The sequence below is a fragment of the Nonomuraea lactucae genome, from assembly GCF_003313395.1.
Lineage (GTDB): Bacteria > Actinomycetota > Actinomycetes > Streptosporangiales > Streptosporangiaceae > Nonomuraea > Nonomuraea lactucae.
Window position 1 is genome coordinate 1 of sequence record NZ_QNFZ01000290.1, and the last position, 50,872, is coordinate 50,872.

The following is a 50,872-nucleotide window of genomic DNA, read 5'->3' on the forward strand; positions in this document are numbered from 1 at the left end:
GGTCTCCTGGTCACCGCGGCCGCGCGTCTCCACCTCGCCGCGGCGCCGCTGCCCGCGCGAGCCCGGCTCCCGCTGCCCCGGACCCGGCTGCCCCTGGCCGGGGTGCCCCTGGCCGGGGTGCCCCTGACCAGGGTGTACCTGACCGGGGGGTCCCTGACCGGGCAGCCCATGGCCGGGCGCTCCTTGGCCGGGCCGACCCGGGTAGGGCTGTCCCTGGTCGCGCGACCCCGGGGCGGCGGCTCTGGGCGGTGTGGCAGGCCCTGGCTCGTACGACTGCGCGGCCATCGCGCCCGTCTGCTCGTAGGCGGCTTCCGGACGACGTGGAGGCTCCGCCGTGCTCCAGCCGGACTCGGCGGTTTGCGGCGCGGACCCGTGGGGAACGGAACGAGACGAGCTGGAGCGACGGCGCCTCCCCGGGCGGGCCGTCCCCTCGTTGCTGCTGTAACTCACACGTCCTCGCATCGTCGTCGGATAGAACGGCGGTTGGGCGTGAGACACCCCGCCGCCTTCGGTCGTGACGGTCGGCCGGCGAGGTCCGGCGGTCCGTTGCCGAGGACGAACGAGACCGTCAGATGGTGCCAAGGAGAACCTTGGCAGACCCCGACGAGGCTCACACGGAACTCGTCGTAATCATGAGCCATCCTGACCAGATCTGACGCGACCTTTGCACGACCGGCATGGCGTGCCCGGAGATCCCCGTGAACATAGGTCGCGCCGGTGAAGTTCTCACGTCCGTACACCGGGCAGAGGCGTCCGGATGGCGCGCCGGAACGGCGGGCCACCCGGAGGAGGCAGGGCTGTGCGGCACAGATGTTCAGGTGCGGGGCGCGCCGGGCACGCGAGGAGCGGACCACCGCTCTTGTCGCGAGGGCGTCATCCACCACCTTTCTCTGTGAACACATGAGCGCCAGACTACGGCTTTTTGCCCACTCCTCCCAACGCCTTGGTGAAGTCGCTGATTGCCGCGATATAGCGAGCCGACGTATCCTCAAGATGTATCGGCTCGATACATCAACGCGAGAGGGGGCGGTTCCTGTGGGCGGCGGGCAGGGCAGAGTCCTGGAACTGGCCGTGCTCGGGTCACTCCACGAAACGCCGCTTCACGGCTACGAGCTGCGCAAACGGCTCAACGCTCTGCTGGGGATGTTCCGTGCGTTCTCGTACGGGTCGCTCTATCCCTGCCTGCGATCACTGCTGCGGCAGGGCCTCATCGCGGAGGAGCAGCCGGCGGCCACCACCATCGTGGGCGGCCGGTCGAAGATCGTCTACAAGCTGACCGCCGAGGGCAAGGAGCGGCTCCAGGAGCTGCTCACCCAGGCGGGCCCGTCCGCGTGGGAGGACGAGAGCTTCGGCGTCCACTTCGCCTTCTTCAGGCACACGGAGGCCGAGGTGCGCCTGCGCATCCTCGAAGGCCGCCGCAGCCGGCTGGAGGAGCGGCTCGACAGTGTGCGCACCGCCCTGGCCCGCACCAGGGAGCGCCTCGACAGCTACACGCTGGAGCTGCAGCGTCACGGTCTCGAATCGGTCGAACGCGAGGTGCGTTGGCTGAACGAGCTGATCGCGACGGAGAGACGGGCCTCGCAAGAGCCCGACAGAGATATCACCTCAACTGATGAGTAAGGGAGCGAGTGCGATGGGTTCGGTTCGCGTGGCCATTGTCGGTGTCGGCAACTGCGCGGCGTCGCTGGTCCAGGGCGTGCACTACTACAGGGACGCCGACCCGGCCGCACGGGTGCCCGGCCTGATGCACGTGAGGTTCGGCGACTACCACGTCGGCGACGTCGAGTTCGTCGCCGCGTTCGACGTGGACGCCAAGAAGGTCGGCCGCGACCTGTCCGAGGCGATCGTCGCCAGCGAGAACAACACCATCAAGATCGCGGACGTGCCGCCGACGGGGGTGACCGTGCAGCGCGGCCACACCTTCGACGGATTGGGCGAGTACTACCGCGAGATCATCGAGGAGTCCGACGAGGCGCCCGTCGACGTGGTCAAGGTGCTGCGCGACAACCGGGTGGACGTCCTGGTCTCCTACCTGCCCGTGGGCTCGGAGGAGGCCGACAGGTTCTACGCGCAGTGCGCCCTCGACGCGAAGGTGGCGTTCGTCAACGCGCTTCCGGTGTTCATCGCCTCGGACCCCGAGTGGGCCGAGAAGTTCACCCAGGCGGGCGTGCCGATCGTCGGCGACGACATCAAGTCGCAGGTCGGCGCCACGATCACGCACCGCGTCATGGCCAAGCTGTTCGAGGACCGCGGGGTCGAGCTGCTGCGCACCTACCAGCTCAACTTCGGCGGCAACATGGACTTCATGAACATGCTGGAGCGCACGCGCCTCCAGTCGAAGAAGATCTCCAAGACCCAGTCGGTCACCTCGCAGATCCCGCACGAGATGCGCAAGGCCGACGTGCACATCGGCCCGTCGGACCACGTGCCGTGGCTCGACGACCGCAAGTGGGCCTACGTCCGCCTGGAGGGCCGCTCGTTCGGCGACACCCCGCTCAACCTCGAGTACAAGCTAGAGGTCTGGGACTCGCCCAATTCGGCGGGCATCATCATCGACGCGGTCCGCGCCGCCAAGATCGCCCTCGACAGGGGCATCGGCGGCCCCATCCTGAGCGCGTCGTCGTACTTCATGAAGTCGCCGCCGGTCCAGCACTCGGACGACGACGCCCGCGACTACGTGGAGAAGTTCATCCGCGGCGAGGTGGAGCGGTAACCCCATCCGGGGAGACGGCGGCTGACCCCGTGGGGGGTCAGCCCGCGCCGTGGCTCACGCGGGCGGCCGGAGGAAGGCCGCTCTCGTCGGCCGGGGTCCAGGCCAGCGGGTCGGGGCCCAGCTCCATGAGGAGCGGCACCTGCTCCGCGCACCAGGGCGAGACGGCGAGGGCGTGGCTGAGCACCCCGTCGACGAACTCCTTCCACGGCAGCCACAGGGCCTCGCCGACCTCGTCGGGATTGGGCACGGCCAGGGCGTCGACCGTGACGCGATAGACCGGGCACAGCTCGTGCTCGACGACGCCGTTGCCCATGACCGCGCGGTAGGCGAAAGCCGGGAGCATGAGGTCGGCGGGCGCGGCCGGCAGGCCGAGCTCGTAGGAGAGCCGGCGCGTGACCGCGCGGTCGAGCGGCTCGCCGGGCAGCGGGTGGCCGCAGCAGCTGTTGGTGAGCACTCCGGGCCAGGTGACCTTGTGCGCGGCCCGCCTCGTGAGCAGCACGCGCCCGTCGTGGTCGAAGACATAGCTGGAGAACGCCAGGTGAAGCGGGGTCTCCTGACCGTGCACCGACGACTTGCGCGCGGTGCCGATCGCGTGGCCCTCTTCGTCTACGAGCACCACGAGTTCATCAGACGTCACGCTATGAAGCGTACGTGATCATGAGAGTGGTTCGGACCACGATCGCGACCTGCGGCGCCAACCTTTGGCGGGCGCCTCCGGCAAGCGGCCGCACCCCTCCCCGCCGGTGCCCCGGCCTCTCGCGCGCCGGCGGCCGGATGCCCGGCTAGGCTGGCTGCGTGTCGTTCGTCGCCGATCTCCGCGTGGTCCTGGAAGGCCGGGATTTCCGCCGGCTGTTCAGCACGCGACTGGTCTCGCAGTTCTCCGACGGGATCTTCCAGTTCGGCGTGACGAGCTTCGCGTTCTTCAGCCCCGAGCGGCAGACCACCGCCCTGGCCGTTGCCACGGGGCTGGCCGTGCTGCTGCTGCCGTACAGCGTGCTGGGGCCGTTCGTCGGGGTGTTCATCGACCGCTGGTCGCGGCGGCAGATCCTGGTGATCGCGCCGATCGTGCGCGGCGCGCTGCTGCTGGCGGCTGCCGCGCTGGTCGCGGCAGACATGCCTGATCAGGTGTTCTACGGGGCCGCGCTCGGCGTGCTGGGGGTCAACCGGTTCTTCCTGGCCGCGCTCGGCGCCTCGCTCCCGCACGTGGTGCCGGCCGACCGCCTGATGGCGGCCAACGCTGTCACGCCGACCTCGGGCACGGTGCTGACGTTCGTCGGCGCGGGGGTGGGGTTCCTGCTGCGCGAGGTGTTCGGCGGCGGTGACTCGGGCACGGCGCTGTTGCTCGTCATCTCCGGCGTGGTGTTCGGCCTCAGCGCGCTGATCGCCCGCACGATGGAGCGCTCGCTGCTCGGCCCCTCCTACGACCCCGACCGGCCGCAGGCCCGCGAGGCCGTGCGCAACGTGCTGGTCGGCCTGGTCGACGGGGCGAGGCACCTGGTCCACCACCGCATCGCCGCCGCCACGATGGGCGCGATGGCCACCCACCGGTTCCTGTACGGCATGGCGACCGCCCTGGGCATCATCCTCTACCGCTACTACTTCACCGGCGGCGATCCCGACGCGGCGCTGCGCGGGAGCAGCCTGGTGCTCGCCACCTCCGGCGTCGGCTACTTCCTCGCCGTGATCGTCACGCCGTGGGCGACGGAGCGGTTCACGATCGAGAGGTGGGTGACCATCGCGCTGGCGTCGGCGGGTGTGCTCGCCGGGGTGGTGGTGATGCCGTTCCAGGAGTGGGGGCTGCCGGTGGCCGGGTTCGTGCTGGGCCTCGCCGGGCAGAGCGTCAAGATCTGCGCTGACACGACCGTGCAGCGCGACGTGGAGGACGCCTACCTGGGCCGGGCGTTCTCGATCTACGACATGCTGTTCAACGGCATGTACGTGCTGGCCGCCGCGCTCTCGGCGATGATCCTGCCGCCTGACGGCAAGTCCTACCTGGCCGTGGCGATCATCACGGTGGGCTATCCGGTGGGCGCCCTGGCCTACCGGATGATCACCACGCAGCGGGTGAAAGCGTAAGGCGCGGGCCGTCAGGGGGCCGGGACGCCGTTGTCGCGCGCCCAGCCGAGGAGCGCCTCCGTGGCTGCGTCCTTGCCGATGAGGCCCTTGTCCAGGCGCAAGTCCAGCAGGAACTTGTACGCCTTGCCCACGACCGGACCCGGCCCGACGGCCAGAACGCGCTGGATCTCGTTGCCGTCGAGCTCCGGGCGGATCTTGGCCAGCTCCTCCTCCTCGGCCAGCCGGGCGATGCGCTGCTCCAACTGGTCATAGGTGCGCGACAGGGCCGTGGCCTTGCGCTTGTTGCGCGTCGTGCAGTCGGCCCTGGTCAGCTTGTGGAGGCGGGCCAGCAGGTGCCCGGCGTCGCGGACGTAGCGGCGCACGGCGCTGTCGGTCCACTCCCCCGTGCCGTAGCCGTGGAAGCGCAGGTGGAGCTCCACCAGCCGCGACACGTCGGCCACGACGTCCTTGGGGAACCTGAGCTCCGTCATGCGCTTCTTGGTCAGCTGCGCGCCCACCACCTCGTGGTGGTGGAAGGAGACGCGCCCGCCCGGCTCGTGGCGCCGCGTCTTGGGCTTGCCGATGTCGTGCATGAGCGCCGCCCAGCGCAGGACGCGGTCGGGCTTGCCGTCCTCCTCCTGCGCGATGGCCTGGTCGAGCACGGTCAGCGTGTGCTCGTAGACGTCCTTGTGGCGGTGGTGCTCATCGATCTCCAGGCGGAGCCTGGGCAGCTCGGGGAGCACGTGGGCGGCGAGCCCGGTCTCGACCAGCAGGCCGAGGCCCTCTCGGGGGTGGACCGCGCAGACCAGCTTGTCGAGCTCGTCGCGGATGCGCTCGGCGGAGACGATCTCGATGCGCCCGGCCATCGCGGTCATCGCCTCGATCACGGCTCCGTCGACCGTGAAGCCGAGCTGGGCGGCGAACCTGGCCGCGCGCAGCATGCGCAGGGGGTCGTCGTCGAAGGACCGCTCGGGCGTGCCGGGGGTCCGCAGCCGCCTGGCGGCCAGATCGGTCAGGCCGCCGTAGGGGTCGACGAACTCGTGGCCGGGCAGCCGCACGGCCATCGCGTTGACGGCGAAGTCGCGCCGCTCCAGGTCGGCCTCGAGGGTCTCGCCGTACATCACCTCGGGCTTGCGCGACTTGGGGTCGTAGGACTCGCTCCGGTAGGTGGTGATCTCGATCTGCCAGCCGCCCTTGCGGACTCCCACCGTGCCGAAGTCGATGCCTATCGTCCACACCGAGTCGGCCCAGTCGCGCACCATTTCGAGCACGCGCTCGGGGTGTGCGTCGGTCGTCAGGTCGAGATCGTTGCCCGCGCGGCCGAGGAGGATGTCGCGCACGGGACCGCCGACGAGGGCGAGCTCGTGGCCCTGGGCGGCGAACAGGCGGCCGAGCTCGTCGGCCACGGGGGCGATCTTTCGAAACAGGTCTCTCATGGCCCGTTGCTGGTTGTCGGTCAGATTTGAATCGGACAAGCTGGGTAGGTCCTTCGATTCCGGAACATATCCCCCGGGCCATATGAGGTCCGGGTTACCGTCGGTCAAACAGGACCGTCGGGGGCCAAGGAACGAAGGAGCGTGTTATGAAGGACGCCCTCGCGATCCACCGCTGGCTCCTCGCACACCAGGTCCACCATGAGATCGTACGCCTTCCGCGTCCCATCACCGGCGCGGACGAACTGCCCGAGACGATCTCCGCGCCGCCCGAGAGGTGCGTGGCGGTCACGGTTCTCGAGGCCACCACCAGGATAGGCGACGCGGTCATCGCCGTCGTCTCCACGGTAGCGGCCCAGCCCCGGCCCGGGGCCGTGGGCGGCCTGCTGGGCGTGCGGAAGGTCCGCCCCGCCACCGCCTTCGCGGTCAACTCCGCCACCGACTACGCCGACGGGCTGGTGTGCCCGCTCCTGCTGCCCGTCCAGCTCCAGGTTCTGATCGACGACAGGCTCCAGCCCGACACTGAGCCGATCTTCACGGCCACCGGAGAACGACACACGGCACTCAGCCTCCGTGCCCTTGACCTGCTGTCTCTCCTCTCAGGCAAGACCGTGGACCTGAGGATTCCCCGGCCAAGAGGATCTCGTGAGGCGGTCGCGTTGCGGCACTGAGCCCGTACCATTGCGGGCGTGCGCCGTACTCCAGACCGGGCGGACACGTGATCCGTAAGGCCACGCTGTTCGCCGCTCTCTCCGCCGCGTTCCTCACGCCCATGGCCGTGACGACGCCCGGCACGGCTGCCACCACTGACACCCGCGCCACCACGGCCACCACGGCCACCACCGCCACTCCCGCGGGGACCGAGGCCGCCAGGCAGGGGCTCAGCCTCACGGTGTCGCAGATCACGCCCGAGTGGGCCAAGGGGCAGGCGGACGAGATCAAGATCTCGGGCACGATCCGCAACGACACCGGCGCGGCCCTGGCCAACCTGCGCGTCCGGCTGCGCTACTCAGCGCAGCGGTTCACCGGCCGCGCCGCCATGGAGGCCTACCAGGCCGACCCGAACGTCGGGACGCTCCCGCCCAGTGTGTCCAGCCAGTCGAGCGCCTACATCCCCTCCCTGGCGGCGGGCGCGTCGGCGCCGTGGGAGTTCACGCTGACGGCCGCCCAGCTCACCCATCCGGCCGTGCCGTCCTTCGGCGTCTACCCGATCGCGGTCGAGGTGCAGCAGGACTGGCGTTCGCTGGCCGCGGAGCGCACGTTCCTCACCTACGTGCCCCCGGCCCAGCCCAAGCTCCCACGCAACCGCATCGCCGTGGCCCTGCCGGTCATCGACCAGCCGCACCGCGCCGACGACACCAAGTTCGCCGACGACGAGCTGAGCGCCGCGCTGACCGGCAAGGGCAGGCTCGCCGACCTGGCCCGCATCGCCAAGACGGCGCCCAAGAGCGTCACCTGGTTCGTCGATCCCGCGCTCCTCGACGACGTGAACGCGATGGTGAAGGGCTACACGGTCGCCACCAAGGACGGCCCGGAGAAGAAGCCCGCCGACAGCGGCGCGGCGCGGTGGCTGGCCGAGATGCGCTCGGCCCTGGCCGCCTCCCCCGTCGTGGCCACACCGTACGCGGACCCCGACGTGGCCGCCCTCGCCCACCAGGGCCTCGACCCCCAGACCGGCAGGGCGCTCGAGCTGGGCGCCCAGAAGGCCCGGCTGCTGCTCAAGCCCGACGTCCAGACGGACGTCAACTGGCCCGCCGCGGGCCTGATCGACGCCGACGCGCTGGACCTGCTCTCCGTCGGCAAGGGTGACATCAAGGTCCGCAAGGTCCTGCTCAACTCCACCAACCTGCCGCCCCAGCCGCCCGTCGCGGTCACCCCCGACGCCGCCGCCACGCTCGACAGCGTCAACGGCCCGGTCACCGCGCTGGTCGCCGACGCCGGGCTGAGCCGGATGTTCGAGCCCGACGCCTCGCGATCGGTCCTGCTGAGCAGGCAGCGCTTCGTCGCCGAGACCGCGATGATCGCCGCCGAGCCGGGCCAGACGGCGCCGCGGTCGCTGGTCGTCGCCCCGTCACGACGCTGGGACCCCAGCCCCACCCTCGTCTCCACCCTCCTGAAGACCGCGGACCGCCTGCCCTGGCTCACCCTCACCCCGCTCGGCTCGATCAAGCCCGCCAAGGTCCAGGTGCCGCGGGCCGGCCTGACCTACACCGAGCAGGACCTCAAGGAGGAGCTCAGCGCCAAGTACCTCGGCCCGGTCGAGAACGTCTGGGAGAAGGCGCAGCTCACCAGCCTCATCACCAGCGACAGGCCGCCGTCCGCGTTCGACTCCGCCGTGCTCAGGCTGGCCTCGTCCGCCTGGCGCAACCAGACGCGGGCCGGGCGCGCGGTCACCAAGCTGGTGGACGCCGAGGTCCAGGGCACCATGAACCAGATCTCGATCACGGGGGCCGACCCCGACCGGCCGCGCACCCTGGCGGGGTCCAACGGCGTGGTGCCCATCAGCGTCAAGAACACCATGGACGCCGAGGTCACGGTCGACGTCGAGGTGACCTCCAACAACCCCCGGCTGCTGCGGGTCGAGCCCCAGCCGTCCACCCGGTTGGTGATCGGCGGCAACGGGCAGAGCGGTACGCTTCAGGTCCCGCTGACGGCGACGACGAGCGGCAGCGGCGACTCCACGGTGACCGTCCAGCTCAAGACGTCCGACGGCCGGCCGTACGGCAAGCCCGTCGAGCTGACCATCCGGACCACGGGCTACACCGGGATCGCCCTGGTGATCGTCGGAGCGGCGCTGACGGTCATGCTCGCCGCGGTCGTGACGCGGGTGCTGAGGCGCAGATCGCAGCGACGGCTCGCGCGGGCTGCCAGGACACGGGAAAGTGAGACCGTATGAGCCGCTTGCTCCGGGCCAGCGCAGTGATGGCCGCGGGCACCATGGTGTCGAGGGTCACGGGCTTCGTACGGACCATGGTCCTGGCGTACGCGGTCGGCACCGCGGCCCTGGGCGACGCCTACAACGCGGCCTACGCCATCCCCTACAGCATCCTCGACCTGCTGCTGCTCGGCGTGCTGAGCAGCGTCGTGGTGCCGATGATCGTCAGGGCGCAGAAGGAGGACCCCGACGGCGGCCGGGCCTACGAGCAGCGCCTGCTGACGATCGCCGCGGTCGCGCTGGTCGTCGTCGCCGTGCTGGCCGTGCTCGCCGCGCCGTTCCTCATCGACCTCTACACCACCGGATGGGCCCCGGGCAGCCGCAAGTTCGAGGTGGCGGTGATGCTGGCCAGGCTCATCCTGCCGCAGCTCGCCTTCTTCGGCGTCGGCGCGGTCGCCGGCGCCATACTCAACACCCGCGACCGCTTCGCCGCGCCCATGTGGGCGCCGGTGGTCAACAACCTGGTGGTCATCTGCGTGCTGCTGGGGTACGCGGTGGTGACCGGCGGGACCCAGGGCGACCTGGCGCGCGTCACCGACTCCCAGCTCGTCCTGCTGGGCCTCGGCACCACGGCGGGCATCGTGGCGCAGGCGGCCGTCCTGATGCTCGCGCTGAAGCGGGCCGGGTTCGACTTCACGCCCCGCTTCGACGTGCGCAACGCCCGGCTCGGCGAGATGGGCAGGGCGGGCGTCTGGACGATCGGCTACGTGGTGGTCGGCCAGCTCGGCTTCATGCTGACCACCAACCTCGCCAGCGCGGCGGGCGACGCGGTGCCCGGCCACGGCATCACGCCCTACACCTTCGCCTTCCAGCTGTTCCAGCTGCCGTACGGGGTCATCGGGGTCTCGGTGATCACGGCCATGCTGCCGCGGATGAGCCGCGCGGTGAGCGAGAACCGGCTCGGCGACGTGCGCGGGGAGTTCGGGTCGAGCGTGCGCCTCATCGGCTCGGTGATGGTGCCGGTGTCGCTGCTGCTGATGGTCCTCGGCCCGGCGATCACCGTGCCGATCTACGCGCACGGCGCCACCTCCGTGGCGGACGCCGTCTACATCGGCAACGTGCTGCAGGTCTACGGACTGGCGCTGGTGCCGTTCGCGATCTTCCAGCTCCTGCTGCGCGTCTTCTACAGCTTCGGCGACACCCGCACGCCGGTTTACGTCGGCGCGACCACGACCGCGGTGAACGCGCTACTCATGTGGATCTTCTACCAGGCGCTGCCACCGGCCTACACCGTGATGGGGCTGGCCTTCGCCTACGCGGTCACCTATGCTCTCGGCGCGGTGGCGGCCTGGTGGCTGGCGAGCCGCCGGGCCGGCGGGCTGGGCGGCTGGCAGATCGGCATGGCGCTGACCAGGATGTACCTCGCCGCGCTGCCCACGGCGGGGCTGGCGCTGGCCGTGGTCTGGGTCGTCCAGAGCGCCTTCGGCGGGCTCGACTTCGTCAACTCGTTGATCATTCTGGCCATCGGCGGAGGGCTGGGCATGGTGCTGTACCTGGGTGTCGCCCACCGGATGCGCATCCCGGAGGTCAACTCGATCGTTGGGATGGTTGCCGGGCGGGTAGGCCGGTAACGAGCACTGGCCTACCCGGCGCGGCACTAGCATGGTGCCCACACGCGAATGGAAGCAGGAGGGGCGTGGGCGGATCCACCCGGCATAGCGTGCCTACGTGGGACATGACCACGCAGGTGAGTCGAGTCATGAGCACGCCCACGAGCGGAGTGAGTCAGTGAGCACGTCGGCGGTCGAACCCGGCACCCGCCTCGCCGAGCGCTTCCGTCTCGAGGATCGTGTCACCGAGTCCGACGGCGCCACCCTGTGGAAGGCGATCGACGAGATCCTCGCCCGCCCCGTCGCCGTCCTCACCTTCGCCCCCGACTTCCCCCGCGTCCACGAGGTCGTCACCGCGGCCAGGGCCGCGAGCCGGCTCACCGATCCGCGGCTGACCCAGGTGTTCGACGCGGCCGAGGACGACGACCACTCCTACGTGGTCAGCGAGTGGGTCACCGGTGACTCGCTGTCCGACCTGGTCGCGGCCGGCCCGATGGAGCCTGAGCGGGCGGCCGGGCTGGTCGCCGAGGCGGCCGAGGCCATCGCGCACGCCCACGAGGCCGGCCTCCACCACCTGTGCCTGCGCCCCTCCCACCTGATGTGGACGACCGGCAACACGGTCAAGGTGCTCGGCGTCGCGGTCGACGCCGCCCTGTCCGGGCTCACCACCGACCAGCCCGCGCTCGACGACGCCGAAGGGCTCGGCAGACTCCTCTACGCGGGGCTGACCGGCCACTGGCCGGGCGACGAGGAAGACGACGGCCTGCCCGCCGCGCCCATGGACGACGGGCACTTCTGCACGCCCCGCCAGGTCACCGCCGGCGTGCCCGGCTATCTCGAGTCGGTCACGGTGCGGGCGTGCCTGCCCGAGTCGCGCAGGGGGCAGAGCGCGCTGGCCAGCCCCGCCGAGGTCGCCGAGTCGCTGGCCGACGTGGCCAGGCCCATGCCGATCGCGCTGCCCTACCCCTCGACGCCCGCGGTGACGTCCGCGTCCCACTCCGAGGGTCCCCGCACCGACCGGCACCCCACCGCCACCGCCCACCGCCCCACCATGCAGGGCCCCGCCGTGGCGCCCCGGTCCGGCATGGTCAACCGGGTGCTGATGACCGTGGTGGTGCTGCTCGTCATCGCGGCGGTCGGCGTCGGCGCCTGGACGATCGGACGGAGCCTGGGCAGCCCGCGCACGCCAGAGGCCAAGGGCACGCCCGCGGTGTCCAACACCCCGACGCTGGCGCCGCAGGCCGTCAAACCCAAGAAGGCCACCGCGTTCGACCCGCTGGGCGACAAGGAGGAGAACGAGGGCGCCGAGCTCGCCCTCGACGGCAAGCCCAGCACGCTCTGGAAGACCGACAATTACACCAGCGCCGACCTGGGCAACCTCAAGGACGGCGTCGGGCTGCTCCTCGACATGGGTAAGTCCATGCAGATCAGCGACGTGGTGGCTACGCTGGCCGATGCGCCCGGGGCGAGCGTCGAGCTCAAGGTCGGAGACCAGCCCGAGCTCTCCGCGCTGAAAACCGTGGCGCGCGACAAGGACGCCTCTGGCAAGATCACGTTGGCGCCCGAGCAGCCGGCAAGCGGCCAGTACGTTTTGATCTGGTTTACGAGACTTCCGGCGGACACGGGTGGGTTTCATGGCACCATCTATGAAGTAGTGGTGCACTCTCCCGGATCGGCATAATCAGGAATCCCTCTTGTGAACTCCCCACCCGAGACACCTTCATCAGCGGATCGGCCGGCGGTCAGCGACGCCGAGCTGCTGACCGCGCACATCAATGGGGATCCACACGCGTTCAGCGAGATCGTCAAGAGGCACCGCGACCGCATGTGGGCCGTCGCCCTGCGCACCCTGGGCGACCCCGATGAGGCGGCCGACGCCGTCCAGGACGCCTTCGTCTCCGCCTACCGCAAGGCGAGCACGTTCCGCGGTGAGGCCGCCGTCACCACCTGGCTCCACCGCATCGTCGTCAACGCCTGCCTCGACCGGATGCGCCGCAAGTCGATCCGGCCGGTCGCCGACGACGAGCTCATCGAGGCGGCCGAGCGCGAGACACCGCTGCCCGACCAGACGGGTGAGCGCGAGGTCTCCATGGAGGTCTCGGCCGCGCTGAAGCTGCTGCCCGCCGACCAGCGGGCGGCGCTGGTGCTCGTCGACATGATGGGCTACTCGGTCGAGGACGCGGCTCAGGTGCTCGACGTGCCCAGCGGCACGGTGAAGAGCCGCTGCGCCCGAGGCCGTGCGAAACTCGCCCCAATTCTTTCGCATCTGCGGAACCGTTCGGACTTCACTCGCGTCTCATCCGCGAAGGGAGCAGAACTTCGTGACGGGTGATACGCACTACGATCTGGACATCCTCGCCGATCTGGCCGAGGGTCTCCTGGACGCCGGCCCGGCCCGCCAGGTCCGCGAGCATCTCGCGGTATGCGACCCGTGTGGGGAGCTACTGGCCGACCTGGCAGCGGTTCGCGAGGTGCTCGCGGCGACCCCGACTCCGGCAATGCCGATGGGCGTCGCACTGCGCATAGACAAGGCGCTCGCCGTCGAGGCCGAGTCCCTGCGGGGAGGTGCGAGCCTGGCGAGAACACCCGACTGGGATGAGCTCATGCGGGACGCCCCCTGGGAGTCTCCGGTCGAGGAGCCCGCACGCCTCGGGGTGGTCTCCGACGACGGCACCATCGTCCCGGCTCTCGCAGTCGCCGAACGGCGTCGGGTGTCCCGGCGGCGCCGGTGGGCCATGCCCGCCGTGGCGGCGGCAGCGGCGGCGGCCGTCGTGGGCACCGCCGTGGCGTCGACCAGCCTCCTGGCCTCCGGGTCCGGCTCTGGAGGGTCGAGCGGGGGCGGCGGGCAGCAACTGGCCCAGCCGAAGCCGTCCACGGCCACCAGGGTTCCGCAGAAGACCCCGAAGTACGCGCTGACGGACAGCGGCCACAACTACAGCGACGCCGAGCTCCGCCAGCCCCTGGAGCGATTCTTCGCCCCGGCCCCCATCCTGGAGGGCGGCTCGTCGGACGCCGCCCAGGTGGCCACGTGTGCGCGCGAGGTGTCCAGCCGCACCAAGCTCAAGATCTTCGCGGTGGACCAGGGCCACTACAACGGCCAGGAGGCCATCATCATGGCCTCGCGCAAGAGCGAGGCCGCCAAGAGGATCCGCCTGGACATCGTCGACCCGTTCAAGTGCGGCAACCTGCGCAAGCCGATGATCGGCCGCTGGTAGCCATCACCGTTCCCGCGTCAGAGCCCGCTCCGGCGGGCTCTTTCGCTTTCCGGCGGTGTCGCGCGTACGGGCTGGGAATGGCGGCGGCCTAGGATCTGTTGACGCCACTGGCAACAGCAGACGAGGAGGCGTGGGACGTTGAGCGACGTTCGTAACGTGATCATTATCGGGTCCGGGCCCGCCGGCTACACCGCGGCCCTCTACTCCGCGCGCGCCGAGCTGAAGCCGCTGGTGTTCGAGGGTTCCGTCACCGCCGGGGGCGCCTTGATGAACACCACCGACGTGGAGAACTTCCCCGGTTTTCCCGACGGCATCATGGGCCCAGACCTCATGGACAACGTCCGCAAGCAGGCCGAGCGGTTCGGCGCCGAGCTGGTCGCGGACGACGTCGTCGAGGTGGATCTGGAGGCCAACCCCAAGGTCGTCAAGACCTACACCGACACCTACTACGCCAAGTCGGTCATCCTGGCGATGGGCTCCGGTTACCGCGAGCTCGGCGTGCCGAACGAGAAGCGGCTCTCCGGCCGCGGCGTGTCGTGGTGTGCCACGTGTGACGGCTTCTTCTTCCGCAACAAGGACATCGTGGTCGTCGGCGGCGGCGACACGGCGATGGAGGAGGCCACGTTCCTCACCCGGTTCGGCCGCATGGTCACCGTCGTGCACCGGCGCGATACGCTCCGGGCCAGCAAGATCATGCAGGAGCGGGCGCTGGCGAACGAGAAGATCCGCTTCGTCTGGGACACCGAGGTCGTCGACGTCCTCGGCGACAGCCGGGTCGAGGCGGTGAAGCTGCGCAACGTCAAGTCGGGCGAGGAGTGCGAGCTGGCCGCCGACGGGCTGTTCATCGCCATCGGCCACGACCCGCGCAGCGCGCTGGTCAAGGGGCAGATCGACCTCGACGACGAGGGCTACGTCAAGGTCGCCGCGCCCACCACGGCCACCAACATCGACGGCGTGTTCGCCGCGGGCGACCTCGTCGACCACACCTACCGTCAGGCCGTCACCGCGGCCGGCACCGGCTGCTCGGCGTCGCTCGACTCCGAGCGCTGGCTGGCCAAGAACGAAAGTTAGGAGCGCACCGTGAAGGCAGTAACCGACGCCACGTTCGAGGCGGAGGTCCTCAAGAGCGAGAAGGCCGTTCTGGTCGACTTCTGGGCCGAGTGGTGCGGCCCGTGCCGTCAGGTCGCGCCCATCCTGGAGGAGATCGCCAAGGAGCACGGCGACAAGCTGGAGATCGTCAAGCTCAACATCGACGAGAACCCGATCGTCCCCCGCGACTACGGTGTGCTCCAGATCCCCACGATGAACGTCTTCAAGGGCGGTGAGGTGGTCAAGCAGATCATCGGCGCCAAGCCGAAGGCCATGCTGCTTCGCGAGCTCGACGGCATCATCTAGGCCGGTCCCGCGCCTTGCCCGGAGGTCCTCTGCGTCACGCAGGGGGCCTCCGCGCGTAACGGGGTCACCCGGAGACCTCTCAAAAGGTCTCAGACGGGCCTGAGGGCGCGTTCCGGACTCATGGACCCCAGGAGCCGTTCCAAGGCCACCTCGACGTCCTCACGCCACGAGACGGCCGTCTTGAGCTCCAGCCGCAACCGGGGAAACCTCAGATGCGGCCGGACCGTCTTGAACCCCACCGAGAGCAGATACTCGGCCGGCACCACACAGGTGGGCTCCTCCCACTTCAGATCGCCGAACGCCTCGATGGCCTTCACCCCGCGCCGGGTGAGGTCCTTCGCGACGCCCTGGATCAGCATCCGGCCCAGCCCGCCACCGGAGAACTCGGGGACGATGTGCGCCGTCATGAGCAGGACCGCGTCCGCGCTGACCGGCGAGGTGGGGAACGCCACCGAACGCGGCGTGTAGAGCGGCGGGCTGTAGAGGACGAATCCGGCGGGCACTCCGTCGACATAGGCGATCTTCCCGCAGCTCCCCCATTCGAGCAGCGTGCCGGAGATCCACGCTTCCTTCTCCAGGCCGGGATCGCCCGATTTGACGGCCCGCTCCCCACTGACCGGATCGAGCTCCCAGAAGACGCACCGCCGGCAGCGGCGCGGGAGATCATCAAGATTGTCCAGGGTGATATTGACCAGCCGGCGCGACAACTACGGCCCCTATCGTCGACCCGAAAAGCGCGGGAAAACCGCGTCCCCAGCTGGCATCGTAGCCCAGTGACAGCTCCGCCAGCGGGTACCACGGCGCTCAGGCCCGGTCACGGGCGACATGTCCGACTGGCGTAACCTGTTATTCCAGGTCTCCATGACACCTAGGAGGTGGACCGTGACGAAAGAGCAGGATCACGGTCAGACGCCCGCGACCCAAGGGTCGCGCATCGACGCCTACGTCGATCGGTACGCAGCGCGAGCTGCCGGGATGGTCGCCTCCGAGATCCGAGCTCTGTTCGCCGTCGCGTCGAGGCCCGAGGTGGTCTCGCTCGCCGGCGGCATGCCGTACGTCACCGCCCTTCCCCTCGACATGGTCGGCGAGCTCGTCTCCGACCTGGTGACCAGGCGCGGCCCGGTCGCGCTGCAGTACGGCTCAGGGCAGGGCGACCCGCACCTGCGCGAGCAGATCTGCGAGGTCATGCGGCTGGAAGGAATCCACGCGGGGGCCAACGACGTCGTCGTGACCGTAGGCTCCCAACAGGCCCTCGACCTCATCACCCGGATCTTCATCGACCCGGGTGACGTCGTCCTGGCCGAGGGCCCCTCGTACGTGGGCGCCCTGGGCACCTTCGCCGCCTACGAGGCCAAAGTCGTGCACGTGGCCATGGACGATCAGGGCATCGTGCCGGAGTCCCTGGCCCAGACCATCTACGCCCTGGAGACCGCCGGGGCGCCGATCAAGTTCCTCTACACCATCCCGACCTTCCACAACCCGGCCGGGGTCACGCTCAACCTGGCCCGCCGCCAGCAGGTGCTCGACATCTGCCAGCGGGCCGGCGTACTGATCGTCGAGGACAACCCGTACGGGCTGCTCGGCTTCGACGGCGAGCCGATGCGCGCGCTGCGGGCCGACAACCCCGACGGCGTCGTCTACCTGGGGTCGTTCTCCAAGACTCTCGCCCCCGGCTTCCGCGTCGGCTGGGCCCTCGCCCCGCACGCCATCCGCGAGAAGCTGGTGCTGGCCATGGAGTCGGCCGTGCTGTCGCACTCGTCGTTCACCCAGCTCGCCGTCGGCCAGTACCTCGCCACGCAGCCGTGGCGGGAGCAGATCAAGACGTTCAGAGAGCTCTATCGCGAGCGGCGCGACGCGCTGCTGGAGGCCCTGGAGGCGCTGATGCCGCCGGAGGTCACCTGGACCCGGCCCGCAGGAGGCTTCTTCGTCTGGGCCTCGCTTCCCGAAGGGCTCGACTCCAAGGCGATCCTGCCGCGGGCGGTGGCCGAGCGGGTGGCGTTCGTGCCCGGCACGGGGTTCTTCTCCGACGGGAGCGGGGCCCGGCAGATGCGGCTGTCCTTCTGCTACCCGGAGCCCGAACGGATCCGCGAAGGAGTGCGGCGGCTGGCCGGGGTGATCGAACAGGAGATCCAACTCCGCGACACGTTCGGCACCGGCACCACCCGCGGCCACGCCGGCGTCGACACCCCTGGACCGGACCTCGCCTGAGGCCCGTTCACCACGAGGCCCGTTCACCACGAGTACGGTTCGCCACGAGTACGGCCGGCGCGCCTCGCGCCGGCCGTACCCATGCCACCCACCACCTCACCACTCGCGCGAGGCAAGGGCACACGACCTCCCCCGTTCCCCGCACCCTCGACCGCAACGCGCGGCCTCCACGGCGCCGTCTGCCCCGTTCCGGCCTGCCTTGTTCCGGCGCGGTGGTGCGGTCATGCTTCGGGGATGAAGCGACTGACCGTCTTGGTGACCGTGACCGTGATCGTGGCCGTGGTCGGTGCTCTGGCGGTCGCGTGCGTGGTGTTCGCGCCCGCCTGGATCATTGGCCATGATCTTGGAGTCGGCGGCCGGTCGTCGTTATCCGCGGGCGATCGGCTCAAGGCGGTCACTGATGTCCGTTCGACGCTCATGCAGGGGCTGGCCACGGTTGTCGCCGTCGGCGGGGGGCGTCTATGCGCTGGAGCAGATCGCCGAGGTGGCCCCGCACTACCGCGGTCATGTCGCAGCTCTGCTGGCCTCGTTCGTCAGGCTGCAGGCGCCGTGGCCGCCGTCGCGGCCGATGCGGGAGGTGGACGCTGAGCGGCGGCGTTACCACGGCGGGCTCCGCGATGACATCGGCGGTGCGCTGGCGGCCCTCGGCCGACGTGCGATGATCCCGTCCGGCGTCGGCATCGAGCTGGAGAAGGTCGACCTGCGCGGTGCCGATCTGGCCTGGGCAGCACCTGAGCAGGTTCTGCTTCGCCGATTCCAACCTTGACGGCGCCATCCTGGCTGGATGCGATCTGTCGGAGACGAGCTTCGCAGGGGCGAGCCTGAGGAAACGCCGACCTGACCGGCGCGGTGCTCACGGAGCCGACTTCGCCCACCCCGCAGCCGCCCACCCCGGAGAGGCCCGCCGCCTCCCTCGCTCCTCGGGGCCCACCCCTCCCCTGGCCGACTCGCGGCGGCTGCCCGCGGGCCTGCGGTACACCCGCACCTCCCACGCCGGTACCGTTGGACAGCGTGCGATCAGCTGAGGAGATGTGATGAGCGATGTCGGGCACGTGCTCGTGCTGGCCGGGGGCCTCTCCTACGAGCGGGAGGTGTCCCTGCGCTCTGGCCGCCGCGTGAGCGAGGTGCTGCGCGCGGCGGGCATCGACGTGGAGACCCGCGACACGGACGCGTCCCTCGTGCCATCGATCCTCGCCGACCCACCGGACGCCGTCTTCGTCACCCTCCACGGAGGCGCGGGCGAGGACGGCGCGATCCGTTCAGTGCTTGAGCTGCTGAACGTGCCGTACGTGGGCGCCGACCCCGACGCCTGCCGGGCGGCCTTCGACAAACCGACCGCCAAGGCCGCCGTGCGGTCGGTCGGGCTGCCCACACCGGAGTCGGTGACGCTGCCCAAGGAGACGTTCCACGACCTCGGCGCCACCGTCGTGCTGGGGCGCATCGTGGAGCGGCTCGGCCTGCCCCTCTTCGTCAAGCCCGCCCGGGGCGGCTCCGCGCTGGGCGCCTCCATGGTTCGCACCGCCGAAGAGCTGCCCGCTGCGATGGTGGGCTGCTTCGCGTACGGTGACACGGCGCTCATCGAGCGTTACGTGGAGGGAGTCGAGGTCGCGCTCTCAGTAGTTGACTACGGCAACGGTCCGGTCGCGCTGCCCGCTGTGGAGATCGTTCCTGACGGGGGCGTCTACGACTACGCCGCCCGTTACACCGCCGGGCGCACCGAGTTCTTCGCCCCGGCCCGCCTCTCCCCCGAGGCCGCGGCCGCCTGCGCGGAAGCCGCCGTGACGGCCCACACCGCGCTGGGCCTGCGCGACATCTCCCGCACCGACCTCATCGTCGATGCCGCCGACCAACCGCACTTCCTGGAGGTGAACGTGGCTCCCGGCATGACGGAGACGAGCCTGTTCCCGATGGCTGTGGAGGCGGCGGGTCAGGATCTCGGCGACCTCTGCCGCACCCTCCTCCGCAACGTCGCCAACCGCGCCACCCGCTAGCCCCGGCCCCTGGAAGACACGCAGCCGCATCGCGCAGGTAGCGCCCGGCCCGGGAGCCATGCCACTCTCCCGGGCGTCCCGACTGACCGGGATGTCCCATGGACCACGCCGACGGCCCGAACCCCGAACTGACCCGGACAGCCCCACCACGCCCACAAGCCCACAGCCGGTGCCCGGGACTGACCAGGACGGACGACCCTGCGCCCCGAGCTCACGGCCACCCCCACCAGGAACCAGCCACCTCCCATGCGCGCACCACCCCAGCTCCCGGGTGGGTTGTAAGTAGCCTTGCGGTGTGCCGATCGATTCGACCTATCCCAAGAGCTTCGCCAGCGACAACCACGCGGGCGTCCATCCGGCCATCCTCGAAGCCATCGCGGCGGCGAACGACGGCGACGCCCCCGCCTACGGCGACGACCGCTGGACCGCTGCCTTCGAGCGCCGGACCAAGGAGGTCTTCGGTGACAGGGCGGAGGGGTTCGTCGTGCTCAACGGCGCCGGAGCCAACATGGTCGGGCTGGCCCTGATGCTGGGTCGGTACGACTCTGTCATCTGTGCCGACAGCGCCCACATCGCGACGCACGAGACCGGTGCGGCCGAGCGACTCCTGGGCGTGAAGCTCGTCACGGTTCCCACACCGGACGGCAAGCTGCGCCCGAACGACATCACCAGCCGCCTGGACGCCATTGGCACGCACCATGAGCCTCAGCCGCGCGTCGTCTCCGTCTCGCAGGTCACCGAGTTCGGCACTTGCTACTCCCCCGCCGAACTGGCGGAGCTCGCCGAAGTGGCCCACCGCTCGGGAATGCGCCTCCACGTCGACGGGGCCAGGCTGGCCAACGCCGCCGCGTACCTCGACTGCGACCTCCGGGCGATCACCACGGAGGCCGGGGTGGACGTCTTCAGCTTCGGCGGCACCAAGAACGGCGCCCTGGCCGCCGAGGCGGTGGTCGTCCTCGACGACACCCTCCTGCACGCCGTTCCGTTCCTGCGCCGACAGTCCCTTCAGCTCGCCTCCAAGATGCGGTTCGTCGCGGCACAGCTCTGCGCGCTTCTGACCGACGACCTCTGGCGCCACAACGCCGCCCACGCCAACCAGATGGCCAGGCGCCTCGCCGCCGGCGCCGCCGAGATGGCCGGGGTACGGGTCGTCCACCCCGTCGAGTCGAATGCCGTCTTCGCCGTCCTACCGGAGCCTGTCGTCGCGGCCCTGAAGCAGCGCTATCTCTTCGAATACTGGGACAGGACAGCCGGACTCGTCCGTTGGATGACCGCGTACGACACGACGCCGGATCACGTGGACGACTTCCTCGACGACCTCCGCAAGGCTCTCATGCCCTAAGCCGCGCCCATGTTTCACGTGAAACATGGGCGCCGTGGGGCGAGCGAGCCAACATGGTTTCACGTGAAACACGGCATCGGCTCACCTGCTGTCAGCGTGCCGGAGATGTTTCACGTGAAAACAAGGCGAGAGTCATGGGCGTGCGCCTGATCCGTAGGATCCATGTTTCACGTGAAACACGACGAGCGAGTGCTGCGCTCCCGGAACGCGTCCCGATCAGTCTGTGGCTTCTCGCATGGCGCGGGCAGCCTCGGGGGCCATGGTGCCGATGATGCGCTCAAGGTCGTCGATCGTGGCGAACTCCACCACGATCCGCCCCTTGCGCCGCCCGAGGTCCACCTTGACCTTGGTCTCGAAGTGATCGGACAGTCGATCCGCCAGGTGGGTGAGGCCGGGGGCGGTGGGCCTGACGGGGCGGCGCTCACGCGGAGGCTTCTGCGCCGCCTGAGCGCTGCCCATGGAGACGATCTCCTCGACCGCCCGCACGGAGAGGAGCTCGGCGATGACCCGCTTCGCCAGCTGGATCTGCTCCTCAGGGCTTTCGAGCCTGAGAATGGCGCGGGCATGACCCGCGCTGATGGTACCGGCGGCGACGGAGAGCTGGACTTCGGGCGGGAGGTTGAGCAGGCGCAGCGTGTTGGTGATGTGAGAACGGGAGCGACCGACCTTCTGCGCCAGTTGCTCGTGCGTGGCCCGGAAGTCGTCGAGCAGCTGCTGGTAGGCGGCCGCCTCCTCCAGCGGATTGAGCTGCTCGCGCTGGAGGTTCTCGATGAGGGCGTCACGGAGGAGATCGTCGTCCTGGGTGTTGCGAACGATCGCCGGGACCGGGTCGAGCCCTACGAGCTTGCAGGCCCGCCAGCGCCGCTCCCCCATGATCAGCTCGTACTGGCCGCCTCCCACCGAACGCACCACGATCGGCTGCAGGAGCCCCACCTCGCGGATGGACGCGGCGAGCTCGTCGAGGCGCTCCTCGTCGAAGACGTCACGCGGCTGGCGCGGGTTCGGCACGATGGCGCTGAGGGTGACCTCCTTGAAGTACGCCCCGGCGATCGGCATGGGACCGGTCTCCGCCGCCGAACCGTTGGCGGGGGCCACCGTCCCCGTGCCGTCAACGATGGGACCGGTCGGGATGAGCGCCCCGAGCCCCTTGCCCAATCCCCGCCGCTGCTGACTCACTGCGTCTCCCTCATCCACCCGGTAGATTCCGGTCACTCCAGGAGAGGTTACCGTCGTCGACGCAACCGGGTGCCTCCTCGCCACACGCGCTTGTGTCGGATTTACACCACCACGGCGTACACACCCTTCGCGCCACCGCTCCGTACTGAGACGACCCCGCCCTCACCAGACACAGCCGAATGGACCCTCCCGGAAGACCGACCCCAGGAGCCGGGCCTCGGCAGGCCGGGCGCACGAGACCCGCCCCCGGAAGAGCCGCCCTCCGGCAGGCCGGGCTCCGGCAGACCGACCCCGGAAGACCCACACCAGGAGTCCCACACCAGGAGGACCGGCCCAGGAGGAGCGGCCCAGGAGGACCGGCCCAGGAGGAGCGGCCCAGGAGGACCGGCCCAGAAAACCGGGGCGCAGGAGAACTGACCCCGGAAGAGCCGCCCTCCGGCAAGCCTGGCTCCGGCAGACCCGCCCGAGGAGACCCACCCCAAGAGAACCGGCCCGGAAGACCCACACCAGGAGAACCGGCCCAGGAGACCCACACCAGGAGACCCACACCAGGAGACCCAGGCCCAGGAAGACCCGCCCGAGGAGACCGGGCGCAGGAGACCCTGCCTGAAGTGTGAACGGACATGAGGAACTCCGGGTGGATGGACATGGACATCCTGTTTCGCGGACAGCCGTTCTCCAGGTACACGGCCATGCGGTCCTCGGTCCTTCGGACATCGGGGATGCCGACCTTGCGACAAGGGGGCTGCAGCGACCGGGGCCTCACGATCGCCTAGGGGTGACCGGCGTACGGCGATGGCTGGGGCGATCGGCGCCGCAGGGCCCCTTCGCCGGTCAGGTTGCGATCCGCCCTGGTCAGGACGGTTCCACTTGGAACTGACCAAGAGCAACGGCGTCAGTCCGATCCGGGCGGAGCATCGGCTGACTGACGCACCGCCCGGAACGGAGACATGCCGCAGTCATCGGTCGGAGGCGAGCTCCTGGCGGCGGCGCTGCAGGAAGGCGCGCTCGGCCGCGTTCTGCGTGCGGGCCGTCGCCGCCTCGTAGGCCCGTGCCGCCTCAGCGCCGCGGCCCAGGCGGCGCAGCAGGTCGGCGCGGATGGCGTGGTACAGGTGGTAGCGGTCCATGGCCCGATCCACGGCCCGGTCCGAGACCAGGGCGTCGACCAGGGGCAGCGCCGCCTGCGGCCCGTCGACCTCGGCGACGGCGACCGCGCGGTTGAGCGCCACGACAGGGCTCGGATCCAGGGTCAGGAGGAGGTCGTACAGCTGCAGGATCTGCCGCCAGTCGGTGGCGGCGGCGTCCGGGGCGGCGCTGTGGACGGCGTTGATCGCCGCCTGGACCTGGTACGGGCCGGGGCGGCCGCGCCGCAGGCATGCCCGCACCAGGGCCTGGCCCTCGGCGATCAGGCCATGGTCCCAGCGGGCGCGGTCCTGGTCTCCCAGCGGCACCAGGCCGCCGTCCGGCCCGGTACGGGCGGCCCGCCGCGACTCGATGAGTAGCAGGAGCGCCAGCAGCCCCAGGACCTCCGGCTCGTCGGGCATGAGCTCGGCCAGCAGCCGAGCCAGGCGGATCGCCTCGGCGCACAGGTCCTCGCGGCCCAGCCGCTCGCCAGAGCTGGCCGTGTGGCCCTCGGTGAAGATCAGGTAGACCACGGCCAGCACAGACCGCAGACGGTCCGGCAGGTCGGCCTCGCGCGGGACGCGGTAGGGGATCGAGGCGTCGCGGATCTTGTTCTTGGCCCGGACCAGCCGCTGGGCCATCGTCGGCTCGGGCACCAGGAACGCGTGCGCGATCTGCGCCGTGGTGAGCCCGCCCAGCAACCGCAGCGTCAGCGCGACGCGGGCAGCGGGGGCCAGCGCCGGATGGCAGCAGGTGAACAGCAGGCGCAACCGGTCGTCACGCACGGGACCCTCCTCGGCCGGTTCGTCGCGCGTGTGCAGCAGGACGGCCTGGGCGTACCGGTCCGCCCGCGAGGCCTCCCGCCGGTGACCGTCGACGGCCCGGTTGACGGCCGTGGTGATGATCCAGCCCGCCGGGCTCGGCGGCGGTCCTTGGGCCGGCCAGTGCCGCAGCGCCGCGGCGAACGCCTCCTGGACCGCCTCCTCGGCGGCGTCGATGTCACCGAAGCGGCGGACCAGAACGGCGACGGCACGGCCGTACTCCTCACGGAAGACGCGCTCGATCTCCGCGGCGGACAGGTCCGGTACGGCGGGTGTCATCGCGGCCCCCGCCGGTGCAGCGCCGGCAGCCGCGGCCGACGGCGGCCCGGGAAGACGGCTTCGCAACGGATGTACATGTGACCCCTACGGCAGGTGGTCACCCGGCTCGCCCTGGAACGGACGCACCTCCACCGGGAGCGTGGTCGCCCGGGCGAGCTTGCGTCCCCATTCCAGCGCGGCGTCCAGATCGGGGGCCGCGATTACGGACAGGCCGCCGACGTGCTCCTTGCCCTCGGCGTACGGACCGTCGGTGATGAGCACCTCCTCGTCGCGGACCCGCACCACGGTGGCCGTGCCCGGGTCGTGCAGCCCTCCGGCGAAGACCCACGCGCCGGCGGCCCGGAGTGCGTCGTTGAAGGCTTTCACGTCCCGCATGATCGGCTCCAGGACCTCAGGCGCGGGCGAGCCGCCGTCGGGCTGCTGGATGCTGAGCAGGTAGTGCTTCATCTTCCTGGCCTCCTTGATGAGCCGGACGTCGCGGCCGGCATTCACCGGCCTCTCACCACCTACACGAACGGCCTCCCCCTGGATCGACAAAGGTACGCCGTAAAAGTCGGCGGGTCGTGATCAAACGCGGACGCCGTGCGTCCTGGCGGCCAGGCGCACGAGCCTCCCGGCATCGCGTCTCGGGGGGAGGGGGCTGCGGGACGACATCGAGTTCCCCGAGATCAACAACGGCATCGGGTGGGTCCGAGGCAGGCCGTCCAGGTGGAGCCGACCCAAGCCGTCATAACCACCGCCCACCAGGATTTCTCATGACCAGCCACCTGGAATCGCGTGGCCACCCACCTGCCACATGGTGTCCGCTGACCAGGACTTCCTGGTGGCCGCCTACACAGAAGACCGGGCGCAGGAGACCGGGCGCAGAAGACCGGACGCACGAGACCGGGCGCAGGAGACCGGACGCAGGAGACCCTGGCAGAAGACCAGCATCAGGCAAGCCCATAAGAGCGGGCCGAGGAAGCGGCCCAGAGATCCGCCCGAGGAGATCCGCCCGAGGAGATCCGCCCGACCAGACGGCCTCAGTAGCCCCGGCCCCGGGAGACGGCGGATCCAGGAGAAGCAGACCTCGCGGCCGTACAGCGGCGACCACGCAGACCCTCCCGGGCCAGGAGCACGCCAGGCGGCAGCCGGTGCGGGCTCCCCCAGGTGCCACACGCGCGACGGTCGCAGGTGGACGGAGGCGTGTTGCCCGGAGCCACAGGCGTGTTCGCCGGCCGCGGGAGGAACGGTTCCAGGCCAGGCGAGAGAGGCGGAGACCGGGCGGGCGAAGGATCAGGGGTCAGACGAGGGCGCGGTGGGCGATCTCGCGGGCCGCGTCCATGTAGGCCATCGCCCCGCTGGAGCCCGGGTCGTACGTCATGACCGACTGGCCGTAACTGGGCGCCTCCGACAGGCGGACGCTGCGCGGGATGACCGTGTTCAGCACCGTGTCACCGAAGTGCGCCCGAACCTCCTCGGCCACCTGCGACGCAAGTCGGGTGCGGCCGTCGTACATGGTGAGGACGATGGTGGACAGGCGGAGCGTCGGGTTCAGGTGGGCCTTGATGAGGTCGACGTTGCGCAGCAGCTGGCCCAGGCCTTCCAGGGCGTAGTACTCGCACTGGATGGGGATCATGACCTCGTCCGCGGCGACCAGGGCGTTCACGGTGAGCAGGCCCAGTGACGGCGGGCAGTCGATGATGATGTAGTCGAGGTCGAGTGCGCTGTAGGCGTTGAGCGCTCGGCGCAGGCGGGCTTCGCGGGCCACCAGCGACACGAGCTCGATCTCGGCCCCGGCGAGGTCGATCGTGGCGGGAGCACAGTAGAGCCCCGGCATGTCGGGCACCTGCTTCACGATGTCGGCCATGGGCAGATCATCGACGAGCACCTGATAGACGTCCGGGACATCACCGCGATGCTCCGTGGCCAGCGCCGTGGACGCGTTGCCCTGGGGGTCCAGGTCGACTACGAGCACTCGCTGGCCGTTCATGGACAGCGCCGCCGCGATGTTCACAGAGGTCGTGGTCTTGCCCACACCACCCTTCTGGTTGGCCACCGCGATCACTCTGCACTTGGACGGCCTCGGCCAGGCACCCTCGCCACCACCGGACGTCTCCCCCTGCTGGGTGGCTGTCTGAGTCGCAGATGTTTCACGTGAAACCACGGAGCTGAGTGCCTCTCGTACCAAGGGTGAATCGCCGGGGTTCAGTGGGGTCTGGGTCACGATGGCCATCCTTTCAACCAGAGGCATGCCGGTGCCGGGAATTCGCTGTCGCGACACGCCCATTTCGGGCCAGCCAACCCCCGAGGGACTCTCGGACAGAGGCCCGTCAGGCCAGCCGAGACCGCATGACGCGACTGGCACAACCGTCACCTCCTTCGTCGCCGCCTACCGAGCTCCGGCGCACGGCCTGCTACCACCCGAACCAATGTTGCAGGCGGCTCGACCTTACCGCGCCCAACGGTGACAAGCTCGGCCGTCCGCGCTCCGCTGGCCCGCAGCTGGGGTTCGGCCTCCGCGAGCTCTTCGGCGGCGCGCTCCCCCTTCATGGCGATCAGCTCGCCGCCTTCGCGAAGGAGCGGCATGGCCCACTTCAGCAGCCGGTCAAGGGGCGCGACGGCGCGAGCGCAGGCGACGTCGAACTCGCGCTTGCCCGCCAGCTCCTCCGCCCTGCCGCGCAGCACCTCGACGTTCTCCAGCTTGAGCACGTCGACGCACTCCTCCAGGAAGACGGTACGGCGAAGCAGGGGCTCCAGCAGCGTGACCCTGAGGTCCTGCCGCACGATCGCCAGGACCAGACCCGGCAGCCCGGCACCCGAGCCGATGTCGACCAGGCGCACGCCCTCCGGAACGGCCTCGGCCACCACCGCGCAGTTGAGCAGATGGCGGTCCCAGATGCGCGGCACCTCGCGTGGCCCCAGCAGCCCGCGCACGACTCCGGGACCGGCCAGGAGATCGGCGAAGGCGTTCGCCCGGTCCCAGGCCTCGCCGGTGAAGACGTCCCGTGCGATGTCCGGCGGAGCAGGTAGCTCGTCGCTCACTGGTCGATGGCCCTTTCTCGGGGGTCGGTCTGCTGGATGGTGCTCGCGAGCACGGGACGGGGCGGCGGGGCGGGTTCGTGCGGTGTCCCACCCAAGGCGGTTCGTGCGGTGTCCCACCCAAGGCTAGGCATGGGATCACGGTGGAAGACTAGCGGGCGGTCCTGTACGCGACCTTCGAGTGGCATGCCCCTCCGCCCGCACGAACGATTCGCCGTGACCATCACCCCACCCAGCCCGGGACTTCCCCGCCCCACCCAGCCCGGCGGACTTCCCCGCCCCACCGGCCTCCGGGCCGATGCGAGCCCTCCCCCGCCCCGTCTGGCCGCCCGCCCGCCCCGGCTGGCCCGAGTGGGTCGACTGGCCCAGGTGGGTCGGCCGGCCTTAGTTGGTCGACTCGCCCGAGTGGGCCGAGCAGCCGCACGCCGTACGCCGTACGGAGTCCAGCACGAGAACTCCGCCGGACGGGTGCAGCACAGGAAGTCCGCCGTACGGGTACAGCTAGACAGCGCAGCGCCCGTACGGGTACGGCATGCGAACGGCCGCCAGTCCCGGGCACCGGGCTGACGGCCGATCGGAGGGCGCAATTCAGGTCAGGCGGGAAAGACCACAACGTAACGCTGAGGCTCCTCGCCCTCGGACTCGCTACGGAGCCCGGCAGCCGCCACCGCGTCATGTACGATCTTGCGCTCGAACGGGGTCATGGGCTTGAGCGACTTGGGCTCGCCCTTCTCCCTGACCTGGCTGGCGATCTCGGTGCCGAGTTTGGTCAGCTCCGCGCGCCGCCGCTCACGGTAGCCGGCGACGTCGAGCATCAGTCGCGACCGCTCCCCCGTCTGCCTGTGGACGGCCAGGCGGGTGAGCTCCTGGAGCGCTTCGAGCACCTCGCCGCCGGGCCCGACCAGCTCGTTGCCCTTGACTCCGACGACGGAGACAAGCGCTCGGTCACCCTCGACGTCCATGTCGATGTCGCCGTCGATGTCCGCGATGTCGAGGAGGCCCTCGACGTAGTCGGCCGCGATCTCACCCTCCTGCTCGAGAGCGTTGAGATCAGGAGCCTTGTCCTGCTCGGCCTCGGTCATGGCCGGCCTCTCCTTCGTGTTCAAGACTTCTTGCTGCCGGTGCGCTTGCTGCGGGTCTGGCGGCTCGGCTGCTGCCTGATGATCTTAGGCTCCGGCGGCGCGGGAGGAGCCTGCTCCTCGGGGGTGGCCTTGCGGAACCTGGCCAGCAGGCCAGGCTTGGGCGTCACGGGGACCACGTTGCCCTTGGCGTCGAACTCGGGCATGGGGTGGCGGCTGTAGAACCAGTGCTGCTGCCCGAGCGTCCACACGTTGGTGGTCACCCAGTAGAGGATCAGGCCGAGCGGGAAGTTCAGGCTGAAGAAGGCGAACAGCGGCGAGATGTACATGAGGATCTTCTGCTGCTGCGCCATGGGGTTGTCCGGCATCTGCGCCATCGAGCGGGTGACGCTCTGCCGGACGGTGAGGAACGTGGTGAGCGAGCTGATCGCCACGAAGATGGCCAGCACGATCTTCGTCTGCACGACGGTGGCGTCGAAACCCTCGATCTGGGCCGACGACATGAAGAAGCTGGCCGGGAGCGGCGCGCCGAAGATGTGGGCCGAGCGGGCGCTGTCGACGAGCTCCTGCGTCATGCCGTACTTGGGCTGGCCGTTGGCCATCGCCTGCAGCACGGTGAACATCGAGATGAAGATCGGGAACTGCGCGACGATGGGGAGGCAGCCGCCGAGGGGGTTGGCGCCGGCGCCCTGGTAGAGCGCCATGACCTCCTGGTTCATGCGCTGCTTGTCGTTCTTGTAGCGCTTGCGCAGCTCCGCGACCTTGGGAGCGAGCTCCTGCATCTTGCGCGACGAGCGCATCTGCTTGAGGAACAGCGGGAAGATCAGGATCCGCATGAACACGGTCAGCGTGATGATCGTCAGTGCCCAGGTCAGGCCGCTGTCCGGGTTCAGGACCGTGCTGTACGCGGTATGGATCCAGATGATGACTTGGGCGACGGCTGCATAGAGCCAGTTGAGCCAGGACAGCTCCACCGAGCTATCTCCCTTGCAATTCGTGGGACCGAACCGGGCGTGGGGGCACCGGGTCTATACCTCCGGGATGGAATGGGTGGCACCGTCCGATGCGCCGGACAGTCAGCCAGGTGCCGCGCAATGCTCCGTGTACGGTGATCGCTTCGAGCCCGTAGGCGCTGCACGACGGGTAGAACCGGCAGCGTGGACCGAGCATCGGGCTGATGAACCCCCGGTAGAACCGGATGGGGACGACGAGTGCCCGAGCGGCGAGGCTCGGCATCCCCTGCGGCTGCTCCGTCATCTGTGTCCATCCGTCGCGGACTCGCGCCGCCTCAGCAGACGATCCAACGCGAGGTCGAGTTCGGCGGCAAGGTGCTCGTATCGCGCTGACGCGGCCGGTGGATTGGCGCGTACCACAAGCAGGCTACCTCGCGGCAGCCGGTCGAGACGGTCCCGGATCAGGTGTCGAAGCCGACGCTTGACCTTGTTGCGGACCACCGCGCCGCCTACTGCCCGACTCACCACGAATCCGACCCGAGGTGTCTCCTCCCCAGAAATGTCGAGATGCACCACCAAAGTGGGACGACCAGCGCGTTTGCCGCGCTTGATGGCCGCCTGGAACTCCTCCCCGCGCCGCATGCGGGATCGTCGGGACAACACCGCCATCGCACCCTATGCGCCGATTGACACGCCCATTGATGCGCCTATTGCCCGCCGGCGAACATCACCGGCGGGCAGGACTAGCTGGCGCGGGGCGATCAGGCCGACAGCTTCTCGCGGCCCTTGCGGCGACGAGCGGCCAGGATGGCGCGACCGGCCCGGGTGCGCATCCGCAGCCGGAAGCCGTGGGTCTTCGCGCGGCGACGGTTGTTCGGCTGGAAAGTACGCTTGCTCACGGGTGGGCTCCAGGCTTGATGGTGCGCCCAGGGGCGCTTAACACACATGGCTGGCCTGCCAGGGAAAGCGAGGGCACGCGAAATAGCCGCCGCGTGGCAAGCCGACCGTCGTACGTTACGGGGCAAGCGCCACCTAGGTCAAACCGGAGGGCTCCCCGGAGCCGCCCGAACCTCCGCGGCCCGGCCCCCGCCCGGTCGATCGAGGCCCCTCGAAGCCGGATCGCACGGGCGTCCCCCGCGCCCGCCGCACGGTTATCCACTAATCCACATGCGAGTTTTCCACCGCCCCGGCCGCGTCCACAGTATGTGCACGCGCCTACCACTAGGCTGTGGACAACGTCTTGAACACACCTGTGCACAGAGATACTGTCGGCCCTTCCGGACCGCTCCGACGCTGTGGACAGCTTGTGGATCTCCTGTGGAGGCCGTGGGCACGGAGCCCGGCTCCCACGCTGTGGACAGGCGGGGTCGATCGTCACGCAGACGGCGCCCGGTGTGGATAAACGATCGCGGGGGGCCGCGAAGCGAAGGAAGGGGAGCCGCGCCATGAACAGTGTCGACCTCACCACGGTCTGGTCGAGGGCGCTGGACAACTTCCTCAACGAGAACGTCCCCGTCCAACAGCGCACCTGGCTGTCCATGGTCCGGCCGATCGCCCTGGCCAACGACACGATCGTGCTGGGCGTCCCCAACGACTTCCTCAAGGACCTCATCGAGGGCAAGCTGCGCCCCCTCGTCGGCCAAGCACTGTCGCAGGAGCTCGGCAGGCCCATGCGGCTGGCCGTGATGATCGACACGACGGCCCCCGAGCAGCCGGCGCCCGAGGCTCATCAACAGCCTGGGGGTCAGGGTTATCCCCAGAGTGGGGAATCTCAGCTCCGTTTCGCACAACCCCCGTCCGCCCAGCACTATCAGGTCTCCGAGCCGCCGCAGTTCTATTCTCCGCAGGCCGAGCCGTCTCAGGTATCCACCGAATATCCACAGGCCGGGTTCTCTTTCGAACAGGCGCAGCCGTACACACCGCCTGTGGAGAAAGTGCCGGAACCGGCGCCGAACCGGTGGGAGGCGAAGAGCAGCAAACCCAGCGAACCTGCTCGTCTCAACCAGAAATACACCTTCGAGACATTCGTCATCGGGGCCAGCAATCGTTTCGCCCACGCGGCGGCCGTCGCCGTGGCCGAATCCCCCGCGAAGGCGTACAACCCGCTCTTCATCTACGGCGACTCCGGGCTGGGCAAGACGCACCTCCTCCACGCCATCGGGCATTACGCGCAGAGTCTGTACGACGGCGCGCGCGTGAGATACGTGAGCTCCGAGGAGTTCACCAACGACTTCATCAACAGCATTCGCGACCACAAGGCCGACGGGTTCCGCGGCCGCTACCGCGCCATCGACATCCTCCTTGTGGACGACATCCAGTTCCTGGAGGGCAAGGAGCAGACGCAGGAGGAGTTCTTCCACACCTTCAACACGCTCCACAACGCCAACAAGCAGATCGTGATCTCCAGCGACCGGGCGCCGAAACAGCTGATCACGCTGGAGGACCGGCTCCGCAACCGCTTCGAGTGGGGGCTGATCACGGACGTCCAGCCGCCCGAGCTGGAGACCCGCATCGCCATCCTCAGGAAGAAGGCCATCCAGGAGGGCCTGGCCGCGCCGCCCGAGGTGCTCGAGTACATCGCCAGCCGGATCTCCACCAACATCCGCGAGCTGGAGGGCGCCCTCATCCGGGTCACCGCGTTCGCCAGCCTCAACAGGCAGGGTGTGGATCTCCAGCTCGCCGAGGTGGTCCTGAAGGATCTGATCACCTCGGAGGACGGGACCGAGATCACGATCGCCACGATCATGGCCAAGACGGCCGAATACTTCGGCATCAGCATCGAGGAGCTGTGCGGCAGCTCGCGTAGCAGGGCGCTGGTGAACGCCCGGCAGATCGCGATGTACCTCGCCCGGGAGCTGACCGAGCTGTCGCTGCCGAAGATCGGCCAGCAGTTCGGGGGGCGCGACCACACCACGGTCATGCACGCCGAGCGCAAGATCCGCTCCCTGATCCCGGAGCGCCGGTCGATGTACAACCAGGTCAACGAGCTGACAATGCGGATCAAGCAGACAACGCGCGGGTCCTGACCGTCATGCACAGCCTGTGGATAACACTGTGGACCAGGGGAAACGCCCGAGAACGGCGACTCCCCGCCCCGCAATGCCCGGAAATATCGCCCACAGCGGCTGGGGATAAGGGTGGGGACATCCTGAGGAGAACTTGGGGACTACCAGTGGATGACTTGTGGACGCCCTGTGAACAGTCTTCCGAGGGCCGTCGGGCGAGCCGTTTACCCGGTGGACAACCTGTTGAAACCCGGTGGATGACCGGTGGATGAAGGCACCATGATCTGGGGACGGCCTGTGTGCAAAGACTCGTCATCCCCAGCCGCCGAAGTTCTCCCCAGGCGTCACCCACACCCCCGGTGGATAAAAATACGCGGCCTGACCTGCGAAAACAGCGGTTGTCCACAGTATCCACCGCCCCTAGTGTGATGACCACTTATCTCTCTTACAAAGAAACTCAAGACCCATAGAGGGGTTCTCCCGGAACTCAGGTGCGGGAGAGACGAAACTTGAAGCAACAACGAGCTCAGGAGGCTGATGACCGTGATGTTCCGAATCGAGCGAGACGTCCTCGCTGAGGCGGTGGCATGGACGGCACGCAGCCTCCCCGCCCGGCCGTCCGTGCCCGTCCTGGCCGGCATGCGCCTGGAAGTCACCGAGGAGCAGCGGCTGAAACTGTCCGGGTTCGACTACGAGGTCTCGGCAGAGGTGACGCTGGAGCTGCACACGGGCGAGCCCGGCGTCGTCCTCGTCTCGGGCAAGCTCCTCGCCGAGATCACCCGCGCCCTCCCCGCACAGCCTGTGGACCTGGTCGTCGACGGCGCGAAGGCGGTCGTCACGTGCGGCAGCGCCCGGTTCACCCTGCTGACCATGCCTGTGGAGGACTACCCGTCACTGCCGGCCATGCCGCCGGCCGCCGGGCGGGTGGGCAGCGACGTCTTCGCATCGGCCGTCGGTCAGGTGGCCGTCGCGGCGGGCAGGGACGACACGCTGCCCATGCTCACCGGCGTGCGCATGGAGATCGAGGGCGACGTCGTCACCCTCGCGGCGACCGACCGCTACCGCCTGGCCGTACGAGAGCTGAAGTGGCAGCCGGGGCAGCCCGACTTCTCGGCCGTCGCGATGATCCCCGGCAAGACCCTCGCCGACACGGCCAAGGCGCTCGGCGCGACGGGCGCCGAGGTGGAGATCGCGCTCAGCTCCGCGGGCGGCACCGGAGAGGGCATGATCGGCTTCTCCAGCGCCGGGCGGCGCACCACCACGCGGCTGCTCGACCCCGAGTTCCCCAAGTACCGCTCGCTGCTGCCGACGGAGTTCTCCGCGCGCGCCGAGTTGTCCACAGGCCCGTTCGTGGAGGCCGTCAAGCGCGTCGCCCTGGTCGCCGAGCGCAACACGCCCGTACGGCTGGCGTTCCGGAACGGCGAGGTCGTCCTGGAGGCCGGCAGCGGCGACGAGGCGCAGGCCGTCGAGGTGCTGCCCGTCGACTACGACGGCGAGGAGATGAACATCGCCTTCAACCACCAGTTCCTGCTGGAAGGGCTGGGCGCCATCGACTCCGACGTCGCGCGCCTGCAGATGACCACCTCCACCAAGCCCGCCATCCTCACCGGTGGAAAGCCTGTGGAGGACGACGGCGGCGCCCCCGACTACCGCTACCTGATCATGCCGATCCGTCTTTCGGGCTGAAAAAGCCGTCAGGAATGATGGAATCCAGCCAACGGGGGTAGATCACCGTGCGGCTCTCAAGGGGGTGGACACCATGCAGATCGGCATGATCGGGCTCGGCAAGATGGGCGGGAACATGGCCGAGCGGCTGCGCCGCGGCGGCCATGACGTGGTCGGCTACGACCGCGATCCGGAAATCAGCGACGTGAGCAGCCTGAAGGAGCTGGTCGAACGGCTGGCGGCGCCGCGCGCCGTGTGGGTCATGGTCCCGGCGGGCGCGCCCACCCAGCACACGATCGACGAGCTGGGACGGGTGCTGAGCGAGGGCGACATCGTCGTCGACGGCGGTAATTCACACTATGTGGACGACCAGAAGCATGCCGCCGAGCTGGCCGAGAAGGGCATCGCCTTCGTCGACTGCGGGGTCAGCGGCGGCGTCTGGGGTCTGCGGAACGGCTACGCGCTCATGTGCGGCGGCGACAAGGCGTCCGTCGAGCGCCTGATGCCCGTCTTCGAGACGCTCAAGCCCGAGGGCGAGGACGGTTTCGTCCACGCGGGCGACGTCGGGGCCGGCCACTTCGCGAAGATGGTCCACAACGGCATCGAGTACGGCATGATGCAGGCCTTCGCCGAGGGCTGGGAGCTGCTGGAGGCGTCCGACGTCGTCAAGGACGTCAGGGGCTGCTTCAGCAGCTGGCGCACCGGCACGGTGATCCGCTCCTGGCTGCTCGATCTGCTGGTCCGGTCGCTGGACGACGACGAGCACCTGGAGGAGCTGCGCGGTTACGCGCAGGACTCCGGCGAGGGCCGCTGGACTGTCCAGGCCGCCGTGGACCACGCCGTCCCGCTGCCCGTGATCACCGCCGCGCTCTACGCCAGGTTCGCCTCGCGCCAGGACGACTCCCCCGCGATGAAGGTCGTGGCCGCGCTGCGCAACCAGTTCGGTGGCCACGCGATCGCCGCGACGGAGGGCTCCACGGGCAAGGGCGCCGACTCCCCCGGCGCGGACGTCACGCCGCCACGCGAGGCCGAGTGACACGGCTGTGAGGGGCCGCTGGGGACGCTCGCCCGCCTGGGACGCTCGCCTGGGACGCTCGTCTAGGGCGCTCGTGAGGGGCGCTCGTGAGGGGCGGAGTGACGCCGCAGCCGCGACGGTCGGTCACGGCCGGGATGGTTCTCCACTTTTCCACAGGGCGCACGCCGGTGGCCACGGTGACGTGCGTGGCCGACTAACCTTCGTGGGGTGCATGTCGCCCACCTGTCGCTGACCGACTTCAGGTCCTACGCCTCCGTGGAGCTCGGCCTGGAGCCGGGCGTCACGGCGTTCGTGGGGCCCAACGGCCAGGGCAAGACCAATCTGGTCGAGGCCCTCGGCTACGTCGCGACGCAGTCCAGCCACCGGGTGGCGACCGACACGCCCCTCGTCCGGCGCGGCGCGAGCCGGGCGATCGTGCGCTGCGCGGTCCACAGGGACGACCGGCGGGCGCTGATAGAGCTGGAGATCAACCCGGGCCGGGCCAGCCGCGCCCGGCTCAACCGCTCCCCCGTCTCCAGACCTCGCGACGTCATCGGCCTGCTGCGCACGGTCCTGTTCGCCCCCGAGGATCTCGCGCTGGCCAAGGGCGACCCCTCCGAGCGGCGACGCTTCCTCGACGACCTGCTGGTGGCCAGGACACCCCGGTTCGCCGGCGTGCGTGCCGACTACGACCGCGTGCTGAAGCAGCGGAGCGCGCTGCTCCGCACCGCCGCGCAGGCCCGCAGAGGCGCCAGGAGCGCCCGGCGGGCCGAGAGCGACTCCGGGTTCGCGGCGGCCGGCGCCGGCGACGTGACGAGCACTCTGGAGGTCTGGGACGCCCACCTGGCGAGGCACGGGGCGGAGCTCCTCCAGGCCCGGCTCGAACTCGTCGACGCGCTGCGCCCGCTGGCCGCCGCGGCCTACGCCGGGCTCGCCCCCGCGAGCGAGCCCGCGAGCCTCGCCTATCGCAGCACGTTGTCCACAGGTGTGGACGTGGCGGAGGACGAAATCCCCGGTGAGCGCGGATCTTCCGAGACGCAGACGTTATCCACAGACTTGGGGAAAACCCTTGAAGAGCGGCTGCGCGAGCGGCTACTGGAGGTCCGCGCGGCCGAGCTGGAGCGGGGCGTCACGCTCATCGGCCCGCACCGCGACGACCTGATCCTCGGCATCGGCGACATGCCCGCCCGGGGCTACGCCAGCCATGGCGAGTCGTGGTCGTTCGCGCTCGCGCTGCGCCTGGCCGCCTACGACCTGCTCCGCGCCGAAGGCGGCGACCCGGTGCTCATCCTCGACGACGTCTTCGCCGAGCTCGACAGCCAGCGCCGGCGTCGCCTCGCCGAGATCGTCGCGCCCGCCGAGCAGGTGCTCATCACGGCCGCCGTGCCCGACGACGTGCCCGCCGAGCTGGCCGGGGCCAGGTTCGACGTCGCAGAGGGGAGAGTGACCCGTGTCCGCTGACGACAACCCCACGGCCCGCGGCGCGGCCATGGCGAGGGAGAAGCTCGCCCAGGCCAAGGCCGACGCCGCCAGACGCGGACAGCTCCCCCGCCGCGAGCCCAGACGCAAGGCGGCCGGGCCACGCAGGGAGAGCGGCGACCCCCAGCTGTTCGGTCGAGCGATCATGGACCTGCTGGCCGATCGCGGCTGGGAGCAGTCGGCGGCGGTCGGCGGCGTGTTCGGGCGCTGGGCCGACATCGTCGGGTCCGACCTGGCCGCGCACACCAAGCCGGAGGCGTTCGAGGACGGCGAGGTGATCGTCGCGGCCGACTCGACCGCGTGGGCGACCCAGGTCCGCCTGCTCGCCCGCACGCTCGTACGCCGCCTCAACGAGGAGCTCGGCGACGGCACGGTGACGAAGGTCAAGGTCAGAGGCCCGCAGCACGCGCCCCGCACGGGCGGGCTCAGGGTGACGGGAAGTAAAGGCCCAGGAGACACCTACGGCTGACCCCCCTCCGTGGGCGCGCGTGGCTCGTGGCCCCTCCCAGGCGTCCGTACGCCCTCTCCCATACGGCCCTCTCCCCCGTCCCTTCCCGAGGCCCGTCCGCGCGGCCCTGGGCGTCCCTGCCGCGCCGCCCAGGACGCCAGTCCCATGTGACCCGGCCGCCGTCCCAGGTGGCCGATGCAGGCCGATGAGAGGCAGGACGGATCACGGGGCGGCGGCAGGGGCAGGCCGCACACCGTTCACGAGGTGCGTACGTCCGTTCACGTTCACGAGCGGCGTACGTCCGTTCACGAGGGGCGTACGTCCGCGAAAACCGATCAGACAGCCGCAGACGCGATGACCCCACTCCCGCGTGGGGGAAGGCTCGAACGGGGGGAAAACGAGCGACAGGCCGTTACAGGCGCGTTCAATGCCACCTTGGGCGCTCAGAGCCGGTAGAATGAATGCGGATTCCGGACACGTCCGCTTGCGTGTCACCCCCGGCGCATGCGACGTCGACTCCCCTGGGTGACCAGCGCAACGGGGCACTCACGACGGTGACGGGCACGGCAGGGGCAGCCGGCAGATGCGCCATCCCTGCCGCGTGTCCGCGGCAGGAGGATTTGGCACTTGTCCTACGACGCTAGCTCAATCACCGTACTCGAAGGGCTTGAGGCGGTTCGCAAGCGCCCGGGTATGTATATCGGCTCGACCGGTGAGCGCGGTCTGCACCACCTTGTCACGGAGATCGTGGACAACGCGGTGGACGAGGCCCTGGCCGGTCACGCCGACCGCATCGAGGTCACGCTGCTCGCCGACAACGGCGTGCGGGTGGTCGACAACGGCCGTGGCATTCCCACCGGCATTCACCCCGTCGAGAAGCGCTCCGCTGTCGAGGTCGTGCTGACGACCCTGCACGCGGGAGGCAAGTTCGACGGCAAGTCCTACGCGGTCTCCGGCGGTCTGCACGGCGTCGGCTCGGCCGTGGTCAACGCGCTGTCGACGGCCTTGGAGGTGGAGGTCAAGCAGAACGGCCACTTCTGGAGGCAGCGCTACGAGCACTCCAAGCCGGTCGCGCCGCTGGCCAAGGGTGAGGAGACCGACGAGTCGGGCACCTCGATCGCGTTCTGGGCCGACCCTGAGATCTTCGAGACCACCATGTGGAATTTCGAGACCCTCTCGCGCCGGTTCCAGGAGATGGCCTTCCTCAACAAGGGCCTGACGATCACGCTGGCCGACGAGCGTCCCGACCACGTCAACGGCGAGCCGATCAAGGTCGAATACCACTACGAGGGCGGCCTGTCCGACTTCGTCACCCACCTCAACTCCAAGAAGGACCCGGCGCACGCGTCGGTCATCGACTTCGAGGAGCACGGCGAGGGCATAGCCGTCGAGATCGCCATGCAGTGGAACAACTCCTACAGCGAGTCGGTCTACACCTTCGCCAACACGATCAACACCGCCGAGGGCGGCACCCACGAGGAGGGCTTCCGCGCGGCGTTGACCTCGATCGTCAACCGCTACGCGCGCGAGCAGAAATACCTCAAGGAGGGCAAGGACGACAACCTCTCCGGTGAGGACGTCCGCGAGGGCCTGACCGCGATCGTGTCGGTCAAGCTGGCCGATCCGCAGTTCGAGGGCCAGACCAAGACCAAGCTGGGCAACACCGAGGCGAAGTCGTTCGTGCAGAAGGCCTGCAACGACCACCTCCGCGCGTGGTTCGAGCGCAACCCCGGCGAGGCCAAGGACATCATCAACAAGTCGCTGCAGGCCGCCAGGGCGCGCATCGCGGCCCGCCAGGCGCGCGACCTGACGCGGCGCAAGTCGCTGCTGGAGTCGGGCAGCGGCCTGCCCGGCAAGCTGGCCGACTGCCAGTGGAACGACCCCGCCAAGTGCGAGCTGTTCATCGTCGAGGGCAACTCGGCCGGCGGCTCGGCCAAGGGCGGCCGCGACTCGCGCTTCCAGGCGATCCTGCCGATCCGCGGCAAGATCCTCAACGTCGAGAAGGCCAGGGTCGACAAGGTCCTGCAGAACGTCGAGGTCCAGTCGCTGATCACGGCCCTGGGCACCGGCGTGCACGACGAGTTCGACATCGGCAGGCTGCGCTACAACAAGCTGATCCTGATGGCCGACGCCGACGTCGACGGCCAGCACATCACCACGCTGCTGCTGACGCTGCTGTTCAGGTTCATGCGGCCGCTGATCGAGGGCGGTCACGTCTACCTGTCGCAGCCCCCGCTCTACAAGATCAAGTGGGACCGGAAGGGCGAGGACGCCTCCTACGCCTACTCCGACCGCGAGCGTGACGCGATCATCCAGGAGGGCATCGCCCGCGGCAAGCGCGACCCCCGCGCCCACGACGGGGTCCAGCGCTTCAAGGGTCTCGGCGAGATGAACGCCAACCAGCTGTGGGAGACCACCATGAACCCTGACACCCGCATCCTGCTGCAGGCCACTCTCGACGACGCCGCCCAGGCCGACGAGATGTTCAGCGTGCTGATGGGTGAGGACGTCGAGGCGCGCCGGGCGTTCATCATCAGAAATGCGCGCGATGTCCGTTTCCTGGACGTGTAGCGACAGCCGTACATCAGAAAAGGATCTTCACACGTGACGGAAGTGAACACTCCGCCTCCACCGTCGCCGGATCGCATCGAACCGGTCGACATCCAGACCGAGATGCAGCGCAGTTACATGGACTACGCGATGTCGGTCATCGTCTCGCGTGCGCTGCCTGATGTGCGTGACGGTCTCAAGCCGGTGCACCGCCGCGTGCTCTACGCGATGTACGACGGCGGCTACCGACCTGACCGGGGCTACTTCAAGTGCTCGCGAGTCGTCGGCGACGTCATGGGGTCCTACCACCCCCACGGCGACGCCCCGATCTACGACACCCTCGTACGGCTGGCGCAGCCCTGGTCGCTGCGCCACCCGATGGTGGACGGGCAGGGCAACTTCGGCTCCCCCGGCAACGACGCGCCGGCGGCGATGCGCTACACCGAGTGCAAGCTCGCGCCCATCGCCATGGAGATGCTGCGCGACATCGACAAGGACACCGTCGACTTCCAGCCCAACTACGACGGGCGCTCCCAGGAGCCGATCGTCCTGCCGGCCCGCTTCCCCAACCTGCTGGTCAACGGCACCACCGGCATCGCCGTCGGCATGGCCACCAACATCCCGCCGCACAACCTGCGTGAGGTGGCCGAGGCCGTCAAGTGGGCGCTGGAGCACCCTGACGCGTCCGACGAAGAACTGCTTGAGGCGGCCATCGCCCGCGTCAAGGGCCCCGACTTCCCCACCAAGGCGCTGATCGTCGGCCGCCGCGGCATCGAGGACGCCTACCGCACCGGCCGCGGCTCGATCACCATGCGGGCCGTCGTCGAGGTCGAGGAGGACACCAAGGGCCGCCACGCCCTGGTCGTCACCGAGCTGCCCTACCAGGTCAACCCCGACAACCTCGCCCTCAAGATCGCCGAGCTGGTGAAGCAGGGCAAGGTCAGCGGCATCGCCGACGTGCGCGAGGAGTCGTCCTCCCGGGTCGGCCAGCGCCTGGTGATCGTGCTCAAGCGCGACGCCGTCGCCAAGGTCGTGCTCAACAACCTCTACAAGCACACCCAGCTGCAGGACACGTTCGGCGCGAACATGCTGGCGCTGGTCGACGGGGTGCCGCGCACGCTCCGGCTCGACCAGTTCGTCTCGCACTACGTGACCCACCAGATCGAGGTCATCGTCCGCCGTACGAGCTACCTCCTGCGCAAGGCCGAGGAGCGCGCCCACATCCTGCGCGCGCTGCTCAAGGCCCTCGACCGGCTCGACGACGTCATCGCCCTCATCCGCGCCTCCGAGTCGGCCGCGGCGGCCCAGCAGGGCCTGATGGGGCTGCTGGAGATCGACGAGGTGCAGGCGCAGGCCATCCTCGACATGCAGCTGCGCAAGCTCGCCGCCCTGGAGCGCCAGGCGATCCAGGACGAGTACGGGCAGTTGATGACGCAGATCGCCGACTACCAGGACATCCTGGCCTCCGAGACGCGGCAGCGGCAGATCGTCGGCGACGAGCTCAGCGAGATCGTCGCCCGCTTCGGCGAGGACCGGCGCACCGAGATCACCGCCTACGACGGCGACATGTCGATCGAGGACCTCATCGCCGAGGAAGACATCGTCGTCACCATCACCCGCGGCGGCTACGCCAAGCGCACCCGCACCGACCTCTACCGGGCGCAGAAGCGCGGCGGCAAGGGCGTGCGAGGCGCGCAGCTGCGCCAGGACGACATCGTCGACCACTTCTTCGTCACCTCGACCCACCACTGGCTGCTGTTCTTCACCAACAAGGGCCGCGTCTACCGGGTCAAGGCGTACGAACTACCCGACTCCGGGCGTGACGCGCGTGGCATGCACCTGGCCAACCTGCTGGCCATGCAGCCGGACGAGACGGTCATGGAGGTCCTCGACCTGCGCGACTACGAGGTCGCCCCCTACCTCGTGCTCGCCACCCGCAGCGGCCTGGTCAAGAAGACCCGGCTGTCCGAGTACGACTCCCCCAGGTCGGGCGGCCTCATCGCGATCAACCTGCGCGAGGACGACGAGGTCATCGGCGCCCGCCTGGTCTCCGAGGAGGACGACCTGCTGCTCGTCTCCAAGGGCGCGCAGGCGATCCGCTTCACCGCCTCCGACGAGGCGCTGCGCCCGATGGGCCGCGCGACCAGCGGTGTCATCGGAATGCGCTTCCTGGAAGGCGACGAACTTCTCGCCATGAATAGGATCGCAGACGGACAAGATGTGCTTATTGCCACCAAGGCCGGGTACGCCAAGCGAACTCCAGTTGAGCAGTATCCGGTTCAAGGTCGGGGTGGTAGGGGCGTGCTGACGGCGAAAATCGTGAGTTCCCGTGGCAAGCTGGTCGGAGCCGTCATGGTCAACCCAGAAGATGAGGTCTTCGCGATCACATCGGCCGGTGGGGTGATCCGGACGAGTGCCGGCGAGATCAAGCAGTCCGGCCGCCAGACCATGGGAGTTCGTTTGATGAATCTCGCCGAAGGCGACAGTGTGGTGGCCCTCGCCCGCAACGCCGAGTCGCTGGAGACCGCGGTGGACAATGAGGAAGACGGGGGAGGAGAGTAAGTCATGAGCGCCCAGGGCGGCAGCGCCGGCCCGAGGACCAGGGGGTCCCGGGACAACGGGAAGCAGCAGCCTAAGAAACCCAGCGAAGCCGAGGGCTTCGACCAGCCCGACGAGCAGAACGCCACGGCCGTGCACCCGATGCCCGGCCCCACCGGCGCGGCGCCCAACGGGCCCGCCCCCGGTTCCGGAGGCCCAGGCGGAGCGGCTCCCACCGGAGCGCCTCAGCCCGGGGCCTCTCCCGCCGGGCCGGCCCCGGGCGGGCCGTCTTCAGGGGGCCCGCCCCCCGGGAGGTCGGCACCCGCAGGGTCCTCATCCGCGGGTTCCTCACCCGCGGGTCCTGCTTCCGCCGGTCCTGCTTCCGCCGGGCCGGTTTCCGCGGGGGCGGGGGCTCCCGCGCGAGGCAGGTCCAAGGAGAGGCAGGCACCGTCGGACGGCAATGAGATGGTCGGCCTCCGCCCGTCCCTGACCTCCGAGGCTCCACCACGGGTGGAACTCCCGAAGAAGAAGTCCGGAAACTCGTCTGGATCCCGACTTCCCCGCAAGGCCCACCTGGTCCTGCGCCGCATCGAGCCGTGGTCCGCCATGAAGTTCAGCTTCGTGGTGTCGCTGGTCTGCTTCGTGGTGCTCTTCGTGGCGGTGGCCGTCCTGTACGGCGTGCTGTCCGCACTGGGCGTGTTCGACTCGCTCGTGGACCTGGTCAACCAGCTCGGCAAGGGCGAGCAGGGCCAGCAGTCCCTCCCGATCGACATCGCCTCCTGGTTCGAGCCGGTCCGCATCCTGGGCTACACGGCGCTCATCGGCGCGGTCAACGTGGTCCTCATCACGGCCCTGGCCACCCTGGGAGCGGTCATCTACAACGTCGCCGCCGACCTGGTGGGCGGCGTCGAAGTCACCTTCAGCGAGGCCGAGTAGCCGTCCCGGGCCGCTTCGCTTGCGCCGCACTCCTGCGATGAGTGCGGCGCAAGCAGCATCCGGAAGGCTGTAAGCTTTTCTCGTCCGAACAACCGGTTCGCGTTCCCTGATGGGCATGCGATACGGTCTGTGCTCGCGGGGCTATAGCTCAGTCGGTTAGAGCGCTTCCCTGATAAGGAAGAGGTCCCAGGTTCAAGTCCTGGTAGCCCCACCCAGTTGACCAGCATCTAAGAGTCGCTTTCGAACTAGGAAGCGGCTCTTTTTCGCATTGTGGGAGAAATCTGGGAGACGACCTTGGCCGCCCTCCCCTCCCGCCACTTCGCCAGCTCGGCGTCCAGGAGCGGGATCGCCGAGTCCGGGTAGATCTTGAACCGCTCGGCCACCGCGTGCTCCCACAGCCGCTGCAGCAACTCCACCAGCTCGACGCGCATGCCCTCGGTCGGGTGGCCGTAGCGCCCTTGCATGCTGGCGTCTTCGTGGCCCATGCGCTCGACCTTAAGCGCCTTCTTGATCCCGCCGTCGTCCATCCATGTCTGGTGCCCGTGCCGCAGCCCATGCGGCGTGAGCCCGGGCAGCAGCGGCAGCCACGTCACCAGGTGCGGCCGCACCTCCAACGGCCAGCTCCCCCAGTCCGGGATCCCCCGCCCCACCGGCGGGACGAACACCTCGCCGGCCAACGCGCGCGGCCACTTCCACAGCGTCGGCCGCCCGGGCCAGTGCTGTTCGCCGGCGAGGACCTGGCGGCGGCCGCGCTCCGGTGGCGGCCCGTACACCGCGGCGTCGGCCAGCACCGGCAGCGCTGGCCTGGCTCGCGCGCCGCTCCTAAGGGTGTACGCGACCCACCAAGGGAGAATCGGTGTCCTGGACCCTCCACCAGGGCGACGCGCTCGCCATCCTGCCCACCTTCCCCGACCAATCCATCGACCTCGTACTCGCCGACCCGCCCTACAACTCCGGCGGCCGAACCAGCAGCGAACGCGCCACACAGACCGCCCGTAACAAATACGTTTCCGGGGACGCCAATCACGACCTGGCCAACTTCGCTGGCGACAACCGAGACCAACGATCGTTCGGCTACTGGCTCACCCTCGTGCTCAGCGAATGCCTGCGAACCGCCCAGATCGGCGCTTCCTGCCTAGTGTTCTGCGACTGGAGGCAGACCGCCGCCACCAGCGACGCGCTGCAGGCCGCGGGCTGGACTTGGCGCGGCATCATCCCCTGGCGCAAGACGATCAGTAGACCCCAGCGTGATGGATTCCGCCGTGAATGCGAGTACATCCTGTGGGGCAGCCACGGCGCTCCCATACGGCACGACACTCCGATCTATCTGCCCGGTCTTGTCGAGGGCTCTCAGCCGCGCGGTCAGCAGCGGCGGCACATCACGCAGAAGCCCGTCGAGGTCCTGCGCCAGCTCGTCCGCATCTGCCGGCCGGGCGGGACCGTGCTCGACCCGTTCGCCGGATCCGGATCAACCGGCGTCGCGGCGCTCGCCGAGGGCCGCGACTTCGTCGGCATCGAGATCACCGACCACTACGCCGCCATCGCCCGCCAACGGCTCGCGGACACCGAGATCGGGAGGACACCGTGAAACTGATTCAGGCCCGCCACTACCACAAGGGCCGTATCGCGCCGATCCGGCTCGTCGTGCTGCAAACGCACTGCCAAGCCGATCTCAAGCTGCGATAATGAACTGATATTCGAAACCCCGGCGAGTGCTCCAACACTCCCGGGGCCAGGCGACCACCTATGCAGGAGGTGCTCGCATGAGCGAGCGTACCCAAGACGTGTCCGGCCAGGAAGCCGAGACGGCCAAGCTTTGCCCTGGATGCGAGCAAGTCAAGCCCCTCACGGCATTCGGGATCCGAAGAGGGCGCGGGGGCCAGAGGATTCCTCGCTGCCGGGACTGCATGAACGCGGCCAAGCGCGCTTGGTATCAGCGGAACCGTGAAGTTGTGGCCGACTACCAACGCAAATACGAGAAACGCACTGGTCGACGTGCCAGCCTCAAGAAGTACGGCCTGAGGCCTCAGGACTTCGATGCTCTCGTGGAGGCACAGAACGGCGTTTGCGCCGCATGCAACGAGCCCCAGGCGCAGCACGCAAGCTATCTCGACGTTGACCACTGCCATAAGACCGGCCGTGTTCGCGGCCTGCTGTGTCGTCGGTGCAACAAGACGATCGGCCTGGCGAAGGAAGACCCCCTGCTCCTGCTCGGCCTGGCAGCTTACCTCCGAAGGTCCTCTGCGGTCGGCCTGCCCACTGGGAGTGTCCAGTGAAGGAGAGCGCCGCCAAGGGAGAGGTCTCCACCCGGACCTGCAAGAGGTGCAAACGGATCCAGCCGCTCGTTGCGTTTGCACGGAATGGCAAGTGGTACCTCGGCGTATGTAGGTCCTGCGTCAATGCCAGTAGGCGCGCTGCTCGCCCACGCAATCGTCGTCCGGCGCCTCCGGTTGACGCTGTCGAATGGACATGCTGGAAGTGCGAGACAACGCGCCCCATCGATGCTTTTGCTCGCAAAGGCAGTGGCCGACGCCTCGTGTGCAAGCCCTGCCAGAATCAGCGAGTTCGAGAGCTAAAGGCGGCGAGCCGTCCTCCGCAGGAACCGAAGGTGAAGGTCTGCATCGGGTGCGACCGGTCCGAGTCGGAGGTGGAATTCCCGCGCCACTCGTCTCTCTGCCGCTCTTGCAGGAACGCCAAGCGGAGAGTTGAGTATGCCGCCGCGCGAGGTGGTGTGGTCAGATTCCGCTCGGAATCTAACGGGAAGGACCCCGAGCGCCGGTATCGACTCAAGCAGTATGGGTTGACCCTCGCCGACTACGACCGCATGTTCCAGGCGCAGAACGGCGTCTGCGCAGTGTGCCGGGGTCCGCAGGTCGAGTTTCGGCGCTTCCTGGATGTGGACCACTGCCACGCAACTGGGAGGGTTCGCGGCCTTCTGTGCGGCACTTGTAATGCGGCCCTAGGGGCCGTAAACGACGACCCGGAACTGCTGGAAGCGCTAGCCGCCTACATCCAGCAAGGAGCGCCTGCGAGGCGTTAACGAGGGGCTTGGCTCCTTCCGGGCTATCTCTGGGAGGAACCAGGATGAAGCAGATTCGTGCGAGGCATTTCCACGTTGGGAGGATCTCGCCGATAAGGCTGGTCGTGATCCACAGCATGGAGTTCCCGGAGAAGGGCAGCACCGCGGAGGACTGCGCCCGCATGTTCGCCACCATGACCCGGCAGGCGTCCGCCCATGTGACGGTGGACAGCAACAAGCGTGGTGCGGTGCGTGGCCGACAAGGACACTGCGTGGGCGGCGCCGGGGGCGAACGCTGACGGCCTCCAAATGGAGCTTGCGGGTTTCGCCAGGCAGAAGCGCGACGACTGGCTGGACGCTTACGGCAAGTCCATGTTGAAGCAGGCCGCGGCTGTGGCGGCAGGCTGGTGCAAGCTGTACAAGATCCCCGTCCGGAAGCTGACCAGGGCAGAGCTGAAGGCTGGCAAGAAGGGGTTCACTACCCACGCTGACGTGTCCGTCGTCTACAAGCGGACCGACCACACCGACCCGGGGACCGGTTTCCCGTGGGATGTGTTCCTCGGTCTGGTCCGGGACGCCATGGCGGGCGACGACGACGGGGACGACGAGATCGAGATCCCGAAGTGGACGCGCCGCCTCACCTGGCCGCCGGCGACCAAGGGCGACGAGGTGAAGGTGTGGCAGCGGCAGATGCGCAAGCGCGGCTGGCATATTGACGTGGACGGCTGGTACAGCGAAGCGGACGAGCGGGTGTGCCAGGCGTTCCAGCAGGAGAAGGGCATCCCTGTCACCGGCAAGGTCGACAAGCGGACGTGGGATGCGGCGTGGACCGCGAAGGTCACCTGATGTGCGATGGCCTGTGGCTGCGCAACTTCCCGTGGCAGGACCTGCCGCGGTACTCCGAGCCCGTAGACGAGCCTGATGAGACCTCCGGCCGGGTCACCGGCTGGGTGGATGAGACGAACTGACGAGCCCTTTGCGGCTCCCTGGGCGGTCCCGAGTGGCCGCCCTTTCGCATTCCCAATCCCGAGGAGACACCTCAATCATGCGCATCCTCAAGAGCGCTGCTGCTCTGTTCGCCGTCGTCTTGGCCATCGGCCTGGCCGGTGTCGCGTCGGCCACCTCGACTGCGGACGTGCCCGGTCTGGCGATCACGCAGGTCGGTTACAACGCCTACGGCGCCGACACCCGCTGGAACCGTAACCAGGAGTTCGTCGACGTCAAGAACACCAGCGCCGCACCGGTCAATGTGAAGGGGTTGCTGGTGGAGGACCAGTGGGCCAAGAGCCACCGCGACGACAACGACCGCAAGTGCAACACCTTCACCGTGAGCAGCCTGCCCGGCGTCGAGACGGGCGCGGACGGGTCGGTCATGCTGCCGGCCGGGGCCACGGTGCGTGCCTACAGCGGGTGGGGTCGTCCCGCCGCCTCCGGTTCGGTGCACGCGGTCTACATGAACTCCCGGTGCGGCTACAACGGCCACATCTGGGGCAACGGCGGCGACACCGCCTGGATCACGCTCGGCTCCGTGTCGGAGTCGTTCGCGTACGACTTCGACAACGGGTACACGGTCAAGCCGTAAGGAGACCTCATGTCCAACAACGAGCTGACGGGCGAGCCCGCCCTGTACGCGACTCTGGTGGCCACAGCGGTGCAGTTCGCTGCCGCGTTCTGGCTGCCGTGGTCGGATGCGATGGTGGCGGGCGTGAACGCGGCTGTGATCGCCGCGGCGGGCATGTGGGTGGCGTTGTCCACCAAGAGCGCCGACAACGGCGGCAGCATCAAGGCGGCCATCCTAGGCTTCGTGCAGGCGGCCATCTCGGCGGCCGTGACATTCGGGTGGGACGCTACCCCCGAGCAGACTGCGGTCATCATGTCGCTGGTCGGCTCGCTGGTGGCGGTGTTCATCCGACAGACCAGCAAGCCGAAGGGTGCCTACAACCTGGCGGCCTGACCGCTAGCCTGATCTCGTGGTCTGGCCCCGGTGTGGCCGGGTGTCGGGACTGCCCTGCCGTCCTTGTTGGCGGTAGGAGCCGGTGAGAGGTCCAGGGGACCTCAACACCCGGCCAGTGCCTGCCTCTGCGGGCTGGATCCCCTCGCCCGTGGGCGAGTGCCACCCCTCCCCGGGTGTGCGAAAGCCCTCCGCTTCTGGTCGTCGAGCCAGAGGCGGAGGGCTGCTTCGCGTTGTGCGGCCTGGCGTCGGCGCCGAGCTATGGGCCGTTCGGCTCGTGGCTGGGATGCCGCCCGGTGAGCGGAAAGTGAGCGGTTGCCGGGGAATGAGCGGAAAGCGAGCGGTTACTGCCGTGTCGTCTGAGGACATCGCGACCCTACCGTGACGAATTCCAGTCAACAGCTGTCACCTCCACAGAAGAGGGGTATCCCATGCGCAAAGGAACCAAGGCGGCATTAGTTGCGGCTATCGGAGTGCTCGGCCTCACGGCCGGCGGGGCGGCACAGGCGAACACGGCGCAGGCTGCGGAAGGCCGCTACAACATCATGATCGCTACCGTGGATGCGGGATTCGTCGCCGACTACTGCCTGCTGACCACGACGAGTGGAAACGGGCGTGCCGCGTGCAGCGGCAACAAGCCGACCAGAGCCCAATTCCGCCTCGGCGTCCCGTACAACCCCGGCGACAAGGTCTGGATCGACATCAACGTGAGGGCGGGAAAGGACCGCAAGGGCATCGACCTCAGGGGCAACCACTACTGCGAAGTCTCGGGGCACCTGCTGGACACCAACGTGTGGTGCTGGAAGAACTTCGCGGACTCCCGCGAGGGCGGCAAGCCCGGGACCCAGATCTTCGGATGATCGCCCTGTTTCAGGGGTAATCCACCCCTCCCCGGGTGTGCGAAAGCGCCTGCTCTCCCTTTCGGGAGGGCGGGCGCTTCTTCGCGTCTACACCTGCATTGCGATAACCACAACGCAAGTTCTCGTGGTTCCATCAGTTATTGGGCTGGAAGGGCAGGTCGCGGCCAGCCTTCGCTATCGCCACCGTCTCGGCGTCGTAGCAGTCCGGATGATCGACGATCAGATGGATTTGGGCCCGCAGTATGGCCGAAGAGTCCCAGTCCGTCCTCGCCTGGATGTCCTTGTATGCCTGGTACACCTCGGCGCAGGGATCGACTGGGCGGGCAGGCGTGGAGCCGAGCGGGGCGGTGTCCCGGCCGAGGAAGAACGCGATGACGATGCTGCTGCCGATGATGATCGTGAAGGCGGTCTTCTTGAGCCAGGCGGGTTCGTGAGGCACGTCAGGTGATGGCGCAGGCGGCAAGTCGGAAGGCCCGGGGGTCTCTGCTGTCACACGTGTGGGACGCGGTCGCCTGCTGGCGGGTGTACGGCTGGGTCCGGATTGCGATGGCCTCTTCTCGCGTTGTATGGCCTGGCGCCGGCGCGAAGCTACGGGCTTCTCGTGCCATACCGGACGGCTCACTGCATTCCCCGATGATCACGCCAGCACGGCCGCTACCTTGACGCGCGTCCTGTCCCCGCTACCCCAAGGCCGCGCATGCCACCCATCACCGACCGCATCGCCTACTGGGACCACTACGCCACCGGCGTCGCCAGCGACCACGACGCCACCCCCGAAGCGGCGTTGGAGAACGCCTTCGGCTGGACCCAGTACGAGGGCCACGGCCCTGGCGACGAACTGCTCGCCGATCCCGCCAGCGCGCTGGAACTCGGCTCCGGCCGCGGCCACGCGGTCGCCGCCCTGGCCACCAAGAGCATCGACGCCACCGGCGTGGATCTCTCACCCGTCCAAGTGGCCGGCGCACACGCCATGTGGGGCCACCTGCCCAACGCCCACTTCGTCCAGGCCGACGTGCTCGACTTCCTGTCCCATACCGACCGGACCTGGCAGGCGATCTACAGCATCTTCGGCGCGTTCTGGTTCACCGACCCCGAGCAACTGCTCCCGCGCGTCCGCGAGCGGCTCACGCCGGGCGGCCGGCTCGTCTTCTCCCAGGCGGAAGCCGTACCCGGCCCCTACGGCGTGCAGGGCATGTACGGGGCGGGCTTCACCGGCCCGCAGAGCTGGGTGTACCGGTGGGCATACGAGCCTGACGTGTGGGCGCGCATCCTTGGTGAGCACGGATTCGTGGAGGTGCGGGCCTGGCACGGGCCCGCGCCCGAGCAGGACTATGTCGGCACCCTCATCGTGCGTGCCCTCCGCCCCCGGTGAACCCGCGGGGCCCGTCCCAGACAGTCGCCAGGGTCGCCTTCGGCTTCTTGCGCTGATCCCCTCACTCGCTTCCGTGGGAGGCGAGTGCCGCCCCGCCCCGGATGATGCGAACGCCCCCGCTCGGTCTACGGACCAGGCGGGGGCTCCTTCGTCGTGCTCGGGTCCACCTCGTGCAAGCGGCGGGCGAGCACCCACGCGAGCGGTCACACCGCGGCGTGCGAGCGCAGCGGACGGACCTGAGCAAGCGCCGAAGCCGCCTCCTGGCGGACCTCAGCCAGCACCGCGCGAGCGCGCTGCTCGGAGATCTGGCCGCCTCGGGCGGTCACCGCCTCGACCGCGGCAGGCGCCTTGATGCCTGGGTCGTCCTGGTATGCGGCGCGGATGATCGACCTCTTCTCAGCCGGGGTGAGATCGCCTCGTTGCGCCTGCTCACCACGAGCCTGTCGCACGGCGCGGGCCTCGGCACGAGCCCTTCGATCAGCCTCCCTACGCTGGGCCTCGGCCAGGCGCTCTGCCGTCTCACGCTCGGCACGCGCCCGCTCGGCCACCCGCTGCTCGGCCGCCATTCGCTCGGCCGCCGCCAGCCACTCGGCACGCGCTCGCTCAGCCTCGGCCTGCTCGGCGGCCGCCAGACGCTCACGCTCGGCGCGCTCGACCGCTAGGCGCTCGGTCTCGGCCAGTTCGGCCGCTGCGGCGCGCTCGGCCTCCGCTCGTACGGCCGCTTGCCGCTCGGCCTCGGCCATCTC

At 69.2% G+C, this 50,872-nt stretch carries 51 protein-coding genes and 1 tRNA gene; 35 read left to right on the forward strand and 17 right to left on the reverse strand.

Annotated elements, in window-relative coordinates:
- Positions 1 to 446 precede the first annotated feature (446 nt).
- Positions 447 to 902 (reverse strand): DUF5318 family protein, encoded by a 456-nt coding sequence (locus DQW85_RS20405; protein ID WP_162795155.1) that lies wholly within the window; start codon positions 900 to 902, stop codon positions 447 to 449.
- 133 nt (positions 903 to 1,035) lie between these two features.
- On the opposite strand from DQW85_RS20405, the gene DQW85_RS20410 reads away from it, so the two are divergent.
- A complete protein-coding gene (locus DQW85_RS20410; protein ID WP_113701893.1) occupies positions 1,036 to 1,620 on the forward strand; it encodes a PadR family transcriptional regulator in 585 nt (194 codons plus the stop codon).
- 13 nt (positions 1,621 to 1,633) lie between these two features.
- On the forward strand, positions 1,634 to 2,713 hold the full coding sequence (locus DQW85_RS20415; RefSeq protein WP_113701894.1) for an inositol-3-phosphate synthase: 1,080 nt from the start codon (positions 1,634 to 1,636) through the stop codon (positions 2,711 to 2,713).
- 37 nt (positions 2,714 to 2,750) lie between these two features.
- Here DQW85_RS20415 and idi read toward each other — a convergent pair whose 3' ends face one another.
- Positions 2,751 to 3,350 carry an isopentenyl-diphosphate Delta-isomerase gene (gene idi / locus DQW85_RS20420; RefSeq protein ID WP_113701895.1) on the reverse strand — a complete coding sequence of 200 codons (600 nt, stop codon included), beginning with the start codon at positions 3,348 to 3,350 and terminating at the stop codon, positions 2,751 to 2,753.
- A gap of 158 nt (positions 3,351 to 3,508) precedes the next feature.
- Here idi and DQW85_RS20425 point away from each other — a divergent pair, with 158 nt between their 5' ends.
- Complete coding sequence (locus DQW85_RS20425; RefSeq protein WP_113701896.1) at positions 3,509 to 4,789, forward strand: MFS transporter; 1,281 nt, start codon at positions 3,509 to 3,511, stop codon at positions 4,787 to 4,789.
- Between the two features lie 11 nt (positions 4,790 to 4,800).
- On the opposite strand, the gene DQW85_RS20430 is transcribed toward DQW85_RS20425, so the two are convergent.
- A complete protein-coding gene (locus DQW85_RS20430) occupies positions 4,801 to 6,204 on the reverse strand; it encodes a CCA tRNA nucleotidyltransferase (RefSeq protein WP_113701932.1) in 1,404 nt (467 codons plus the stop codon).
- A 146-nt stretch (positions 6,205 to 6,350) separates the two neighbouring features.
- Between DQW85_RS20430 and DQW85_RS20435 the strand changes: the two genes are divergently transcribed.
- From DQW85_RS20435 to trxA, 8 genes are all read left to right on the forward strand, one after another.
- Entirely contained in the window at positions 6,351 to 6,872 is a 522-nt protein-coding gene (locus DQW85_RS20435) for a YbaK/EbsC family protein (RefSeq protein WP_113701897.1), read from the forward strand.
- A 47-nt stretch (positions 6,873 to 6,919) separates the two neighbouring features.
- Positions 6,920 to 9,097 carry a DUF6049 family protein gene (locus DQW85_RS20440; RefSeq protein WP_113701898.1) on the forward strand — a complete coding sequence of 726 codons (2,178 nt, stop codon included), beginning with the start codon at positions 6,920 to 6,922 and terminating at the stop codon, positions 9,095 to 9,097.
- Positions 9,094 to 10,707: a murein biosynthesis integral membrane protein MurJ gene (gene murJ, locus DQW85_RS20445; RefSeq protein ID WP_240197307.1), complete on the forward strand. Its 1,614-nt coding sequence runs from the start codon at positions 9,094 to 9,096 to the stop codon at positions 10,705 to 10,707. Before DQW85_RS20440 ends, murJ begins: the two co-directional genes overlap by 4 nt.
- A gap of 157 nt (positions 10,708 to 10,864) precedes the next feature.
- Positions 10,865 to 12,367 (forward strand): protein kinase family protein, encoded by a 1,503-nt coding sequence (locus tag DQW85_RS20450; protein WP_113701899.1) that lies wholly within the window; start codon positions 10,865 to 10,867, stop codon positions 12,365 to 12,367.
- 15 nt (positions 12,368 to 12,382) lie between these two features.
- Positions 12,383 to 13,018, forward strand: coding sequence for an RNA polymerase sigma factor SigM (sigM, locus tag DQW85_RS20455; protein ID WP_113701900.1), 636 nt, complete (start codon positions 12,383 to 12,385; stop codon positions 13,016 to 13,018).
- Positions 13,008 to 13,901, forward strand: a complete 894-nt coding sequence (locus DQW85_RS20460) for a zf-HC2 domain-containing protein (protein ID WP_162795156.1) — start codon at positions 13,008 to 13,010, stop codon at positions 13,899 to 13,901. The genes sigM and DQW85_RS20460 overlap by 11 nt, the downstream gene beginning before the upstream one ends.
- Before the next feature lie 138 nt (positions 13,902 to 14,039).
- Complete coding sequence (gene trxB, locus DQW85_RS20465; RefSeq protein ID WP_113701902.1) at positions 14,040 to 14,972, forward strand: thioredoxin-disulfide reductase; 933 nt, start codon at positions 14,040 to 14,042, stop codon at positions 14,970 to 14,972.
- A gap of 9 nt (positions 14,973 to 14,981) precedes the next feature.
- Entirely contained in the window at positions 14,982 to 15,296 is a 315-nt protein-coding gene (trxA, locus tag DQW85_RS20470) for a thioredoxin (protein WP_113701903.1), read from the forward strand.
- Between the two features lie 89 nt (positions 15,297 to 15,385).
- Here trxA and DQW85_RS20475 read toward each other — a convergent pair whose 3' ends face one another.
- Entirely contained in the window at positions 15,386 to 16,003 is a 618-nt protein-coding gene (locus tag DQW85_RS20475; RefSeq protein ID WP_113701904.1) for a GNAT family N-acetyltransferase, read from the reverse strand.
- A gap of 154 nt (positions 16,004 to 16,157) precedes the next feature.
- Between DQW85_RS20475 and DQW85_RS20480 the strand changes: the two genes are divergently transcribed.
- The 5 genes from DQW85_RS20480 to DQW85_RS20500 all read left to right on the forward strand — a co-directional run bounded on the left by DQW85_RS20480 (position 16,158) and on the right by DQW85_RS20500 (position 20,837).
- The gene (locus tag DQW85_RS20480; RefSeq protein WP_113701934.1) at positions 16,158 to 17,504 is read left to right on the forward strand and encodes an aminotransferase-like domain-containing protein; all 1,347 of its coding nucleotides are present in this window, start codon (positions 16,158 to 16,160) and stop codon (positions 17,502 to 17,504) included.
- Between the two features lie 400 nt (positions 17,505 to 17,904).
- Positions 17,905 to 18,270 carry a hypothetical protein gene (locus DQW85_RS20485; RefSeq protein ID WP_162795157.1) on the forward strand — a complete coding sequence of 122 codons (366 nt, stop codon included), beginning with the start codon at positions 17,905 to 17,907 and terminating at the stop codon, positions 18,268 to 18,270.
- A complete protein-coding gene (locus DQW85_RS48235; RefSeq protein ID WP_113701906.1) occupies positions 18,212 to 18,529 on the forward strand; it encodes a pentapeptide repeat-containing protein in 318 nt (105 codons plus the stop codon). Before DQW85_RS20485 ends, DQW85_RS48235 begins: the two co-directional genes overlap by 59 nt.
- 9 nt (positions 18,530 to 18,538) lie before the next feature.
- Positions 18,539 to 19,495 carry a D-alanine--D-alanine ligase family protein gene (locus DQW85_RS20495; protein ID WP_113701907.1) on the forward strand — a complete coding sequence of 319 codons (957 nt, stop codon included), beginning with the start codon at positions 18,539 to 18,541 and terminating at the stop codon, positions 19,493 to 19,495.
- 295 nt (positions 19,496 to 19,790) lie between these two features.
- Positions 19,791 to 20,837, forward strand: a complete 1,047-nt coding sequence (locus tag DQW85_RS20500; protein WP_113701908.1) for a threonine aldolase family protein — start codon at positions 19,791 to 19,793, stop codon at positions 20,835 to 20,837.
- A 216-nt stretch (positions 20,838 to 21,053) separates the two neighbouring features.
- Here the strand turns inward: DQW85_RS20500 and DQW85_RS20505 are convergent, their stop codons facing one another.
- The 10 genes from DQW85_RS20505 to rpmH all read right to left on the reverse strand — a co-directional run bounded on the left by DQW85_RS20505 (position 21,054) and on the right by rpmH (position 30,187).
- On the reverse strand, positions 21,054 to 22,013 hold the full coding sequence (locus DQW85_RS20505) for a ParB/RepB/Spo0J family partition protein (protein ID WP_113701909.1): 960 nt from the start codon (positions 22,011 to 22,013) through the stop codon (positions 21,054 to 21,056).
- A gap of 959 nt (positions 22,014 to 22,972) precedes the next feature.
- A complete protein-coding gene (locus DQW85_RS20510) occupies positions 22,973 to 24,235 on the reverse strand; it encodes an RNA polymerase sigma factor (protein ID WP_113701910.1) in 1,263 nt (420 codons plus the stop codon).
- A gap of 84 nt (positions 24,236 to 24,319) precedes the next feature.
- Positions 24,320 to 24,727: a YciI family protein gene (locus DQW85_RS20515; RefSeq protein ID WP_240197308.1), complete on the reverse strand. Its 408-nt coding sequence runs from the start codon at positions 24,725 to 24,727 to the stop codon at positions 24,320 to 24,322.
- A 790-nt stretch (positions 24,728 to 25,517) separates the two neighbouring features.
- Positions 25,518 to 26,441: a ParA family protein gene (locus tag DQW85_RS20520; RefSeq protein ID WP_420819168.1), complete on the reverse strand. Its 924-nt coding sequence runs from the start codon at positions 26,439 to 26,441 to the stop codon at positions 25,518 to 25,520.
- 146 nt (positions 26,442 to 26,587) lie between these two features.
- Positions 26,588 to 27,259, reverse strand: a complete 672-nt coding sequence (gene rsmG, locus DQW85_RS20525) for a 16S rRNA (guanine(527)-N(7))-methyltransferase RsmG (RefSeq protein ID WP_113701912.1) — start codon at positions 27,257 to 27,259, stop codon at positions 26,588 to 26,590.
- A 590-nt stretch (positions 27,260 to 27,849) separates the two neighbouring features.
- On the reverse strand, positions 27,850 to 28,338 hold the full coding sequence (locus tag DQW85_RS20530) for a Jag family protein (RefSeq protein ID WP_113701913.1): 489 nt from the start codon (positions 28,336 to 28,338) through the stop codon (positions 27,850 to 27,852).
- A 20-nt stretch (positions 28,339 to 28,358) separates the two neighbouring features.
- Positions 28,359 to 29,309 (reverse strand): membrane protein insertase YidC, encoded by a 951-nt coding sequence (yidC, locus tag DQW85_RS20535; protein WP_113701914.1) that lies wholly within the window; start codon positions 29,307 to 29,309, stop codon positions 28,359 to 28,361.
- A 4-nt stretch (positions 29,310 to 29,313) separates the two neighbouring features.
- Positions 29,314 to 29,571 carry a membrane protein insertion efficiency factor YidD gene (gene yidD / locus DQW85_RS20540; protein ID WP_113701936.1) on the reverse strand — a complete coding sequence of 86 codons (258 nt, stop codon included), beginning with the start codon at positions 29,569 to 29,571 and terminating at the stop codon, positions 29,314 to 29,316.
- A 17-nt stretch (positions 29,572 to 29,588) separates the two neighbouring features.
- Positions 29,589 to 29,930: a ribonuclease P protein component gene (gene rnpA, locus DQW85_RS20545; RefSeq protein ID WP_420819169.1), complete on the reverse strand. Its 342-nt coding sequence runs from the start codon at positions 29,928 to 29,930 to the stop codon at positions 29,589 to 29,591.
- Between the two features lie 119 nt (positions 29,931 to 30,049).
- Positions 30,050 to 30,187 carry a 50S ribosomal protein L34 gene (rpmH, locus tag DQW85_RS20550; protein WP_043614899.1) on the reverse strand — a complete coding sequence of 46 codons (138 nt, stop codon included), beginning with the start codon at positions 30,185 to 30,187 and terminating at the stop codon, positions 30,050 to 30,052.
- A 546-nt stretch (positions 30,188 to 30,733) separates the two neighbouring features.
- On the opposite strand from rpmH, the gene dnaA reads away from it, so the two are divergent.
- From dnaA to DQW85_RS20595, 9 genes are all read left to right on the forward strand, one after another.
- Positions 30,734 to 32,314, forward strand: coding sequence for a chromosomal replication initiator protein DnaA (dnaA, locus tag DQW85_RS20555; protein WP_113701915.1), 1,581 nt, complete (start codon positions 30,734 to 30,736; stop codon positions 32,312 to 32,314).
- A 522-nt stretch (positions 32,315 to 32,836) separates the two neighbouring features.
- Positions 32,837 to 33,979 (forward strand): DNA polymerase III subunit beta, encoded by a 1,143-nt coding sequence (gene dnaN / locus DQW85_RS20560; RefSeq protein WP_113701939.1) that lies wholly within the window; start codon positions 32,837 to 32,839, stop codon positions 33,977 to 33,979.
- Positions 33,980 to 34,001: 22 nt separating this feature from the next.
- A complete protein-coding gene (gene gnd / locus DQW85_RS20565) occupies positions 34,002 to 34,994 on the forward strand; it encodes a phosphogluconate dehydrogenase (NAD(+)-dependent, decarboxylating) (protein ID WP_240197311.1) in 993 nt (330 codons plus the stop codon).
- Between the two features lie 207 nt (positions 34,995 to 35,201).
- Entirely contained in the window at positions 35,202 to 36,434 is a 1,233-nt protein-coding gene (gene recF, locus DQW85_RS20570; protein ID WP_113701916.1) for a DNA replication/repair protein RecF, read from the forward strand.
- Positions 36,424 to 36,921: a DciA family protein gene (locus tag DQW85_RS20575; protein WP_240197309.1), complete on the forward strand. Its 498-nt coding sequence runs from the start codon at positions 36,424 to 36,426 to the stop codon at positions 36,919 to 36,921. Before recF ends, DQW85_RS20575 begins: the two co-directional genes overlap by 11 nt.
- A gap of 606 nt (positions 36,922 to 37,527) precedes the next feature.
- Positions 37,528 to 39,471 (forward strand): DNA topoisomerase (ATP-hydrolyzing) subunit B, encoded by a 1,944-nt coding sequence (gene gyrB / locus DQW85_RS20580; protein ID WP_113701917.1) that lies wholly within the window; start codon positions 37,528 to 37,530, stop codon positions 39,469 to 39,471.
- A gap of 33 nt (positions 39,472 to 39,504) precedes the next feature.
- The gene (gene gyrA, locus DQW85_RS20585; RefSeq protein WP_113701918.1) at positions 39,505 to 42,012 is read left to right on the forward strand and encodes a DNA gyrase subunit A; all 2,508 of its coding nucleotides are present in this window, start codon (positions 39,505 to 39,507) and stop codon (positions 42,010 to 42,012) included.
- Between the two features lie 486 nt (positions 42,013 to 42,498).
- Positions 42,499 to 42,924 (forward strand): DUF3566 domain-containing protein, encoded by a 426-nt coding sequence (locus tag DQW85_RS20590; RefSeq protein WP_338043401.1) that lies wholly within the window; start codon positions 42,499 to 42,501, stop codon positions 42,922 to 42,924.
- Positions 42,925 to 43,061: 137 nt separating this feature from the next.
- A tRNA-Ile gene (locus tag DQW85_RS20595) sits at positions 43,062 to 43,135 on the forward strand.
- A 34-nt stretch (positions 43,136 to 43,169) separates the two neighbouring features.
- On the opposite strand, the gene DQW85_RS20600 is transcribed toward DQW85_RS20595, so the two are convergent.
- Positions 43,170 to 43,715: a site-specific integrase gene (locus DQW85_RS20600; protein WP_113701920.1), complete on the reverse strand. Its 546-nt coding sequence runs from the start codon at positions 43,713 to 43,715 to the stop codon at positions 43,170 to 43,172.
- A 65-nt stretch (positions 43,716 to 43,780) separates the two neighbouring features.
- On the opposite strand from DQW85_RS20600, the gene DQW85_RS20605 reads away from it, so the two are divergent.
- From DQW85_RS20605 to DQW85_RS20640, 9 genes are all read left to right on the forward strand, one after another.
- Positions 43,781 to 44,512, forward strand: coding sequence for a DNA-methyltransferase (locus tag DQW85_RS20605; protein WP_113701921.1), 732 nt, complete (start codon positions 43,781 to 43,783; stop codon positions 44,510 to 44,512).
- A gap of 175 nt (positions 44,513 to 44,687) precedes the next feature.
- On the forward strand, positions 44,688 to 45,200 hold the full coding sequence (locus DQW85_RS20610; protein ID WP_113701922.1) for an endonuclease VII domain-containing protein: 513 nt from the start codon (positions 44,688 to 44,690) through the stop codon (positions 45,198 to 45,200).
- A gap of 455 nt (positions 45,201 to 45,655) precedes the next feature.
- On the forward strand, positions 45,656 to 45,964 hold the full coding sequence (locus DQW85_RS48240) for an endonuclease VII domain-containing protein (protein WP_113701923.1): 309 nt from the start codon (positions 45,656 to 45,658) through the stop codon (positions 45,962 to 45,964).
- Between the two features lie 104 nt (positions 45,965 to 46,068).
- Positions 46,069 to 46,242 (forward strand): hypothetical protein, encoded by a 174-nt coding sequence (locus DQW85_RS20620; RefSeq protein ID WP_162795159.1) that lies wholly within the window; start codon positions 46,069 to 46,071, stop codon positions 46,240 to 46,242.
- The gene (locus DQW85_RS20625) at positions 46,196 to 46,789 is read left to right on the forward strand and encodes a peptidoglycan recognition protein family protein (protein ID WP_162795160.1); all 594 of its coding nucleotides are present in this window, start codon (positions 46,196 to 46,198) and stop codon (positions 46,787 to 46,789) included. Before DQW85_RS20620 ends, DQW85_RS20625 begins: the two co-directional genes overlap by 47 nt.
- Positions 46,789 to 46,911: a hypothetical protein gene (locus DQW85_RS47700; protein WP_275888223.1), complete on the forward strand. Its 123-nt coding sequence runs from the start codon at positions 46,789 to 46,791 to the stop codon at positions 46,909 to 46,911. The genes DQW85_RS20625 and DQW85_RS47700 overlap by 1 nt, the downstream gene beginning before the upstream one ends.
- A 77-nt stretch (positions 46,912 to 46,988) precedes the next feature.
- The gene (locus tag DQW85_RS20630) at positions 46,989 to 47,525 is read left to right on the forward strand and encodes a hypothetical protein (protein ID WP_113701926.1); all 537 of its coding nucleotides are present in this window, start codon (positions 46,989 to 46,991) and stop codon (positions 47,523 to 47,525) included.
- 9 nt (positions 47,526 to 47,534) lie between these two features.
- Positions 47,535 to 47,897, forward strand: coding sequence for a hypothetical protein (locus tag DQW85_RS20635; protein ID WP_113701927.1), 363 nt, complete (start codon positions 47,535 to 47,537; stop codon positions 47,895 to 47,897).
- Between the two features lie 428 nt (positions 47,898 to 48,325).
- The gene (locus DQW85_RS20640) at positions 48,326 to 48,754 is read left to right on the forward strand and encodes a hypothetical protein (RefSeq protein WP_162795161.1); all 429 of its coding nucleotides are present in this window, start codon (positions 48,326 to 48,328) and stop codon (positions 48,752 to 48,754) included.
- Positions 48,755 to 48,887: 133 nt separating this feature from the next.
- Here DQW85_RS20640 and DQW85_RS20645 read toward each other — a convergent pair whose 3' ends face one another.
- The gene (locus DQW85_RS20645; RefSeq protein ID WP_113701929.1) at positions 48,888 to 49,193 is read right to left on the reverse strand and encodes a hypothetical protein; all 306 of its coding nucleotides are present in this window, start codon (positions 49,191 to 49,193) and stop codon (positions 48,888 to 48,890) included.
- Positions 49,194 to 49,451: 258 nt separating this feature from the next.
- Here DQW85_RS20645 and DQW85_RS20650 point away from each other — a divergent pair, with 258 nt between their 5' ends.
- Positions 49,452 to 50,126: a class I SAM-dependent methyltransferase gene (locus DQW85_RS20650; RefSeq protein WP_113701930.1), complete on the forward strand. Its 675-nt coding sequence runs from the start codon at positions 49,452 to 49,454 to the stop codon at positions 50,124 to 50,126.
- Between the two features lie 203 nt (positions 50,127 to 50,329).
- On the opposite strand, the gene DQW85_RS20655 is transcribed toward DQW85_RS20650, so the two are convergent.
- A partial coding sequence (locus tag DQW85_RS20655) for a hypothetical protein (RefSeq protein ID WP_420819170.1) occupies positions 50,330 to 50,872 on the reverse strand: 543 nt, incomplete at its 5' end.

Excerpts from the sequence above, each read along its gene's own strand:
- DQW85_RS20405 (WP_162795155.1), bottom strand. The coding sequence starts at position 902 with ATGTGTTCACAGAGAAAGGTGGTGGATGACGCCCTCGCGACAAGAGCG.
- DQW85_RS20415 (WP_113701894.1), top strand. The coding sequence starts at position 1,634 with ATGGGTTCGGTTCGCGTGGCCATTGTCGGTGTCGGCAACTGCGCGGCG.
- DQW85_RS20430 (WP_113701932.1), bottom strand. The coding sequence starts at position 6,204 with ATGAGAGACCTGTTTCGAAAGATCGCCCCCGTGGCCGACGAGCTCGGC.
- DQW85_RS20435 (WP_113701897.1), top strand. The coding sequence starts at position 6,351 with ATGAAGGACGCCCTCGCGATCCACCGCTGGCTCCTCGCACACCAGGTC.
- murJ (WP_240197307.1), top strand. The coding sequence starts at position 9,094 with ATGAGCCGCTTGCTCCGGGCCAGCGCAGTGATGGCCGCGGGCACCATG.
- DQW85_RS20480 (WP_113701934.1), top strand. The coding sequence starts at position 16,158 with ATGACACCTAGGAGGTGGACCGTGACGAAAGAGCAGGATCACGGTCAG.
- DQW85_RS20485 (WP_162795157.1), top strand. The coding sequence starts at position 17,905 with ATGTCCGTTCGACGCTCATGCAGGGGCTGGCCACGGTTGTCGCCGTCG.
- DQW85_RS20495 (WP_113701907.1), top strand. The coding sequence starts at position 18,539 with ATGAGCGATGTCGGGCACGTGCTCGTGCTGGCCGGGGGCCTCTCCTAC.
- DQW85_RS20510 (WP_113701910.1), bottom strand. The coding sequence starts at position 24,235 with ATGACACCCGCCGTACCGGACCTGTCCGCCGCGGAGATCGAGCGCGTC.
- DQW85_RS20530 (WP_113701913.1), bottom strand. The coding sequence starts at position 28,338 with ATGACCGAGGCCGAGCAGGACAAGGCTCCTGATCTCAACGCTCTCGAG.
- yidD (WP_113701936.1), bottom strand. The coding sequence starts at position 29,571 with ATGCCGAGCCTCGCCGCTCGGGCACTCGTCGTCCCCATCCGGTTCTAC.
- rnpA (WP_420819169.1), bottom strand. The coding sequence starts at position 29,930 with ATGCGGCGCGGGGAGGAGTTCCAGGCGGCCATCAAGCGCGGCAAACGC.
- dnaA (WP_113701915.1), top strand. The coding sequence starts at position 30,734 with ATGAACAGTGTCGACCTCACCACGGTCTGGTCGAGGGCGCTGGACAAC.
- DQW85_RS20610 (WP_113701922.1), top strand. The coding sequence starts at position 44,688 with ATGAGCGAGCGTACCCAAGACGTGTCCGGCCAGGAAGCCGAGACGGCC.
- DQW85_RS47700 (WP_275888223.1), top strand. The coding sequence starts at position 46,789 with ATGTGCGATGGCCTGTGGCTGCGCAACTTCCCGTGGCAGGACCTGCCG.
- DQW85_RS20630 (WP_113701926.1), top strand. The coding sequence starts at position 46,989 with ATGCGCATCCTCAAGAGCGCTGCTGCTCTGTTCGCCGTCGTCTTGGCC.
- DQW85_RS20635 (WP_113701927.1), top strand. The coding sequence starts at position 47,535 with ATGTCCAACAACGAGCTGACGGGCGAGCCCGCCCTGTACGCGACTCTG.
- DQW85_RS20640 (WP_162795161.1), top strand. The coding sequence starts at position 48,326 with ATGCGCAAAGGAACCAAGGCGGCATTAGTTGCGGCTATCGGAGTGCTC.
- DQW85_RS20650 (WP_113701930.1), top strand. The coding sequence starts at position 49,452 with ATGCCACCCATCACCGACCGCATCGCCTACTGGGACCACTACGCCACC.